Genomic DNA, 57,671 nt, shown 5'->3' on the forward strand with positions numbered 1-57,671 from the left:
GGTGGCCGGGCCGTTCAGTCAGGCATCCGCGATATCCGACGCGGCAGAGCTGAGTGTGCTTCCCGGGATCACCACGAGGCGCTCGTCCGGGGCGAGTGAGACGCCGTCGGGGAGGTGGGGCGCGTACTGGGCGGTCAGATCCCGGCCGATCACCGCGATGTCGCCGTTGTCGAGCTGCCAGATGTCGGGGCACTCGTCGTTTCCGTCCGAATTCCCCAGTGCTACCGGCGACTTGCCGAGTCGCCGCTCGAATAAGGCGGACGGATCTGCTTCCCAGGCACGGGCCATGCCTACCTCCACGTGACGTGGTCGAGAGTGCTGACGCGCCACATTTTACGTTCGATCGGTTACGGAGAGCAACCAATGTGGTCGGTTTCGCGCCACATCCCAGGCGTATCAGATACTTGACACAGTTGCGTCGAGTCGGCAGATTGTCTCAGAGAGCTGACACACTTGACGGTGGTTCGGGGAGGGGTGCCCTTATGTCCAATTCCATTGCTCCGGTGAGGAGTTGGCGGGACTGGGCCGACGCTCCCATCCGCTGGGCCGGCCCGCTGGCCGGTCTCGGGATCAATCAGGCCGTCGCCTTCAATCACGAGCCCGACGTCGATCTCCTCTACGCCATTCCCGTCTTCGGACTCTGCTCCGTCGGCGGTGTGCTGCTCGCCGATCTCGTCGTGCATCCCCGGCGGCGTGGTGTGCGGGAGGCGGGGGTGGTGCGGCGGCGGGTGCGGGATCAGATACCCCGTGCGCTCGCCGCGTCCCTGGTAGCGCAGGCCGTGTTCCTGGTGATCCTGCTGGCCGTCTCCGTCGGCACCGCCTCCGCCGACGAGGCCGGGCGGGTGGGGCGGGCGCTGACCGCGAGCTGTCAGGGGCAGACGCACGTGATCGGTCCCTGGCCGGGACCGTACTACGCGTGGCCGGTCCTGAGCGGGCTCGGCGTCGGGAGCGTCGTCTGTGCGCTGACCCTGCGGCGCGTCACCGCGCGGGCGGGCGACGACGGGCTGCGGCGGGTCAGGGCGCGGGTGACCATCGGGGCGTGGGGCGTGTTGGTGGCCGCACCGCTCTTCGCCGTATCGTCGAACATGGCTGTGGCCTTGTTCACCCTCCCGTGCGGCGGGTGGGCCGTCGGCCTCGGCGCGTTGGGCCTGACGTTCGTCGCGTTCGTCTCCGCCGTCACGGCCGGCTGGTGCCTCGTCGCACTGCTCGTACCGCGCGCTCACATCGAGGAGAGGTCATGACTGCCGGCGGGCTCAGCATCCGGGTGGATTCCGGCGCCCCCGTTCCGCCGTTCGAGCAGATCAGGACACAGCTCGCGGATCTGATCTCGGTGGGGCGCCTGCGCGAGGGCGACCGGCTGCCCCCCGTACGGCAACTCGCCTCCGACCTCGGACTCGCCAACAACACCGTCGTCCGCGCCTACCGCGAGTTGGAGTCGGCGGGGCTCGTGCAGAGCAGACGTGGTTCCGGTACGCGCGTGGCAGCGGCCGCGGCGGGCGCGGTGGGCGACGCCGCCAGGGCCAAGCTCGCCGAGCGCGCCCGTGACTTCGCGACCGCCGCGCGGCTGCTCGGCACCAGCGACGAGGAGGCGCTGGCCGCGGTCCGGCACGCGCTCGCGTCCGGCGACGGACCGTAGCGTCCTTCGTTGCCTTGACGTCGGCGTCAAGGATTACCGTCGTGGACATGCGCATCGGCGAGCTCGCGGAGCGGGCGGGGACCAGTACCCGGACTCTGCGTTACTACGAGTCCCGCGGGCTGCTGCCCGCCCGGCGGGCGGGGAACGGCTACCGCACGTACGACGAGGACGATCTGCGGCTGATCCAGCAGATCCGGACCCTTCAGGATTTCGGGTTCGATCTGGAGGAGACGCGGCCGTTCGTCGAGTGTCTGCGTGCCGGGCATCCGGCCGGGGACTCCTGTCCCGCCTCACTCGACGTGTACCGCGGCAAGCTCGCCGAGCTGGACGAGCTGATCGGCCGGCTCGGTTCGATACGCGCCCAGGTCGGCGAGCAGCTCGCGCAGGCGGAGGCCGTCCAGGCCGAGGCGGCTCGGGCCGGGGCGGCTCGGGCCGGGGCGGCTCGGGCCGCCGGGCCGGAGCCGTTGTGCGAGCTCACCATCCACCAGCTCCCCGAGGGAGAAGACACATGATCCAGGCAGAGGGCGTCGCCGTGGTGACGGACGCGACCTTCGACGACGAGGTACTGAAGGCCGGGCTCCCGGTGCTGGTGGAGTTCACCGCCGACTGGTGCCCGCCGTGCCGCCAGCTCGCGCCGGTGCTCAGCGCCGTGGCCGAGGAGGAGGCGGCGCGGCTCAAGGTCGTCCAGCTCGACGTGGACACGAATCCGGAGACCACGAACCGCTACGGCGTCCTCGCGATGCCGACGCTCCTGGTCTTCCGCGCCGGCGAACCGGTGAAGTCGATGGTCGGCGCCCGCCCCAAGCGCCGGCTGCTCCAAGAGCTGGAGGATGTCATCTAGAGATCCGGAGCGGCCCTCGCGGATCCCCGAGCAGGCCCGTGCGCAGGCCCCGCGCACAAAAATACCCCGCACCGAATTGACGGTCGGGGTATCGCTCTGCGTATATTTGGTGTTTCGGCTTTCGCCGCATCTTTTATGCATGCGAAAACTCGAAAATCAACTAACTGAGCAAAGCGTATCGGACAGGGGCTGAATTGTCAACCGAGGAATTGCGCAGCGAACAGCAATTCGTCTCGCTCCTCCATGAGCGTCTCGACGCGCTCCGGGAGCAGGCCGAGGACGCCGTGCGGACGTCGATCGGGCAGGTCAGCACGGGTCGGCAGGCCATGGTGGAGCGGGATATCAGGGTCGCCGAGCACTCCGGCACCGTCACCACGCTGAATGCCGTGGAATCGGGGCTCTGTTTCGGCCGTATCGATCTCGACGACGGCGTCACCCATCACATCGGCCGCATCGGAATGCGCCAGGACGACGCGGAACACACCCGCTGCTCATCGACTGGCGCGCCCCCGTCGCCCGCCCTTTCTATCTCGCCACCGGCTATTCGACGATGGGTCTGCGCCGCCGCCGGCACATCACCACCGAGGGGCGGCGCGTCACCGCGCTCCACGACGAGATCATGGATCTCAGCGACACCACCCGCACCGGCTACGAGGACCCGGACGGCGACGCCGTGCTGCTCGCCGCGCTCGACTCGGCCCGTACGGGGCGGATGAGCGACATCGTGCGGACCATCCAGGCCGAGCAGGACCGCATCATCCGCGCTCCGTACTGCGGGGTGCTCGTCGTGGAGGGCGGGCCCGGGACCGGCAAGACCGCCGTCGCGCTGCACCGGGCCGCTTATCTGCTGTACGCGCACCGCGAACGGCTGGCGCGCCGTGCCGTGCTGATCGTCGGGCCCAACCCCGCCTTCCTCGGGTACATCGGCGAGGTACTGCCCTCCCTCGGTGAGACCGGTGTGCTGCTGGCGACGACCGGCGAACTCTTCCCCGGCGTACGGGCGACCGCGATCGACACCCCGGCCGCCGCGGCCGTCAAGGGCCGCGCGGAGATGGCGGACGTGCTGGCCGCCGCGCTGCGCGACCGGCAGGCGGTGCCCGATCCGCACATCGAGATCGAGCACGACGACGGAACGCTCTATCTGGACCGCGCGATGGCCGAGGACGCGCGTGCCCGCGCTCGTGACACCGGCCTCCCGCACAATCTCGCCCGGCCGCACTTCGCCTTCTCCGTCATCGACTCCCTCACCGAGCAGCTCGCCGAGCGGCTCGGGGCCGACCCGTACGGCGGCCCGAACCTCCTCGACCCCACCGACGTCGCACAGCTCGGCAAGGCGATCGCCACCAGTGCGGCCGTTCAGTCCGCGATCGACGAGCTGTGGCCCACGCTCACCCCGCAGGACCTCGTCGCGGACTATCTGAGCGAGCCGACCCATCTCCCCGACGGTGACGGCGAGTTGATCAGCCGTCAGGTGAGTGGTGACGACCACTGGACCGACGCCGACGTCCCTCTGCTCGACGAGGCCGCCGAGCTGCTGGGCGAGGACGACGCCGCCGCGCGCGCCGCCGCCGAGGCCGATCGGCGCGGGCGGATCGAGTACGCCCAGGGCGTGCTGGAGCTGAGTTACGGCTCCCGTACCTACGAGTTCGAGGACAAGGACGAGGAGGACGCGGAGGTCCTGCTCGCACACGACCTCATCGACGCCGAACGCCTGGCCGAACGCCAGGAGGAGGCCGACACCCGCAGCGCCGCCGAGCGCGCCGCCGCCGACCGCACCTGGGCCTTCGGCCACATCGTGGTGGACGAGGCGCAGGAACTGTCCGCGATGGCCTGGCGGTTGCTGATGCGCCGCTGCCCGGCCCGCTCCATGACGCTGGTGGGCGACCCGGCGCAGACCGGGGACGTGGCCGGCTGCGACTCCTGGCAGCAGATCCTGCGGCCGTACGTCGGAGAGCGCTGGGAGCATGTACGGCTCGGCGTCAACTACCGCACGCCCGCCGAGATCATGGCCGTCGCCGCCGAGGTGAGGCGCCTGGAGGACCCGGCGTTCGAGCCGCCGAGTTCGGTCCGCTCGACCGGAGTCGGCCCGTGGGTACGGGAGGTGAAGCCGGCCGACCTCGTCCGTACGGCCGCAGCGAGCGCCGTCGGACACGCGGCCTCGCACGCGGCGGAACACGGCGGCGACGGACGGCTCGCGGTGATCGCCCCCGCCGCGCTGCTGCCCGCGCTCGCCGCCGAACTCCCCGACGCCTCCTGGGGAGTCGCCCCCGACCTCACCCGGCCGGTCGTCCTGCTCGATCCCCGGCAGGCGAAGGGGCTGGAGTTCGACACGGTGATCGTCGTCGACCCGGAGGCCGTACTGGACGGCTCACCGCGCGGCACCAACGACCTGTACGTGGCGCTGACCCGGGCGACCCAGCGACTCGGCATCGTACGGAATGTCACTGTCCCGCCCCGACTCGCTTACGAGAGCGCCACCACCCGGTCCACGGGGTCGTGAACCCCGCCCCCGGACGGGCACGGTCGTCATGTCCACAACGGGGGAGACATGCGCCGTACGAGAAGCCGCGGGAAGCGCGGACGCGTCGGCGCCGGCACGGTGGCGGGAGCGCTCGCCGTGGCGGCGACGGTCGTCGCGCTCGTGCTGTCCGCGCGGAACGTCCCGGCGTGCGACCCGGCGCCCGCCGGGACGCACGCCGAGACGCGGCACGCATCCTGCTGAGCCGGCCCGCAGCGGGCCGGCGAGCGGATCACACCGGCTTCAGCCACAGCGTCGCCAGTGGTGGCAGCGTCAGTTGGACGCTCGCCGGGCGGCCGTGCGTGGGGACCGGCTCCGGCTTGAGGGTGTCCATGTTGAACACGTCCCCGCCGCCGTAGCGCCCCGCGTCGGTGTTGATGACCTCCGTCCAGCCCGAGACGCCATCCGGGACACCGATGCGGTACTGGTGCCGTACCACCGGAGAGAAGTTGGAGACGGCGAGCAGCGGCGTGCCCTGCGCGTCGAAGCGCAGGAACGCGAACACGTTGTCCTCCCCGGCGTCCCCCTCCACCCAGGCGAAGCCCTCGGGGACGGTGTCGCGCTGCCAGAGCGCCGGGGTCCGGCCGTAGACCGCGTTCAGATCGCGCACCAGGTCCCGTACGCCGCGGTGGTCGGCCTCCGCCGCGTACGACGGGTCCAGCAGCCACCAGTCCGGGCCGTGGCTCTCCGACCACTCCGCGCCCTGGGCGAACTCCTGCCCCATGAAGAGGAGTTGCTTGCCCGGATGCGCCCACATGTAGCCGAGGTAGGCCCGGTGGTTGGCCCGCTGCTGCCACCAGTCGCCGGGCATCTTGGAGACCAGCGACCGCTTGCCGTGGACGACTTCGTCGTGCGAGATCGGCAGGACGTAGTTCTCGCTGTACGCGTACACCATCGAGAAGGTCATCTCGCTGTGGTGGTACTTGCGGTGCACCGGCTCTTTGGAGACATAGTCCAGGGAGTCGTGCATCCAGCCCATGTTCCACTTCAGGCCGAAGCCGAGACCGCCGAAGCCGCCGGGGCCGATGAGGTGCGTGGGGCGGGTGACGCCGTCCCAGGCCGTGGACTCCTCGGCGATCGTGACGACACCGGGGCAGCGGCGGTAGACGGTCGCGTTCATCTCCTGGAGGAAGGCGACGGCGTCCAGATTCTCCCGCCCGCCGCGCTCGTTAGGCGTCCATTCGCCGGCCTCGCGGGAGTAGTCGAGATAGAGCATCGAGGCGACGGCGTCGACCCGCAGGCCGTCGATGTGGAACTCCTCGCACCAGTACACGGCGTTGGCGACGAGGAAGTTGCGCACCTCGGTGCGGCCGAAGTCGAACTCCAGCGTGCCCCAGTCGGGATGCTCGGCGCGGGAGGGGTCCGAGTGCTCGTACAGCGGCCTGCCGTCGAACTGCGCCAGCGCCCACTCGTCCTTCGGGAAGTGCGCCGGCACCCAGTCCACGATGACGCCGATGCCCGCGCGGTGCAGCGTGTCCACCAGGAAGCGGAAGTCGTCGGGCGTGCCCATCCGGGAGGTGGGGGCGTAGAAGCCGGTGACCTGGTAACCCCAGGAACCGCCGAAGGGATGCTCGGCGACCGGCATCAGCTCGACATGGGTGAAGCCCAGATCCTTTACGTACGAGGGGAGTTGGAGAGCCAGCTGACGGTACGTCAGACCCGGTCGCCAGGAGGCGAGATGGAGTTCGTACACGGAGAACGGTGCCTCGTGCACCGGCAGGTCGCCGCGGTGCGCCAGCCACTCCTCGTCGTGCCACACGTGGTGCGACTCCGTGACGATCGACGCCGTCGACGGCGGCACCTCGGTGCGGCGGGCCATCGGGTCGGCGCGCAGCGTGTGCGTGCCGTCGGGGCGGGTGATGTCGAACTTGTAGAGCGCGCCCTCGCCGACGCCGGGCACGAACAGTTCCCACACGCCGGTCGAGCCGAGCGAGCGCATCGGGAAGACCGTGCCGTCCCAGTAGTTGAAGTCACCGGAGATCCGCACGCCCTGCGCGTTCGGCGCCCAGACGGTGAAACGGGTACCCGTGACGCCCTGGTGGACCATCGGGCGGGCGCCGAGCGCGTTCCACAGCTCCTCGTGCCTGCCCTCGCCGACGAGGTGCAGATCGAGGTCGCCGAGGGTGGGCAGGAAGCGGTACGGGTCCTGCACCTCCTGTTCGTCGACCTCGTCGGCGGTGTCCGCGCCCTCCTCGGCCGTGATCCCGTAGCGCACCAGGAGGGAGTACTCCGGGACCTTGCGCCACGGCAGGACGCCGGAGAAGAACCCGTCGCCGTCGTCGTGCAGTTGGGCCCGCAGGTCCTTCGCGACGACGGTCACGCCCTTCGCGTACGGGCGCAGCGCGCGCAGGACGACGCCGCCCTTGCCGGGGTGGGCGCCGAGCACGGAATGCGGGTCGTGGTGCGCGCCGCTCAGCAGCCGGTGCCGGTCGGCCTCCGGCAGTGGTGGGGCGGGGTGCACGATATGGCCGCCGGTCCCCTTGTGCGGCTTCGACGGCTTGGGCGGCTTGGGCGGCTTCGACGCGTCCGCGGACCTGTCGGCGGCCTTGCCCGCCTCGTCCGCGCTGCCCGCCCTCTCGGCCCTCGCGGCTTTCTCGGGCTTGGCGGACTTGCCGGCCCTGTCGGACTTGGCCCCCTTCGCCTCCTGCGCGTCCTTCGCCTCCTTGGCTTCCTTCCCCTCCCTCGCCGGGGGCTCGTCGCGCTTACGGCGCGCGCCGGCGGGGGCCGGGACTCCGTTGGCGGGGAGCTGGGGCTGCGGCTCTGACGGGTTCTCGGACGGCGGGCGGGCGGTCACGGGGGCTGCCTCCTCGGCGGGGACGACGGGGGTCTCGGGGCCGGTGGGCCGACGGGTCGGCCCACCGGTCTTCGGTGTCGGCGGTTGGGTGTCGGCGGCTCGGTGTCGGCGGTCGGTGTCGCGCGATGGGTGTCAGGGGCGGTGGCCGGCCAGCCGGTGGATCGCCGCCATCGGGACGGGCAGCCAGTCGGGGCGGTTCCGGGCCTCGTACAGCACCTCGTACACCGCCTTGTCCGTCTCGTACGCCCGCAGCAGCGCCGCGTCCTCGCGCGGGTCGGTGCCCGTCGCGTCCGCGTAGCCGTCGCAGAACGCGGACCGGGAGCGCTCCGCCCATCCGGGGTTCCAGGGCTGGTGGTTGCGGGCGGCGTAGTCGAAGGAGCGGAGCATGCCGGCCACGTCGCGCACCGCGGGCTGCGGGCGGCGGCGTTCGGTGAGGGGCCGGGCCGGTTCGCCCTCGAAGTCGATCAGGGACCACTCGCCGTCCGGCGTCCGCAGCGTCTGACCGAGATGCAGATCGCCGTGCACGCGCTGCGCCCGTGTGACGGGACCGCCCCCGGCCCCCGCCCCGTCCCTTTCCCCCGGACCGTTCCCGGAGCGGGCAAGCGCGTCGAAGGCGGTACGCAGCCCGCCGACGTACGGCAGCAGCGCGGGCACCGCCTGCGCGGTCGCGTCCAGCCGCCCCGACATGGCGTCGGCCAGATTCGCCGTCTGATGCGGCCCGAGGGACTCGGTCGGCAGCGCGGCGGCGAGCGCCAGATGCACCTCGGCGGTGGCCCGCCCCAGCGCACGTGCCTCGTCGGTGAATTCACGCCCGTCGGCCAGCGCGCGCAGCGCGAGCCGCCAGCCGTCCTCGGAGTTCCGGAGGAACGGCTGGAGCACCCCGAGCGTCAGCGACTGCGGCCCCGCCCCGCCGCCCACGTCCGCGCTCACGGCCTCGAACCAGGCGACCGGTGACGGCACCCGCCGGCTGCCCTGGCGGGCGAGGGCGAGCGGCAGTTCCAGATCGGGGTTGGCGCCGGGGAAGACCCGGCGGAGGATCTTGAGGATGTACTTCTCGCCGTAGACGAGCGACGAGTTCGACTGCTCCGCGCCGAGCAGTCGCGGCGCGAGTCCGGCCGGGATCTCGACGGCGCGGTCGAAGCGCAGCGGCCCGAGCGCGCCGGGGGAGCGCAACTGCTCCAGCAACAGATCGGCGAGGAGTGGATCGTGCAGCGCCTCGTAGACGACCCGGCCGGCCAGCGGCCCCTCGCCGACGACGCCGATACGGGCGGCGGCGAGTTGTGGCGGCAGCGCGGACCGTACGCCGATCAGCAACTGGTAGCAGTCGTCGGTGGGGGCGACGGGGACCGGTGGCGCGTCCGGATCGGGGGTGGAGCGCTGTTCGACACGGACCAGCAGATGGAGGAGGCCGGGTCCCGGACCCGAGGCGTCGGGCGGCATCAGTTCGGTGGCGGCCACCGCCGAGAAGCCCGTGATCGGCCGGCCCTTGCCCGCGAACCAGCGCTGCCGCGGCAGCCACTCGTGAAGCAGGGGGGCGAGCGAATCGACCAGTCTCCCGGCCCCGGCGGGCGGGAGCGCCGCACCGGGGCGTGGTGAGCTCCGGGTGGATGCAGCCTTCGACATGGCATCGCGTCCTTTCCCCGGGCACACCACAGGATGCGCAGAGTGTCCCGGATTGCGGCAACGGAGTCCGGCCTGTGCGGGACGTGTCGGGTGAGGATGGCCCGTACGGACCGAAAGCCCGCCCGGCGCGGGAAGTCCGCCCGGACCGTGAGTCGGTTCGTACGTACGGACTCGATGTCGGGGATGGTGCCCCGTGCGGGGCGGACATAACCGACCGCCCCGCACTCACGTTCTGACCGGTCGGCTCCCAACCGGCCCGAAATGCCCCGCCGTCAGCCGGGCGCGGGGTCCTGCCTGAGCCGGAACCAGTAGAAGCCGTGGCCCGCCAGCGTCAGCAGATAGGGCCAGTCGCCGATGGCGGGGAAGCGCACCCCGCCGATGAGTTCGACCGGATGACGCCCGCTGAACGCGCGCAGGTCCAGCTCGGTGGGTTGTGCGAAGCGTGAGAAGTTGTGCACGCAGAGCACCAGGTCGTCGCCGTTGCCGTCCTGCGACGGCGCCTCGCGCAGGAACGCGAGCACCGCCGGGTTCGTCGACGGCAGTTCCGTGTACGAGCCGAGTCCGAAGGCCGGGTTCTGCTTCCGGATCTCGATCATGCGGCGCGTCCAGTGCAGCAGCGACGACGGCGACGCCATCGCGGCCTCGACGTTCGTCACCTGGTAGCCGTAGACCGGGTCCATGATCGTCGGGAGGTAGAGCCGGCCGGGATCGCAGGACGAGAAGCCCGCGTTCCGGTCCGGGGTCCACTGCATCGGGGTCCGTACCGCGTCCCGGTCGCCGAGCCAGATGTTGTCGCCCATCCCGATCTCGTCCCCGTAGTAGAGGATCGGGGAGCCGGGCAGCGACAGCAGCAGAGCGGTGAACAGCTCGATCTGGTTGCGGTCGTTGTCCAGCAGCGAGGCGAGCCTGCGCCGGATGCCGATGTTGGCGCGCATCCGCGGGTCCTTGGCGTACTCCGCGTACATGTAGTCGCGTTCTTCGTCCGTGACCATTTCGAGCGTCAGCTCGTCGTGGTTGCGCAGGAAGATGCCCCACTGGCAACCGGTCGGGATCGCCGGGGTCTTGGACAGGATCTCCGAGACCGGATAGCGGGACTCGCGCCGTACGGCCATGAAGATGCGCGGCATCACGGGGAAGTGGAACGCCATGTGGCACTCGTCGCCGCCCTTGGCGTAGTCACCGAAGTAGTCGACGACGTCCTCCGGCCACTGGTTGGCCTCGGCGAGCAGCACGGTGTCCGGGTAGTGCGTGTCGCAGATCTCGCGGACCTCGCGCAGCAGCGCGTGGGTGGCGGGGAGGTTCTCGCAGTCGGTGCCCTCCTCCTGGTAGAGGTACGGCACGGCGTCGAGGCGGAAACCGTCGATACCGAGGTCCAGCCAGAAGCGCAGCGCGGAGATGATCTCCTCGCGCACGGCCGGGTTCTCGTAGTTGAGGTCCGGCTGGTGCGAGAAGAAGCGGTGCCAGTAGTACTGCTTACGGACCGGGTCGAAGGTCCAGTTGGACGTCTCGGTGTCGACGAAGATGATCCGCGCTTCCGGGAACTGCTTGTCGTCGTCGGCCCAGACGTAGTAATCGCCGTACGGCCCGTCGGGGTCCTTGCGGGACTCCTGGAACCAGTTGTGCTGGTCGCTGGTGTGATTCATGACGAAGTCGATGATCACGCGCATGCCGCGCTGGTGGGCGGCGTCGACGAACTCCACGAAGTCGGCGAGGTCGCCGAACTCGGGCAGTACGGCGGTGTAGTCGGAGACGTCGTAACCGCCGTCGCGCAGCGGGGACTTGAAGAACGGCGGCAGCCAGAGACAGTCGACACCGAGCCACTGGAGATAGTCCAGTTTGGCGGTGATGCCCTTGAGGTCTCCGACGCCGTCGCCGTTGCTGTCCTGGAACGAGCGCACCAGGACTTCGTAGAAGACGGCTCGTTTGAACCAGTCGGGGTCACGGTCCTTCGCGGGAGTGTCCTCGAACAGGTCGTGGACGGGCTCATTGATGATCATGATGTGGGTGACCCTCCGATCGGCGGGGACGGTCGCAGAACGACGATGTGCGCGGGTGTCACACCCGGCTCCAGGCGCACGTAGTTGGCCCTGCCCCAGTGGTAGATCTCTCCGGTGAGCTCGTCGCGCACCGGGACGGTCTCGTGCCAGTCGAGGCCGAGCCGCGGCATGTCCAACGAGACCGTCGCCTCCTGGGTGTGGTGAGGATCGAGGTTCACGACGACCACCACGACATCCGAGCCCGAGCCCGACCGCTTGCTGTACGCGATGACCGCGTCGTTGTCGACGTGGTGGAAGTGGATGTCGCGCAGCCGGCGCAGCGCGGGGTGCCGGCGCCTGATCCGGTTGAGCGCGGTGATGAGCGGGGCGATGGTGCGTCCCTCTCGCTCCGCCGATTCCCAGTTCCGGGGGCGCAGCTCGTACTTCTCCGAATGCAGATACTCCTCGCTCCCGGGTTTCGCGGGGGCGTTCTCCATGAGTTCATACCCTGCGTAGACGCCCCAGGACGGCACCATCGTCGCGGCGAGTACCGCGCGTACCTCGAATGCCGGACGGCCACCGTCCTGAAGATAGGCGTGCAGGATGTCGGGCGTATTGACGAAGAAGTTCGGGCGCATGTACGACGCGGCCTCGCCCGACAGCTCGGTGAGGTAGTCGGTCAGCTCCTGCTTGGTGTTGCGCCAGGTGAAGTAGGTGTACGACTGCTGGAACCCGATCGCGCCCAGGGTGTGCATCATGGCCGGCCGCGTGAACGCCTCGGCCAGGAAGATCACATCGGGGTCGGACTCGTTGATGTCGGCGATCACCCGCTCCCAGAAGACCACCGGCTTGGTGTGCGGGTTGTCGACACGGAAGATCCGGACGCCGTGGTCCATCCAGTACCGCAGCACCCGGAGGGTCTCCGCGACCAGGCCGTCCATGTCGCGGTCGAAGGCGATCGGATAAATGTCCTGGTACTTCTTGGGCGGATTCTCGGCGTACGCGATCGTGCCGTCCGCGCGGTGGTGGAACCACTCCGGGTGCTCCTTGACCCAGGGGTGGTCGGGCGAGCACTGGAGGGCGAAGTCCAGCGCGATCTCCATGCGCAGCGAGGCGGCCTTCGCCACGAAGGCGTCGAAGTCCTCGATCGTGCCGAGGTCGGGGTGGATCGCGTCGTGGCCGCCGTCCGCGGAGCCGATGGCCCACGGGACGCCGACATCGTGCGGGCCCGCGTGGAGCGTGTTGTCCGGGCCCTTGCGGTGCGCGGTGCCGATGGGGTGGATCGGCGGCAGATAGACGACGTCGAAACCCATCGCGGCGACGGCGGGCAGCCGTTCGGCGGCGGTCCTGAACGTGCCGCTGACCGGCGGCTCGCCCGGGGTGACGACCGCTCCCTCGGAGCGCGGGAACAGCTCGTACCAGGAGCCGTACAGCGCCCTTTCGCGCTCCACCAGCAGCTTCGCCGGCTTCGACGACGAGACGAGCTCGCGCAGCGGGTGGCGTGAGAGGGCGTCGTCGGCCTCCGGGGTGAGGGCTGCCGCGAGCCGGGCGGGGGCAGGGTGGCGCTCGTCGCGCAGGGCGTCCACGGCGGCGAGGACCGCCTCGCGGCCGTCCCGTTTGGGGACGCCGGCCGCCGCCCGTTCGTAGAGGGCGGCGCCCTCGGCCAGGACGAGTTCGGTGTCGATACCGGCCGGGATCTTGATCTGGGCGGCGTGGCGCCAGGTGGCGAGCGGATCGCTCCACGCCTCCACCTTGTACGTCCACCGGCCTTCGGACGTCGGCGTGACGTCGGCGCCCCAGCGGTCGGTGCCGGGGGCCAGTTCGCGCATGGGGGTCCAGGGGCCGGGCCGGCCGTCCGGGCCCCGCAGGACGACGTTGGCGCCGACGGCGTCGTGGCCCTCACGGAAGACGGTCGCGGTGACCTGGAACGTCTCTCCGCTCACCGCCTTGGCGGGGCGTTTGCCGCAGTTGACGAGAGGGCGTACGTCCAGGACGGGAATGCGACCGATCATGAGATCACCTGAGGGCTGAGCGGGCGTGGCAGGCATGGCAGGTGGAGCTGAAGAGGGGCTTTCGCCGGAGTTCGGTGTTATTTGTAGCTGCTCTGTCGGTGACTGGCGGGCTGCGGGCATGGCCGCTCCTGTCCGCGTTCACTCCAATAGCGGTGGTAATCGGGTGAAACGAGCGTGCTTGCCGTACGTACCGGATGAGCCTTCCCCTGATGTTCCGGTCCACAATCCGCCGCCCCGTTAAGACCTGGGCAACTCTGGGGGCGTGGCCGGAATCGGCCAGATCGCGGAGTACGGATCGCGGAAGTCGCGGTGATCGCGGGGCCCGGAAATGGGAACGCCCCGTCCTCGCGGGCCGCACGGGTGGCTCCGCGAGAACGGGACGGGATCGGGGGCAATCGAGTGGATCGGGGGATGGGGGTTTGGGCGGGGGGCTGGTGGGGGGTGCCCGGTGGGCGTCAGCTCGCCTCCGTCGACCAGACCTGCCACGGCTGGCGCGTCACCCACTCGTCCACCGGCGCCGGCTTCAGGGCGAGCGCGTCCGCCGCCCGGCCGCCGTCGCCCGCCATCAGCAGCGGGTCGATGCCCGTCGCCATGTAGTGGTAGATGCCCGCGACGCCGGCCGCCGCCTCGGCACCGGCGACCTGGGAAAGCGCCTGCTCGAACACCGTCGGGGGCAGCGGCAGGTAGCGCACCTCGCGGCCGAGCCCGGTGGCGAACGCCGAAGCCAGCTCGTCGCCGGTCAGCGACTCGCTCCCGCCGATGTCGAAGGTCTCGCCCTCCACGCCGTCGACGGTGAGCGCCGCGAAGACCGCCTCCGCGAGGTCCCGGTGCGAGATCCAGGCGGCGGTGGTGCCGGACGGCAGCGGATAGGCCAGTACGCCCTCGGTGACCAGCGCCGGACCGTTCCACGGGCTGAACAGGTTGTCCAGATAGACCGGCGGCCTCAGCACCACCAACGGCACACCGCTCGCCCGCAGTTCCTCCTCGGCGATCCGGCGCGTCTCGAAGGCGGCGACGTTCGTCGACTCGGCGGGGATACGCGTGTTGGCGTTGTAGACGATGCGCTGGATGCCGAACTCGCGTGCCGCGGAGGCGATATTACGGGCGTACCGCCGCACCTGCTCCGTCCCGTACACCAGCGGCATCACCACCGAGGCGTGCGTCGCGCCCTGCATCAGCCGCCCCACATCGGCGGGATCGGCCAGGTCACCGCCCACGAACGAGGCGCCGCGGAGCGGTGGCCGGTCCGCCTCGGCGGCGCGTGTGAGCGTACGGACCCGCTGTCCACGTTCGGCCAGCAGACGGGCCACGGCACCGCCCTGGAACCCGGTCGCCCCCACGACGGCGACGCGCATCGGAATCTGATCGGACATGTGTCTGAAGGCCCTTCGATAGGGTGTGTCTGCTGTCGATGACGGCTCTCTCACAAGGCTGGCGGCGGCGGCTTCGGCCGATCAATTAACAAACCGGGGCGGGGGTTGAAGGATCGTCCATGGAACCGATGGAGCCCATCCAGACCGAAAGTGACGATCTCCTGAGCGAGCTGCTGAAGCCGCTCCGGCTCACGGGGGTCTTCGACAGCCGTTGGCACGTCAGCGCGCCGTGGGCCATCGAGGGCGACGCCGAGCAGAGCTGCGCGATCCTCCACTACATCGTCCAGGGCGGCTGCTGGGTCAGCGGCGAGGGCCAGAAGCCGGTGGAACTTCGCGAAGGCGATCTCGCGGTCTTCCCCACCGGCACCGCGCACCGCATCGCCGACCGGGCGGACCGGGGCGGCGGCCTGCGCCTCGGCGCCGTACTGCCCGAGCGGCTGCCCGGCACCTCCGGCGAGCTGAAGATCGAGGGCGGCGGGCCGGAGAGCCGGCTGCTCTGCGCCGGACTGCACTACGACGCGAGCGCCGCCACCGGCCTGTACTCGGCGCTGCCGTGGGCGCTGGTACTCGACCGCACCCAGGTGGACAACGAGCCGCTGCTCCGCGACACGCTGCGGCTGCTCGCCTCGACGCAGCGCCCCGTCGGCCCCGGCGACCGCCTCATCACGCTGCGCGCCTTCGAGATGGCGCTGGTCCTGGCGCTGCGACCGCTGCTGCGCGAGATCGCGGACAATCCGGCGTCGCTGCCCGTCCTGAACCATCCGGGGATCAGCAGGGCGATGGTGATCATCGCGACGCGGTTCGCCGAGCCGTGGACGATCGAGTCGCTGGCGCGTGAGGTCGGCATGTCCAGGTCGGCCTTCACCGCGGCCTTCCGTGAACTGGTGGGGGAGGCCCCGGCCCGACATCTGACGGGCCGTCGGATGCAGGAGGCGGCACGGCTGTTGGGGGAGACGTCGCTGCCGCAGTCGGCGGTGCCGCAGCGGGTGGGCTACCGGAGCGCGGTCGGTTTCCATCTTGCGTTTCGCAAGTGGTTCGACAGGACGCCCGGCGAGTACCGGAGTGGTGCGGTGCCCGCCGCGTAGGGCGCGCCGAGGTCGCGGTCTGGCCGGTTATTAAGGACCGCTGGACGGTCGTTCATTGCTGATCGTGCTTGCGTCAGGAAAGGCTCTCAACGTGTGGGGGTGCCGTTCCGCTTGTGCTCGGTGTGCCTCGTGTGTCTCGTCCGTCGCACGATTCGTTTTGATCCGTATGAGGAGAAGTGTTGACCAGGTCGGGTCAGGAGTATTTGGAGTCGTTGCGCGACGGCCGTTCGATATGGCTGGACGGCGAGCGGGTCGAGGACATCACGCGGCATCCCGCGTTCCGCAACACCGCGGGATCCATCGCCCGGCTCTACGACCTCGCGCACGACTCCGCGCACACGCCGGTCCTCACGCGCGACGGCGCGCACCGCGCCTTCGCCGTGCCGCGCGGTTACGAGGACCTGGTCGCACGGCGGCAGGCGTACAAGGTGTGGGCCGAGGCCGGTTTCGGCTTCCTGGGGCGTACGCCGGACTACATGGCAGGCGGCGCGGCCGGATTCGCCGCGACGCCGGAAGTCTTCACCACCGACGGCTTCGACGGCGCGGCGAACGCGCTCGCGTACCACCGGCGGCTCGCCGAGGGCGACCTGTATCCGACCTTCACGATCACCAACCCGCAGGGGGCGCAAACCCCGTTCGACGCGGCGGGCGGTACGGCGGAGGACGACCCGGTGGTGCGGGTGGTCGCCGAGAAGGACGGCGGGATCGTCGTACGCGGCGCGAAGATGATCGGCACGGCGGCGGTCTTCGGCAACGAGGTCATCGTCGGGACGATCGAGCCGCTCTCGCCGCGCGACGTGGACCGCGCGGTCTGCTTCTCGATTCCCGTCGACACGCCGGGGCTCAGCTTCATCTCCCGTGCCTCGTACGAGGGCCGGGCGCGGAGCGTGTTCGACAACCCGCTGTCGTCACGGTTCGACGAGAACGACGCGCTGCTCGTCTGCGACGACGTCTTCGTCCCGTGGGAGAACGTGCTCACGTACCGCAACGTCGACGCGAGTTTCGCGATGTGGTGGCGGACACCGGCGTACGTGAACTTCGTGCACCAGGCCGCGACGCGCTTCTGGACCAAGCTCGAATTCCTCGCCGGGCTCGCGATCCTCATGACGAAGTCCAACGGGACGTACCAACTGCCGCCCGTCACCCAGGCGATCGGCCGGCTGCTGGGCAAGGTCGCCCAGGCGAAGGCGTTCGTGCTCGCCGCCGAGGCGAGCCACGAAGAGGTCGACGGCGGGCGCGGCGGAGTGATGCCGGGCAAGGACATCTCCTTCGCGCAGCGCATCATGGCGGGGGAGCTGTATCCGCAGGCGGTGCAGGAGATCAAACTCCTCGCGGGCGGCGGGGTGATCCAACTCCCCGCGTCGGGCGAGGACTTGCTCCACCCGGAGCTGGGCCCCCTGGTACAGCGCTATATGAGGGCGCCGGGGCATTCGTCCGAGGACCGGATCAAGCTGCTCAAACTCGCCTGGGACGCGCTGGGTTCGGAGTTCGCCTCCCGCCACGAACAGTACGAACGCTTCTACCACGGCGCGCCGCACGTCTATCTGATGCAGCAGGTGTGGGAGGGCGACACCGCGTCCTGCGAACAACTGGCCCAGGCCTGCCTCGACGGCTACAAGCTCGGCGGTGACCCCGAGGGCCCGGACTCCCGGTGACCGCGAAACGGGGCGAGGGGCGTGAGCCCGGGTCCGGGCCGTGGCCGAAGGCCCCGGCCGGGCCCGACGCGGCCGGCCCGCCAAGTCGGCTTGGCGGCGCCGAGCCCGACGGCCCGAGCCGTCGTCCCGGCCCTGCCGACGGGGCCGGGCCCGGCCGGGGAGTCGGTCCTGACGGTCCGTCCCACCCTCCTGCCTTTGCCGACTCGGCCGACCGGACGGCCGACGGCGACGGTCCTGCCGGTGTGGCCGGGTTTTTAGGCCCGGTCGGTACACCGGCCCCCAGGGAGTTGGCCGACGCCACGACCGGGCCCGGCCTGCCGGCCGGCCGTCACGGTCCAGCCGACGTGGCCGGGGCCTTCGGCCCCGTCGAGTCGGTGCCCGGCGCCGGGGCCGACGCGCCCCGCCGCGGCGGGGCACAATCTCCCGGCGTCCCGGGGTTTCGCGCCCCCGGCCCCGTGGCGCCGGGATCTCGTGGGAAGGGCGCGCTGGCGCTGCTCGCGGGTGCGCAGTTGCTGCTCATCATGGACACCGCCATCGTCAACGTCGCCCTGCCGTCCGTCGGTGCGGATCTCGGGTCCGGGTCCGCCGGGCTGTCCTGGGTCGCCAACGCGTTCCTGATCACCTTCGGCGGGCTGCTGCTCCTCGGCGGGCGGGCCGCCGATCTGCTCGGGCACCGGCGGGTGTTCCTCGGCGGGCTCGGGGTGCTCGGTGCCGCCTCCGCCGCCGGCGGGGTCGCCGGGTCCGTGGAGGTGCTCGTCGCGGCGCGCGCCGTCCAGGGCGTCGGGGCCGCGCTCGCCGCCGCGGCCGCCTTCGCCCTGCTGCTGAACCTGTTCCCCGACGGCCCCGACCGCCACAAGGCCCTCGGCGCCTTCGCCGCCATGGGCGGGCTCGGCGGCGTACTGGGCACCGTCCTCGGAGGCGTACTCACCGACCTCCTCGGCTGGCGCTCCACCTTCTGGCTGAACGTCATCGGCGCGCTCGTCCTCGCCGTCCTCGCGCTGCGGCTCCTCGACGGCAACACCCGCAGCGCCGAACGCGGCTTCGACGTCGGCGGCGCGCTCACCGCGACGGCCGGGCTCGGGCTCGTCGCGTACGGCCTCGTCGGCGCGGGCGAGGCCGGCTGGACCGGCGCGCGGACCCTCGGCGCGTTCGCCGCCGGGCTCGTACTCCTCGCGACGTTCACCGTCCTGGAGAAACGAATCGCCCACCCGCTCGTGCCGCCCGCCGTCCTGCGCCGCCCCACCCTCCGGCTCGCCAACTGCCTCAGCGCACTCGCCCAGATGGCGCTCTTCCCGATGTTCTTCCTGGTCAGCCTCTACCTCCAGAGCGTCCTCGACCAGTCCCCCCTCCACGGCGGGCTCGGCCTGCTGCCGCTCTCCCTCGTCGTCGTCGCCACCGCCCCGCAGACCGGCCGCGTCATCCACCGGCTCGGCCTGCGCGCCACGATGACGCTCGGCTTCACCCTCCTGTTCGTCGGCATGCTCTGGCTGGCGCTCGCGCTCGCCGCCGAGGGCACCTTCTTCTCCACCGTCCTCGCGCCCAGCCTCCTGCTGGGCGCCGCACTGCCGCTCGTCATGGTCACCACCAACGTCGCCGCGACCGCCGGCGCGGCGCCGGGCGAGACCGGGCTAGCCTCCGGACTCATCAACACCAGCCAGCAGTTCGGCTCCGTACTCGGCCTCGCCGTACTGATCGCGGTCGCCACCGCCCGTACCGACGCGCTCGGCGCCACCGGCGCCGCCGACGAGACCGCGGGCTTCAAGGCCGCCCTCCTCGTCGGCGCCGTCTTCGCCGCCTGCGCCGCGCTGCTCACCTTCCGGCTGCGGCTCCCCGCGCCTGTGTCCGCGCCCCCGCACCAGGACCGGGCAGGCGGCGCCAAGGAGTAGACCGAGGAGGATGAGCGAGTGCGCAGGCGGGGCAGGGCCCGGTCGACGGTCCAGGTCCGGAGAGGGCCAGGGGGGATCGCCGCGAGCGGGCAAGGGGGCCGCCGGCCGGTCGGGGCGCGTGAACGAGCGCGACAGTGGCCGCGACGGCGGGACGCCGCCCGTCCCGTGTCCCACCACCCACCCGACCCACGCCCGAGGGGGGCACTTCCATGACGCTGTACGACCTAGTCGCGCCCGCGATCGAGGCGCGCTGCGAACCGCGCTACCGAATATCCGGCATACGCGCGGCCGATCCGCTCGGCGCCGACGCGATACTCGCCGCCGTCCCCGCGATGAACCGGGACGCCGACGTTCCCGCACTCACCGTCGCACTGCGCGCGCTCGTCCCCGATGCCGACCGCACCGCCTCGCTGGGCGTGGTCGACGCGCTCGCCGCCGTACGCGACCTCGGTCTGCTTCTCGGCTCGCTCAAACGGCACGGCGTGGAACCGCTCGCCGCCGTCCCCGAGGCCCTGCCCGTACTTCAGAAGCTGGGCCGCCGCACCGGCATGGTGCCGCGCGACACCGTGCACCACTACACGACGTGGAATCCGCTCGGCGACCGCCAGCGCATGTACACCGGCGAGAAGATGGAGGGGCACCTCCAGGACGCCGTACGGATGGTCTTCCCCGCGCTCGTCGCCTCGCTCGACACCTGCTCGGAGCTGGCGGGACTGGAGCCGTACGACCCCCGGTTCGCCGAAACCCTCGACCGTACGGGTGAGCACGTCCAGGCCATGGTCGACTCGATCGACTTCACGGTCGCGCAGGTCACGCCGGACTTCTTCGCGCGTGGACTGCGCCCGTACTTCGAGGAGATCGACGTCGCCGGCCGCGACTATCTTGGCCCGGCGGCGGCGCAGGTGCCGCTCTGGCTGGTGGATCTGACGCTGTGGCAGAGCGACCGGAGCAGTCCGGAGTACGACGCGTTCCTCGACGACTCGGTCCGCTACAGCCTGCCGTCGTGGCGGGTCTTCCACGCGACGCACCGGGGCTCCACGTCCGCCGTGAGCAAGCTGTCCGCCGCGATCAGCTGGGAGTCGACGCCGCGGCTGCCGCCGGTGCTCGCCGCCTCGGCCGTGTCGCTGGCGCGGGTGCTGCGGATCCTGAAGACGTTCCGCGCCCGGCACATCGGCATCGCGCGCAAGGCGTACAGCGACGAACTGCGGCTGTACGAGGCGGGCAGCGGGGGCGCGCCGATCGCGCTGCTGCGCTCGGTGCTGGATCTGACACGGGACAACGAGACGCTGGTGCGGCACGCCAATGTGCGCATGCACGCGCCGATGGCACCACCCACGTCCGCGCGGAAACCCGCGCCGAGGCCCGCGCCCGGGCCCGGAGCGAAGGCCGGGGCGAAGTCCGCGTCCGCGATCGCCTCGGCAGCCGCGACGGCCTCCGCGTCCGCGGCCGCGTCCACGTCCGCGGTTACGCCGCGGCCCGCGCCCACGCCCATGCCCGCGTCCGCCGTCGCACCGCTTCGCGAAAAGAGATTCATCCCATGACCCACATCATGATCGCGGGCGGTGGCATCGCCGGCCTCACCGCGGCCCTCTCCCTGCACGCTGCGGGCTTCGACCGGATCACCGTCGTGGAGGCGGCCCGGGAGATCCAGCCGCTCGGCGCCGGGCTGAACATCATGCCCAACGCGGTACGCGAACTCGACGCGCTCGGGCTCCTCGGCCGTCTCGACGAGTGCTCCGTACGCACCGGTGAACTGCGCTACTACCACCGCGGCGGCGGGCTGATCTCCCGCGAGCCGCGCGGCCTGGCGGCCGGCTATCTCTGGCCGCAGCTGTCCATCCACCGCGGCGACCTGCAACGGGTACTCGCCGACGCGGTACGGGAGCGGCTCGGCAGCGACGCCGTGGTCGCCGGGGTGCGGGTCGGCGGTCTGGAGACCGCGCCGGACGGCCGCGCGCGCGTCCTGCTCGCGCACCGCGACGGGCAGGGCAGGGGCGGCGGTGCCTCCCTGGAGCCCGACGTGCTCATCGGCGCCGACGGCATCCGCTCCGCGGTACGCGCCGCCCTGAACCCCGGCGAGGGCGAGCCGCCGTGGAACGGCATGCTCGTCTGGCGCGGTGTCTCCCGCGTGCCCGCGCACCGCGCCGGCACGTTCATGTTCATCGCGGGCGACGACCGGCAGAAGGCCGTGGTCTACCCGATGACGCACCCGGCCGGCCCCACCGAGCGGGACCGGTACGTCCTGGTCAACTGGGCGCTGGCGATGCCCGCGACGGAGATCGCCGACGCCGGGCGCGGCGACTGGAACCGGCCGGTGCCGGTCGCGAAGTTCGCGCACCACTACGCCGGCTGGGAGTTCGACGGCGTCAGCGTCCCCGAGATCCTGGCCGCCGCCGAACGAGCCTTCGAGTACCCGATGGTGGACCGCGAGCCGCTGGCGCGCTGGACCCACGGCCGTACGACCCTGATCGGCGACGCGGCCCACGCGATGTACCCGATCGGTTCGAACGGCGCGACGCAGTCGATCGTCGACGCGCGTGCGCTGGCACACGCGATGGCGACGCACCCGGACCGGGCCGAGGCGCTGACGGCGTACGAGACGCTGCGCCGCCCCGCCATGACGGAGCTTCAGCACGCCAACCGGCGGCAGGGCCCGGAGGTCGTCATCAACCTGGCCCACGCGCGTGCCCCCGACGGCTTCACCGACATCGCGGACGTGATCGCGCCGTCCGAGCTGGCGGAGATAGCGGCGCGGTACGCGGCGACGGGCGCGTTCGACCCGGAAACGGTGAACGTGGGCTCCCCGTACGAGGTCCCCCAACCCGCGCGCGGTTGACGACGCACGCCCCCGCCCCGCGCCGCCCCGCCCCGTACGGCCCCACCCGGTGCCGTTCCCGCGTCCGACCCCGCGCAGTCGACCCCCGGCGTGTGCGCTCGTGCGCCGTGGTCGGTACGCGGGGCGGGGGACTACCGTCAGGGTGATGGCGGGGCGCACAGCGTGGTGCGGTCGGCCGGTCCGGACGTCCCCTGCGAAGGTGGAACACGTGAAGGCAATCCGTCGATTCACCGTGCGCCCCGTCCTGCCCGAACCTCTGCGACCACTCAGCGGCCTCGCGCGAAATCTGCGCTGGTCCTGGCATCCCGAGACCTGTGAACTCTTCGAGGCCGTCGACCCCGACGGCTGGCACGCCGCCGGGCGTGATCCGGTGCGGCTGCTCGGAGCCGTATCCGCCACGCGACTGGTCGAGCTGGCCGGCGACGCGCCGTTCCTCGAACGGCTGGCCACCGTCGCCGCCGGGCTCGACGACTATCTGCGCGGCGACCGCTGGTACCAGCAACAGAGCGGCCAGGGTGCCGAGCTGCCCGACGCCGTCGCGTACTTCTCGCCCGAATTCGGCGTCACCGCCGCCCTGCCCCAGTACTCCGGCGGTCTCGGCATCCTCGCCGGTGACCACCTCAAGGCCGCCAGCGACCTCGGCGTACCGCTCATCGGCGTCGGGCTGCTCTACCGGCACGGCTACTTCCGCCAGTCCCTGTCGCGCGACGGCTGGCAGCAGGAGCACTATCCCGTTCTCGATCCGAACGAGCTGCCGCTCAGCCTCCTCAGGGAGGAGGACGGCAGGCCCAGCCGTGTCGCGCTCACACTGCCCGGCGGCCGGTCGTTGCACGCGTGCGTCTGGCAGGCGCGCGTCGGCAGAGTTCCGCTCCTGCTGCTCGACTCGGACATAGAGGACAACGGGCCGACGGAGCGGGAGGTGACCGACCGTCTCTACGGAGGCGGAAGCGAGCACCGGCTGCTCCAGGAGATGCTGCTCGGCATCGGCGGCGTCCGCGCCGTCCGCGCCTACTGCCGGATCTCCGGCCACCCCGAGCCCGAGGTCTTCCACACGAACGAGGGCCACGCCGGCTTCCAGGGCCTGGAACGGATCCGTGAACTCAAGCACACGGGGCTCGGGTTCGACACCGCGCTGGAGGCCGTGCGGGGCGGCACCGTGTTCACCACGCACACCCCCGTGCCCGCCGGCATCGACCGGTTCGACCGCGAACTCGTCGCGCGCCACTTCGGTGACGACGGCGAACTGCCCGGGGTCGCCACCGACCAGGTACTGCGCCTCGGCAGGGAGACCTTCCCCGGCGGCGACCCGAACCTGTTCAACATGGCGGCGATGGGCCTGCGGCTCGCCCAGCGCGCCAACGGCGTCTCCACGCTGCACGGCGCCGTCAGCCGGCAGATGTTCGCCGGCCTCTGGCCGGGCTTCGACCCCCAGGACGTACCGATCACCTCGGTGACCAACGGCGTGCACGCGCCGACCTGGGTCGCGCCGGAGATCGCCGGGCTCGGCCGGGGGACGGCCGGTGTGGCCGACACTCCGGACGCCGACATCTGGGCCGTACGGCGCACCCTGCGTGAGCGGCTGGTGTACGAGGTACGCGACAGGCTGCGCGCCTCCTGGCACCAACGGGGCGCGGCGGACGCCGAACTGGGCTGGATCGACGGGGTCCTCGACCCCGACGTCCTGACCATCGGCTTCGCCCGTCGAGTCCCTTCGTACAAGCGCCTCACACTGATGCTGCGCGACCGAGACCGGCTGACGGATCTGCTGCTCCATCCCGAGCGGCCGATCCAGATCGTCGTCGCGGGCAAGGCGCACCCGGCGGACGACGGCGGCAAGCGGCTCGTGCAGGAGCTGGTGAAGTTCGCCGACGACCCGCGCGTGCGCCATCGCATCGTCTTCCTGCCCGACTACGGGATGGCGATGGCGCGGAATCTCTATCCGGGCTGCGACGTCTGGCTGAACAATCCCCTTCGGCCGCTGGAGGCGTGCGGCACGAGCGGGATGAAGGCAGCGCTCAACGGCTGTCTCAACCTGTCGGTGCTGGACGGCTGGTGGGACGAATGGTTCGAGCCGGACTTCGGCTGGGCCATTCCGACGGCCGACGGTTCGTCCGACGAGGACCGCCGTGACGCGCTGGAGGCGAACGCCCTCTACGCGCTGATCGAGGACCGGGTCGCGCCGCGCTTCTACGACCGTACGGATACGAGTGCGGGGGCAGAGGCGGATACGGGATCGGGCGCGGGCAGGGGGACCGGCGCGGACAGCGGCGCCGCGCTCCCCGGGCGCTGGATCGAGATGGTCCGGCGCACCATGACCACACTCGGCCCGAAGGTGCTCGCCGACCGCATGGTGCGCGAGTACGTGGAGCGGCTGTACGCGCCCGCCGCCCAAGCCCACCGTGCGCTGGACCCCGCTACGGCGGGGGAGTTGGCCGACTGGAAGAGCGAGGTCAGGGCCGCCTGGCCGGGCGTGGCCGTCGACCATGTGGAGGCCGTCTCGGCCACCACGGCGGGCGGCAGCGCGGAGCTGGGCTCGACCCTCGCCCTGAAGGTGCGGGTCGCCCTCGGACAGCTCCGCCCCGACGACGTCGAGGTGCAGGCCGTGGCGGGCCGGGTGGGCGCCGACGACACGATCGCCGACGCGCAGGTCTTCCCGCTGAAGCCGGCGGGCGGGCCCGATCAGGCGGGCCGTTGGGTGTACGAGGGCCCGCTGGCCCTGGACCGTACGGGGCCGTTCGGCTACACCGTCCGGGTCCTGCCCACGCATCCGATGCTCGCCGCCGCCGATCTCGGCCTGGTCGCGCTGCCGACCGAGGCGACGGGGGAGGGTGCGGGCGTACTGATGCGCTGACAGCGGCATCCGAGGGGCCCGGCGGACAGTGTCCGCCGGGCCCCTCGGGCTCTCGGCCCCGGTCGAAGGCCGCCGAGTCCCGCCCCGTCGAAGTCCATTGGTCCAGACCTTGACGTGTCCATGTGATGGCCTTAAATTCCTCACTCACATACGGATTCACAACTCCGCTCATTGTTCATGTGGGTGAACTTGGTGAACGGCTCGCATACGCGGCGGAGTTGAGGAGCACCCCCCAACCGGAAGGCACCCCATGCGCCCCGGAGTCATCCCCAGAGTCCTCGGTCTGTCCGCCGCGCTGGCCGGCCTGGTCGGCGCGGTCTTCATGGCCCCCGCCTCGGCCGGCGACCGGGCGGCGGACCGGCCTGCCGCCGCCCGTCAGACCCTCTCGGCGGAGGCCGTCGCGGCCCCCGCGAACTTCACCCACCCCGGTGTCGGCGTCAGCCGCCCGCAACTCGACTTCGTACGGGGCAAGGTGCAGGCCGGCGCCCAGCCGTGGAAGGCCGCGTACGACCAGATGATGGGGAGCAAGTACGCCTCCCTGTCACGTGTGCCCAAGCCCCGCGCGGTCGTGGAGTGCGGCTCGTACTCCAACCCCAACAACGGCTGCACGGACGAGCGCGAGGACGCGATCGCCGCGTACACGACCTCGCTGGCCTGGTACATCAACCGCGACGACCGTTACGCCAAGAAGTCCATCGAGCTGATGGACGCCTGGTCCAACACGATCCGCGACCACACCAACAGCAACGCGCCGCTCCAGACCGCGTGGGCCGGATCGTCGTGGCCCAAGGCCGCCGAGATCATCAAGCACACCTACACGAGCTGGCCCAACTCCGGCCGCTTCGCCACGATGCTGCGCAACGTGTACCTCCCGGAGATCATCAACGGCTCGGGCTCCAACGGCAACTGGGAGCTGAGCATGAACGAGGCCGCGATCGGCATCGCGGTCCATCTGGAGGACCGCGGCGCCTACGACAAGACGGTCGGTATCTTCCGCAACCGTGTCCCCGCGTTCATCTACCTGCCCTCCGACGGGGCGCTGCCCAGGACGGTGCCCGGCAGCGGCCTCGACACCCGTGACGAGATCGTCCGCTACTGGCACAACCAGTCCACCTTCATGCAGGGACTCGCGCAGGAGACCTGCCGCGACCTGACCCACACCGGCTACGGCCTCTCCGCCATCTCGCACGTCGCGGAGACCAGCCGCATCCAGGGCCAGGACCTCTACCCGGAGGTGGGCGACCGGCTGCGGCACGCGTTCGGGCTGCACACCAAGTACCAGAACGGCGAGCCCGTCCCCGGCAACCTCTGCGGCGGCAGCCTCAAGGACAACCTCGGACCGATCAGCGAGGTCGCCTTCAACGCGCTGGGCAACCGGCTGGGCAACGCCATGTCCAACACGCAGCAGTACACCGAGCGGATGCGCCCCCAGGGCACGAACAACCTGTTCGTCGCCTGGGAGACGCTGACGCACGCGAACAACCCCGCGTGAACCCGTAACGCCCCGTGGGACCCTGACGGACCGTCAGGGTCCCACCCATTTCCCGGACTCGTAGTCGTGCCCGTACACACCGTCGGTGGCCGACGCGCTCGTGCGGAACGGCTTTCCGCCCTCGTCGATGCGCGCGATGCCCGTACGGTCCCCCGCCGACCAGCGCAGCTCCACGAACCAGTCGCAGTCACAGCCGCTGGTGCTCGCCTCGATCTTCAGGACGAGCGGTTCGCTCGCCGTCACCTGGTACGGAAGCTTGGGCGCCGGCAGCGGCCCCTGCTCGCTCCCGCCGTCCACCGGGCGCACCACCGGCCGAGACTTGTCCAGGTCGACGGCGAACACGGCGGGAGTGATCGAGCCGCCGCAGCCGCTGCTCATGTCGTACGCGTTCCAGTCCAGCGGCGCCCGCCGCCCCACCACCCGGACGAAGATCTCCTGGATGACGACGGGCCCCGCGCCCGCCGCCGCGCGCACCGTGGCCTGGGTGATCGACGACTTGCCGTGCACCGCGCCGAGCGCCGTCGCCCACTGCCGTGCGTCCTGGGCGTTGGGCGGCGGCGGTACGGCGGAGGGGGCCCGGTCGATCAGATACGTATGGCCGCAGTCCAGCTGCCACTTGTGGCTGTCCGCGCTCCACACCAGCGGCTTCGTACCGCCCTTCCCGGCGGCCGGCTTCTTGCCTTCCGCCGCCGTACCGCCGTCGCCCTCGTTCCCGCCCCCGGCCTCGCCGACGTCCGAGGACCCGGACGGCGACGCCTTCGGGTCCCCTCCGGACTTCGACGGGCTCGCCTTGGCCGACGGGGCGCTCGACCGGGCGGACGGTGTCAGCGGATCGACCGGTCCGTCCGGCCCCGGATCGGAGAGCCGCGGAGCGCTCTCGTCCCTCCGGGAGTCTGCGCCGCCGAGGTCGGCCGCGACGACGACGGTGCCACCGAGGACGGCGACGACCGCGAGCGCGGCGCCGACGACCTGACGGCGGCGCAGCCGGGAGGCGCGGAAGCGCGACATGGGCGGGGCCGTGGCGGCGGGCGGCGGCGGATCGGTCTCGTCGACGGCGCCGGCCGACGGCTCCGGCTCCGGTTCGGACTCGGGCGTCGGCTCCGCCTCGCCTACGGGCAATGCCTCACCCACCGGCGGCTGTTCGGCGACGGCGGGCGCGACCGTGGCCCCGTCGCCGTCGCCGTCGTTCTCCCCGTCCTCCGTACGCGCCGAATGCGCCCGCAGCCACAGCCGGTGCAGCTCCACACGCTCGGCCGATGTCGCGCCGACCACCCGGGCCAACCGCTCAACGGGCGCGTAGTCCACGGGCAGCGCGTGTCCGTGGCAGTAGCGGTGCAGTGTCGAGGCGCCCAGGTGCAGTTGGGTGGCCAGCGATCCGTAACTGCGGTCGGTTCTCTCCTTCAGCGCGCGCAGACGCCGCGCGAATTCGGCCGTCTCCGCCGGGATCTTCTCCGACCTGCCCATTACGCGTCCCCCTACCGCCCGTCACGCAATTCCGCGCTCATTCCAGGCACTTGTCATTCCCCCAGGCCAGAGTACGCGTCGGCGTTCCACGCGTTCCGCACTTCCCTCGGGTTGTTGCGGTCGGATCGATCACCGACCAGTCTGGGATCACCGGCCGGGACGACACGCCCCGGTCGCGGTTCACAAGAAGACCACCACCACGGCGGTGGGCGGCTCCGCGAGGAGCGCACGCCGGGTGGAGGGCGCGGGCGACGGGGGAAGCGGCACAACGGGCCCGGAGGATCGGTGGCAGTGAGGGAGCGGGGGAGCCGTCGCGGCTTGGTCGGCGGCGGTCGGTCTACTCACTGTCCGCGACGACCACGATCCTTCGGCCCGTGAGCCGGTCGTCTGTGACACGCAGCCGGTCGACGGACACCGTGACGCGCTCCTTGACCGGGGGTGCACGGGGGGAAGTCCGCGCCGGCCGGTTCCCGGCCACCCCTTCGGGCGCGCCTTCGAAGGGGTGGCCGGGAATTCGCCCACCGACACGGAACACGGAAGGCGAAACGCGGAACCGCCCGGGTCCTGGGGACCCGGGCGGTTCCTTTTCGTCAACTCACGGCCTCAGCCGTTCAGGGGAACGTGAGCTTCACGCTGTTGATACGTCCGGTGTCCTGCGCCGCGACGTCCTGAACCCGCAGCTTCCAGGCGCCGTTGGCCAACTCGGACGAGGCGTTCACGAAGTACGTCTCCACGACGTTGTCCGCCGAGTCGCCGCTGCTGGAGTTCTTCAGCCGGTAGGCGGTCCCGTCCGGGGCGAGCAGATCGACGACCAGGTCACCGCGCCAGGTGTGCGTGATGTCCACGTCGACCTGGAGGGCGGCGGGCGCGTTGCCCGTGCGGTTGGTGACGTTCACGGTCGAGGTGACGGCCGCGCCGTTGTCCGGGATGGCGACGACCGTGTTGTTCTCGTAGACCGTGCCGGGGTTGCCGGGGTCGCCGGGGCGGGCGCCGACGTTGATGCCGGCCCACGCGTCGGCGACCGACTTGTACTCGGCGCTCGTCGTGCCGTACAGCTCACCGGCGACCGCGAGCGTGCCGGTACGGGCCCCCGCGTAGTTCGTCGTCGAGTTGAACTTCGTGGTGAGCGCCTTGAACCAGATCTGCTCGGCCTTGGCCCGGCCGATGCCGGTCACCGGCAGCCCGTCGGACGTCGGGGAGTTGTAGTTGACGCCGTTGATGGTCTTGGCGCCGCTGCCCTCGGAGAGCAGGTAGAAGAAGTGGTTCGCCGGGCCCGAGGAGTAGTGGACGTCCACGCCGCCGATGCCGGAGTACCAGTAGTCCTTGGAGGCCCCGTCCTTGCTCGGCTGGTCCATGTGCCGCAGCGGGGTGCCGTTGCCGTTGATGTCGATCTTCTCGCCGACCAGGTAGTCACCCACGTCCTGGGCGTTGGCGGCGTTGAACTCGACAGCCGCGGCGAAGATGTCCGAGGTCGCCTCGTTGAGGCCACCGGACTCGCCGCTGTAGACGAGGCCCGCGGTGTTGGAGGTGACGCCGTGCGACATCTCGTGCGCGGCCACGTCGATGGACGTCAGCGGCTTGGCGTTGCCCGCGCCGTCGCCGTACGTCATGCAGAAGCAGCTGTCCTGCCAGAAGGCGTTGACGTAGTTGTTGCCGTAGTGCACCCGTGAGTACGCGCCGACGCCGTCGCCCCTGATGCCGGAGCGGCCGTGCACGTTCTTGAAGTAGTCCCAGGTGAGCGCGGCACCGAAGTGCGCGTCGGCGCCGGCCGTCTCCGCGTTGGAGGCGGCGCCGTTGCCCCAGATGTCGTCCGGACCCGAGAAGAGGGTGCCGGTGCCCGAGGTGCCGCGGTTCAGGTTGTACGTCTTGTGGTTGCCGCGACCGGTGTCGGTCAGCGTGAACGACGGTGCCGTACCGAGGGTGACCTGCCCGCTGTACTGGGTGTTGCCCGTGCCCTCGTGGACCCCCTGCCACTCGTAGAGCTTCTCGCCGGTGGCGGCGTCGGTGACGACGTGCAGCTCGTTCGGGGTGCCGCCCTTCTGGACGCCGCCGACGACCGTCTCGTACGCGAGGGTCGGCTTGTCGTCCGCCAGCCAGACGACCTTGCGCGGCGCGCGGTCGGCCGCGGCCTTCGTCGAGCCCTCGGCCTTCGCGGCGGACAGCGCCTGCTTCTCGGCGGTGGCGGCCGGTACGTCGGCGTTGGTCTCGACGGACTTGAGGGCCGCCTTCGACGCCTTGGTGACACCCTCGGTGGCGCCCGCCTTCGTGGTGGCGACGACGAGGTCACCGCCGAGGACGGGGAGGCCGGCGTAGGTGCGCTCGTAGCGGGTGTGCGTGGTGCCGTCCCGGTCCTGGACGACGTCGCGTACGACGAGCTTCTCCTGGGCGCCGAGGCCGAGTTCGTCGGCCGTGGCCGCCTTGGTGGCGTTGGCCTCGCGTATCAGCTCGGCGCGCTGGGCGGGCGAGAGGGCCTTGGGGAGCGCGCCGGGGTCGGCCTTGCCGGCGACCGGTGCCGCGGGTGCCGAGTCGGGAGCGGCGGCGGCACTGCCGGCCTGGACTCCGACGGCGAGAAGGGCTGTGACAGCGATCAGAGCGCCGGTCGCGGTGATGCGGCGGCTGGGCGTGGGTCTCACGCGAACTCCTTCTGCGAGGGGGGTACCGGACCGCGCTCGGGTGGGCGGCCCGGACAGTGCAGGACAAACGCAGGAGCAGGTGCAGGAGCAGGCTGGAGCACGAGATGTGGTGCACGGGATGCGGAGCTGCGGTGCACGAGATGCGGAGCAGTGGTGCTCAGAACGGAGGAAGAGTCCCAGGAATCCGGTCACTCTGTCAGGGGCGCGTCAACAAGTTGGCCGGAAATCGTCCGCTGCGCGAACTGCCGTGTTCGTTAAGCGAAATCTGCGCCGCTGTTGCGGCGGTGTTACGCGGGCGTACGCCGGGCGGCCGTGATGATCTCCGGACCGGCGTCGGTCGGCGGGCCGCGGTCCCGGTCGCCGTAGCGCTCCTCGACCACCGGACCCGCTTCGGTGAGGAACGCGTCGAGCCCCTCGGCGTCGAGGAATCGCAGGCTGCTGTCGCTGTCTCTCGGGGCGTGCTCTCCGGGGAGGGCCCAGCCGGTCCTGAATGAGACGATGTCCCCATCCGCAGAACGGACTTGACGGGTCGTCCGCGGCGCGCCGGAGCCGTCCGCGCCCGGCCCCGGCACATCGACGGGTGCGACCGTCGTCCACGACTCCCGCTCGCGCGCCAGCGGATCGCGCGTCTCGATGCCGAACCGGCCGTTGTCGGTCAGCGCCGCGCGTGCGGCGGCCGGCGCGACGCTCAGCTAGTCGTCCCCGAGCAGCACCTGGAACGCGTGTCCGGTCATCACCACGAAGTCGAACTCGCGCTCCCAGGAGGTGGATTCGAGGTCGCCGAGGATCCACTCGATGTCCGGTTCCGGACGTCGGCGCGCCAGTCCCGACGGGGACGCACCCCGTATTCCGGGCCGCTCACGGGCGGCTGACACCGGCCGCGTTTCCGTCCGGCGGCCACGCCCGCTCCCGTACAGTCCGTGGCGTCACTGCTCCGTCAGCACAGCGGTTGACCAGGAGAGGAACCATGGAGCCCGAAGCCACTCCCGACACCCTCACCCACGCACCCGGAACGGGACGGCCCGTGCCCGAGGCCGAGCCCGAACTGGTGCTGCGCCGGCGGTCCGGGGGCGGTGAACTGGTCGAGCTGCTGTCCGAGGTGCGCGAGCGGCTCGGCGGCGTCGCCGCCTTACGCCTCGGGCCCGCCCCCACCGTTCTCGTCACCGACCCGGATGCCGTCCAGCATGTACTCGCCCGGCACCCGGACCGGTACGTCAAGCGCTCCCACCGCGCCCGTCTGCTGATCGGCGACGGAGTCCTCGCCGCCACCGGGGCGGCGTGGAAATCCCAACGCCGCCTGTTGCAGTCCCAGTTCACCGGTCCCGGCATGCGCCGCTACGAACAGCGGATCACCGAGGCCGCCCGCACCACCGCCGGGCGCTGGGACGGTTACGCCCGTACCGGAGAGACCTTCGACGTCGGGCGGGAGATGCGCCGCTTCGCACTGGACGCCATCTGGCGCGCTCTCACCGGATTCCCGCTCGACGACGGGACCGAGCGCGAACTGGACGCCGTGGCCGCCGTGGCGACCGCCCTGCCGACCCTGCCCGCCGATGTCACCGACGCCCACGACGCCGTCGCCGCCGATCTCGCCCGGATCGACGCGGTGGCCCGGCACGCCGTCGAGGCCGCCCGCGACGGGGCGGAAGGTCCCGACGGCCCCGGTCTCCTGCGTGTGCTGACCGACGCCGCCGCCGAGCGCCCCGAGTACACCGACCGGCTGATCCGCGACGAGATGGTCACGCTGCTCGTGGCCGGCCACGAGACCACCGCCACCACCCTGACCTGGCTCCATCTCCTTCTCGACCGGCACCCCGACGCCCGCGCGCAAGCCCTCGCCGCCGGTGGGGAGGGCTCGGAGCAGCGCCGCCAGGCCGTCCAGGCGCTGGTCCACGAGACGCTCCGGCTCTACCCGTCCGCCTGGATCCTGCCCCGCCACGCCGCCGAGGCCGACACCCTCGCCGGCTACACCGTGGAAGCGGGCACCGACATCCTGGTCTGCCCCTACCTCACACACCGCGACCCCGAACTCTGGCCAAACCCCGAGCACTTCGACCCCCGGCGCTTCACCGCCCCCGACGGCCGGCCCGCGCACCTGGGCGCCTACTTCCCGTTCGGCATCGGTCCCCGCGCCTGCCTCGGTCTGCAATTCGCGCTCCGCGAATCGACCGTTCTCCTCGAACACCTGCTCCCGGCCCACACCTTGGCCTTCTCCGCCACCCCGGCGAAGACGGTGTACGGCATCACGGTCCGCCCCGACGGCCCCGCCCTCGCGACCTCGGTCCGTCCACGTATCTGAGACGGCCTGGAGGGTCGGGGCTGCCGGAGGTCAGGCCAGGCTGTCGCGCCATGCGCGGTGCAGGCCCGCGAACCGGCCGACACCGCCGATCAGTTCGGCCGGGGAGCCGTCTTCGACGATGCGGCCGTGCTCCATCACCAGCACCCGGTCGGCGATCTCCACCGTCGACAGACGGTGCGCGATCACCACCGCCGTACGGCCGTTGAGCACCGTGTCCATCGCCCGCTGCACCGCCCGCTCACCCGGAATGTCCAGCGAACTCGTCGCCTCGTCCAGGATCAGTACGGAGGGATCGGCGAGCAGCGCGCGGGCGAACGCCACCAACTGGCGCTGGCCCGCCGAGATCCGGCCGCCCCGCTTCCGTACGTCCGTGTCGTACCCGTCCGGCAGACCGCTGATGAAGTCGTGCGCGCCGATCGCCTTCGCGGCCCGCTCGATGTCGTCGCGCGACGCGTCGGGACGGCCGATCGCGATGTTCTCGGCGACGGTGCCGGAGAAGAGGAACGCCTCCTGGGTCACCATCACGACACCGCGCCGCAGCTCGGGGGTGTCCAGGTCCCGCAGATCGGTGCCGTCGAGCAGGACACGGCCCTCGGTGGGGTCGTAGAACCGGGCCAGCAGCTTGGCCAGCGTGGACTTGCCCGCGCCGGTCGAGCCGACGACGGCCACCGTCTGGCCGGCCGGGAGCGTCAGGTCGAAGCGGGGCAGGACCTCGCCGCCCGTCCGGTACGAGAAGCTGACCCCGTCGAACACGACCTCCCGGCCCGGGTGGCCGCCCGTCAGCTCCGGCAGCGGGCGGGGGTCCGCCGCCTCCGGCACGGACGGGGCCTGGGCCAGCAGGCCCGCGATCTTCTCCAGCGAAGCCGCCGCCGACTGGTAGGAGTTGAGGAACATCCCGAGCCGGTCGATCGGGTCGTACAGCCTCCGCAGGAACAGCACCGACGCGGCGAGCACACCGAGGGCGAGTGTCCCGTCGGCGACTCGGAAGGCGCCCCACAGCACGATGCCGGCGACGGCGATGTTCGCCGTGAGCCGTGAACCGATCACATAGCGCGCCATTTCGAGGATGGCGTCGCCGTTGGTGCGCTCGTGGTGGTGGTTGAGGGCGTGGAATTCGGCGTCGTTGGCGCGCTCGCGGCGGAACGCCTGTACGGGCCTGATGCCGTTCATGGTCTCCGCGAACTTCACGATGACCGCCGCGATGGCGGTGGAGCGCTTGCCGAATATGGCGCCGGCCCTGCGCTGGTACAGCCGCACCAACGCGTACAGCGGTACGAAGGAGAGCACGGCGAGTCCGCCGATGCCGACGTCCAGGTAGAGCAGCATCGCCGAGATGTAGACGAAGGCGAGGACGACCGCGACGAGTTCCTGGAGCCCTTCGGCGAGCAGTTCGCGCAGCGACTCGACGTCCGTGGTGGAGCGGGAGATCAGCCGTCCGGAGGTGTAGCGCTCGTGGAAGTCCACGCTCAGTGCCTGGGCATGGCGGAAGATCCGGCCGCGCAGATCGAGGAGCACGTCCTGGTTCACCCGGGCGGACGAGCGGATGAAGGCGTACTGGAAGACCCCTGCTCCGGCGGCGCAGAGCAGATAGCCGACGGCGACCGCGATCAGCGGGCCGTTGTCGTCGGCACGGAAGGCGGGCACGCCCCGGTCGATGGCGTACGCGACGAGCAGCGGGCCCGCCTGGACGGCGGCCTGCTGGAGCAGCAGGAGCAGTGCGGTCAGTGCGACCCTGCCGCGCCGCGCGCGCAGCAGCGACCGGAGCAGCGCGCCGGTGGCCCCGCGCGGGGCGGGCAGCGCGTCCTGCGCGAAGGGGTCGTCGTCCGGGGAGTCCGGGGACGCGGGTCTGCGCTCGTCGGGGGAACCGGGGGAGCCGGGTGATGCCTCGACGCCGGGGGCGTCGGCGGGAGCCCCCAGCGTGCCGACGCCCGGACCGTGCCCGGCGCCCGGGGCCGTGACGGTGACCGTGACGGTGGGGGCTCCCGTACCCGCCCCGCCCGTACCCGCCCCGCCCGTGCCCGAGCCGGGCTTCCCGCCCGGTGCGGCGGCGGCACGTCCCGCGCCATCGGTCCCGGCCCTGGCACCGGCCCCGGAGTCGGGGACCGTGCCGTCGTCGTCCCGCCCCGGTTCGGTCGGACCGTCGCTCGTGGTCGTCGGCGACGACGTCATCTCATGCTCCCCTCGACGGATTCCGCCCCGGTGTCGCTTCCCTCATCGCAGCCGGTGCCCGACCGCGCCCCTGTCTCCGCGTCGGCCCCGGACATCAGCCACGCGTACTCCGCGTTGTCCCGCAGCAGTTCGTGGTGCGTCCCCACCGCCGTGATCCGGCCGTCCGAGATCAGCGCCACCCGGTCCGCCAGCATCACCGTCGACGGCCGGTGCGCCACGACGAGCGCCGTCGTCTCATCGAGCACCCGGCGCAGGGCCGCCTCGACCAGCGCCTCCGTGTGCACGTCGAGCGCGGACAGCGGATCGTCGAGCACCAGGAAGCGCGGTCCGCCGACCACCGCCCTGGCCAGCGCCAGCCGTTGCCGCTGACCGCCGGAGAGACTGAGTCCCTGCTCGCCGACCTCGGTGTGCACACCGTTCGGCAGGTCCCGCACGAAGTCGGCCTGCGCCACGTCCAGCGCCCGCAGCAGCGCCGCTTCGTCCGCGCTCTCGGCGCCCATACGGACGTTGTCGCCGACGGTCGCCGAGAACAGTGTCGGCTCCTCGAAGGCCACCGACACCAGCTCACGCAGCCGCTGCCGGGGCATCAGCGCGATGTCGTCGCCGTCGAGCGTGATCCGCCCGCCCGTCACCTCGTGCAGCCGGGGCACCAGCGCGGTGAGCGTCGTCTTCCCGGAGCCCGTCGCGCCGACGAGCGCCATCGTCTCGCCGGACCTGATGTGCAGGTCCACCTCCGCCAGTACGGGCACGGACCCGGCCTCCGCGTCGGGATACCGGAACGACACGCCCTCGAAGCGCAGCCCGTCGGACTCCCTCCGTACGGCGGTGCCGCCCTTGGCCGCGACCACCGCCGGTCCGTCCGCGTCCGCCGTCTCCTCCTTGGCGTCCATCACCTCGAAGTACCGCTCCGTCGCGGTCGCCGACTCCTGGCTCATCGCCAGCAGGAAGCCGATCGACTCCACCGGCCAGCGCAGCGCCAGCGCCGTCGACAGGAAGGCGACCAGCGTGCCCGTGGACAGATGACCGTCGGCGACCTGGATCGTGCCCAGCACCAGCGCCGCGCCGATGGCCACCTCGGGGATGACCATGATCAGCGCCCAGATGCCCGCCAGCAGACGGGCCTTGCCCAGCTCCGTACCGCGCAGCCGCTCCGCGAGCGCCCGGAACGCGAGGGCCTGGCTGCGGTGCCTGCCGAAGCCCTTCACGATCCGTACGCCGAGGACGCTCTCCTCGACCACCGTCGTCAGATCGCCCACCTGGTCCTGCGCCTTGCGCGCGACCAGTGAGTACTTCGCCTCGAAGAGCGAGCAGAGGATGACCAGCGGCACCACGGGCGCCAGCAGCACCAGCCCGAGCGTCCACTCCTGCATCAGCAGAATCAGGAATCCGACCAGGATCGTCGTCCCGTTCACCAGCAGGAAGGTCAGCGGAAAGGCCAGAAACATACGCAGCAGCATCAGGTCCGTCGTGCCGCGCGACAGCAACTGGCCCGATGGCCACCGGTCGTGGAACGCGATCGGCAGCCGTTGGAGATGCCGGTAGAGATCCGCCCGCATCGCCGCCTCGACCCCCGCCAGCGGCCTGGCCACCAACCAACGCCGGAAGCCGAAGAGCACCGCCTCGAGGATCCCGAGCAGCAGGAGATAGAGAGCGCCACGCCAGATGCCGCCCGTGTCACCCTCCGCGATCGGGCCGTCGACCATCCACTTCAGTACGAGGGGGAAGACGAGGGCCAGCGACGAGGCCAGCACCGCGACGAACGCGGCGCTGAACAGGCGCACGCGCACCGGCCGTACATACGGCCACAGCCTGAGCAGCGAACGCACGGCGGAGCGGTTCTGGACCGTGGAGGGATCCTTGGTAGGTACATCTTCGGAGGTCGGCATCAAGGCGAGCCTACGTATCACCACTGACAGTGCCCACCGATTTCCGGCTGACGTCGGTGTCGGTGTCGGCATCCGAGGGAGGGCGCCTGCCGTCGGCGTCGACCGGGGCTGATGCCGCCATCAACCGATCGGTTGATACGAGGTCGAGCGCGATGGCCGATGCCGTCCCGTGCCGCGTGGCGGCATCCTGCTGCCATGGCGATCATCGAAGTGAACGGCCTGCGCAAGGCCTACGGGGGAAAGCCCGCCGTCGACGGTGTCGATTTCACCGTCGAGGAGGGCGAGATCTTCGGGATCCTCGGTCCCAACGGTGCCGGCAAGACGACGACCGTCGAATGCGTCGAGGGGCTCAGGGTCCCCGACGCCGGTACGGTCCGGGTCGCCGGACTCGATCCGGTCGGCGACCACGAGCAGGTCACACAACTCCTCGGCGCACAGCTCCAGGAGAGTGAACTCCAGCCGAAGCTGACGGTGCGCGAGGCGCTGGAGCTGTACTCCGCGTTCTACCCCAAGCCCGTCGACTGGCGTCCCCTCGCCGGCCGCCTCGGACTCGAATCCAAGCTCTCGACGCGCTTCGCGAAGCTGTCCGGCGGCCAGAAACAGCGGCTGTTCATCGCGCTGTCCCTGATCGGCGGTCCGCGCGTGGTCGTGCTCGACGAGCTGACCACCGGTCTGGACCCGCGTGCCCGCCGCGACACCTGGAGCCTGATCGAGGAGATCAGGGACTCCGGGGTGACCGTGCTGCTGGTCACCCACTTCATGGAGGAGGCGCAGCGGCTCTGCGACCGTATCGCCGTGATCGACCGGGGGAAGGTGGCCGCGCTCGACACCCCGTCCGGGCTGATCGCGCGCTCGACCGCGTCCACCGTCATCTCGTTCACGCCGTCGGAGCCGCTGCGGGACGAGGACCTGGCCGCGCTGCCCAAGGCGGTGTCCGTCGAGACGAAGGGCGACCGGATCGTCATCAACGGCACCGACGAGACCGTCAACGCGGTCATCACGCTGCTCGCCCGCCACCGCGTCACGGCGCACCAGCTCCGGGTCACCGAGGCGACGCTGGACGACGCGTTCCTCGACCTCACGCAGACGGGGACCGGGACGGCGGCGAACACCGGCACGGACACCCCCACCGGCACAGACACGGGCACTGCCACGGGCACCGCCACCGGTACGGGCACCGCCGCCACCGCTCCACAGCCCGAAGAGAGGGTCTGACATGGCCTCCGCGTCCACCGCCGTCCTCAAGACCGAGGCGCGCCTGCTGACCCGCGAGCCGGGGGTGCTCTTCTGGATCATCACCTTTCCGACCCTCCTGATGGTGATCCTCGGGCTGATCCCCGGCTTCGACGACCCCGACCCCGACCTCGGCGGCCGTCGGGTCATCGACCTGTACGTCCCCGTCGCCGCCCTGCTCGCCGTGATCATGGCCGGGCTCCAGGCCATGCCGCCGATCCTGATCGGCTACCGCGAGCGCGGCATCCTGCGCCGTATGTCCACGACGCCCGTGCGTCCCACCACGCTGCTCGTCTCGCAGCTCGTGCTGCTCGGCGGCGGTGCGCTCGCCTCGGCCGTGCTGGTGATCGCCGTCGGCAGGATCGCCTTCGGCGTGGCGCTGCCCGGCCAGATCGCCGGCTATCTGCTGGCGCTGGTCCTCGCGACGGCCGGCGCCCTGGCGCTGGGCGGGCTGGTCTGCGCGATCGCCCGGACCCAGAAGGCGGGCCAGGCCATCGGCTCGGCCCTGTTCTTCCCGTCGATGTTCACCGCGGGCGTGTGGCTGCCCGTCCAGACGATGCCCGACCTGCTGCGCGACATCGTCGGCTACTCGCCCATGGGCGCCGCCTCCGAGGCGCTCGACGCCGCGATGCGCGGCGGCTGGCCGCACTGGGTGGACCTGGGCGTGATGGCTCTGTGGACGCTCCTGCTGACCGCCGGCGCCGCCCGCTGGTTCCGCTGGGAATGACCACCGGCGGGAGGCCGGGGGAGCGCGTGCCGGGGCGGGACGCGGGGGCCGGGCGGGTGCGGACCACAGGGGGGTCCGCAGCCGCCCCGGCCCTCTCCGGCCGCCACCAAGGACGGGGCACACTGTGTGGATGACGACAGCCGGGGCGGGGCGCGGGGCGGTCTCCGTGGAGGAGCGGTGGGAGCAGTTCCACCGGCGGGGTCCCTATGCCCTGCTGGCGCTCTCCACCGTGATCTCGGCCCTCAGCGTGGACGCCTTCGGCATGACGCGCACCGAGCAGTACACGGCCGGGGCGCTGGTCGTCGCCGCCGTTGCCCTCCAGCTGTGCTGGAGCCGGATCGAGCGCGGTCTGCCGCTGCGCGGGGGCGAGCCGTCGACCGCCGGCCTCGTCTACTACGGCGTACGGACCGTCATCGCCTTCGTCCTCACCTGGCTCAACCCGCTCTTCGCGATCTACGCCGTCCTCGGCTACTTCGACAGCGGTCATCTGCTGCCCAAGCGCGCAGTCAGGGCCGGACTCCTCGTCTACGCCGTCATCATGTCGGGCTCGCAGTCCGGCGGCCTGCCACCGGCCGGCATTCTCCAGTGGGTCCTCTTCGCCGGGCTCCTCCTGCTCAACGGCTCCCTCACCCTCGTCTTCGCCCATCTCGGCCGCAGGGAGTCCGAGGTCGCCGCCGAGAGGTCCGCGACCATCACCGAGCTCGAACAGGCCAACGCCCGTCTTGAGCAGGCCCTGGAGGAGAACGCGGGGCTGCACGCCCAGCTCCTCGTCCAGGCCCGGGAGGCGGGCGTCGCCGACGAGCGCCGCAGGCTCGCCGCCGAGATCCACGACACCATCGCCCAGGGGCTGACCGGCATCATCGCCCAGCTCCAGGTGGTGACCGCCACCTCCGATCCCGAGCTGGCCCGCGAGCATCTGACGCGGGCCGCAGCCCTCGCCCGGCACAGCCTCGGCGAGGCGCGCCGCTCGGTGCGCAACCTCGGCCCGGCGGCCCTGGACCACGACACCCTGGCCGAGGCCCTGAAGAAGACCGTCGCCGAATGGTCCGACCGGACCGGTGTGCGGGCCGGGTTCACGGTCACCGGCACGGAGGAGCCCCTGCACGACGAGGTCGCCGCCACGCTGCTGCGCATCGCCCAGGAAGCCCTCGCCAACACCGCCAAGCACGCCGTGGCCGACCGGGCCGGCGTCACCCTCTCGTACATGGGCCACGAGATCACCCTCGACGTACGGGACGACGGGCGCGGCTTCGACCCCCTCGTGCTGCGCCCCCGCTCCGGTTCGAACGGATTCGGCCTCGACGGCATGCGCGCCCGCGCGGAACGCATAGCGGGCACCGTCACCGTGGAGTCGGAGGTGGGCGGCGGCACGGCGGTCTCGGCTCGCGTACCTTTGGTCCGTCATGCCAGAGCGGACCATCACCCTGATCGTCGTCGATGACCATCCCGTCGTACGGGACGGTCTGCGCGGCATGTTCGAGTCCGCCGACGGCTTCGAGGTGCTGGGCGAGGCGTCGGGCGGCGTCGCCGGTGTCGAACTGGCGCTCCGTGTGGACCCGGACGTCGTCCTGATGGACCTGCGGATGCCCGACGGCGGGGGAGTCGACGCGATTGCTGCGCTGACCCGGCGCGGCGCCCGTGCCAAGGTGCTCGTCCTCACCACGTACGACACGGACTCCGACACGATCCCCGCGATAGAGGCGGGCGCCACCGGCTACCTCCTCAAGGACGCGCCGCGCGAGGAGCTGTTCACGGCGGTACGGGCGGCGGCCGAGGGGCGTACGGTCCTGTCGCCCGCCGTCGCGTCCCGGCTGGTCTCCCGCGTCCGTACGCCCGTCGCGGGCAACGAAGCGCTCTCCGCGCGTGAGCGCGAGGTCCTCGAACTCGTCGCGCGGGGCACGTCGAACCGCGAGATCGCCGCCGAGCTGTTCATCAGCGAGGCGACGGTGAAGACCCATCTCACGCACATATATGCCAAGTTGGGCGTCAAGGACCGGGCGGCGGCCGTCGCCGTGGGGTACGACCGCAAGATCCTCGGCTGAGTCCCGTACCGCTCTCCTTCCAAGGAGGCGACGGCTCCAGAAGACAGCGACCTCCCCTCCTGAAGAGGCGGCGAGACTCACCCCCGTACGCGCAGCAGCAGCACCGCCCGCGCGGGCACCGTCGTGACCGTCCCCCCGTCGAGCACCGTCCCGGGCTCCTCCTCCTGGTCCTCCGACGAGGTGTCGACCACCAGCTCGTACGACCGCGCCCACGGCTCGCCGGGCAGCGCGAAGTCCTGCGGCCGGGACCCCGAGTGCAGCACCGCCAGGAAGCTGTCGTCGGTGATCTTCCGCCCCCGCGCGTCGCGCCCGGGGATGTCGCGCCCCGACAGGAACAGCCCGAGCGTCGAGGCGGGCGCGTACCAGTCCCGCTCGGTCATCTCCTTGCCGTCGGGCCTGAACCACGCCAGGTCGCGCAGCCCCTCGGGCGCCTGTGCGCGGCCGGAGAAGAACGCGCGGCGACGCAGCACCGGATGGGCGTTCCGCAGCGCCAGGAGCCGCCTGGTGAGCCGGTAGAGGCCGTAGGAGCCCGGCTGGTCGAGCAGGGACCAGTCGAGCCAGCTCGTCCCGTTGTCCTGGCAGTACGCGTTGTTGCTGCCGCCCTGCGTACGGCCCATCTCGTCGCCCGCGACCAGCATCGGCACACCGGTCGACAGCAGCAGGGTGGTGAGGAGGTTGCGCAGTTGCCGCCGCCGCAGGGCGTTGACCTCGGGGTCGTCGGTCTCGCCCTCCACGCCGCAGTTCCAGGCGCGGTTGTCGTCCGTGCCGTCCCTGTTGCCCTCGCCGTTCGCCTCGTTGTGCTTGTGCTCGTAACTGACGAGGTCGCGCAGGGTGAAGCCGTCGTGGGCGGTGACGAAGTTGACGGACGCGTACGGCCGCCGGCCGCCCCACGCGTACAGGTCGCTCGACCCGGACAGCCGGTAACCCAGATCCCGTACGTCGGGTGTGGCGCCGCGCCAGAAGTCGCGTACGGCGTCCCGGTAGCGGTCGTTCCACTCGGCCCACAGCGGCGGGAAGGACCCGACCTGGTAGCCGCCGTCGCCGACGTCCCACGGTTCGGCGATGAGCTTCACCCGCCGCAGTACCGGATCCTGCGCGATCACGGCCAGGAAGGGCGACAGCATGTCGACGTCGTGCATGGAGCGGGCGAGCGCCGCCGCCAGGTCGAAGCGGAACCCGTCGACGCCCATCTCCGTGACCCAGTACCGCAGTGAGTCCGTGATCAGCCGCAGGACCTGCGGCTGGACGACATGGAGGGTGTTGCCGCAGCCCGTGTAGTCGCTGTATCTGCGGGCGTCGGCCTGGAGGCGGTAGTAGCCGCGGTTGTCGATGCCGCGCAGGGACAGCGTCGGGCCGAGCTCGCCCGCCTCCGCCGTGTGGTTGTAGACGACGTCGAGGATGACCTCGATCCCGGCGTCGTGCAGCGCGCGCACCATCTGCTTGAACTCGCCGACCTGCTGTCCCCGGGTGCCGCCCGCCGCGTAGTCGGCGTGCGGGGCGAAGTAGCCGATGGAGTTGTAGCCCCAGTAGTTGCGCAGGCCCCGGCGCAGCAGATGGTCCTCGTGCGCGAACTGGTGCACCGGCAGCAGCTCGACGGCGGTCACCCCGAGCCGTACGAGATGCTCGATCGCCGCCGGGTGGGCGAGGCCCGCGTAGGTGCCGCGCAGCTCGTCGGGGATGCCCGGATGGCGCATGGTGAAGCCGCGTACGTGCAGCTCGTAGATGACCGTGTCCGCCCAGGGTGTCTTGGGGCGCCGGTCGTCGGCCCACGTGTCGTCGGGGGCGTCGTCGTGGACGACCACTCCCTTGGGGACGTACGGCGCGGAGTCGTGCTCGTCGCGCACCGTGTCGGCTACCTGCTGCTGCGGCCAGTCGCGCACATGGCCGTACACCTCCGGCGGCAGCGCGAAGTCGCCGTCGACGGCGCGCGCGTACGGGTCGAGGAGCAGTTTCGCCGGATTCCAGCGGGCTCCCGTCCAGGGATCCCAGCGGCCGTGCACGCGGAAGCCGTAACGCTGTCCGGGGCGTATGTCCGGCACGAAACCGTGCCAGATCTCGTGCGTCAGCTCGGTCAGTGGAAGGCGGGTCTCCACGGCGCCGCCTCCTACGGAGGCCGCGCCCCCGGCCAGGTCGCCGTCCGCGCCGCCGTCCGGGGCTTCCGCGTCGTCGAAGAGGCACAGCTCGACGGCCTCCGCGCCGCCCGCCCAGAGGGCGAAGTTCGTCCCCGCGACCCCGTCCGGACCCACCCGGTACCGCGCCCCCAGCGGCGTCGGCGCACCCGGCCACACCTCGGGCGGGGGAGCGGCGGAGGCCGCCTCCCCGACGGCCTCCGTCCCGCTCCCCGCCTCTCGCCCGACGTCCGTCCCGACGCCCGGCTCGACCTCTTCGACCGGATCTCTCACATGATCCATCATCGGATCCTGGACCGGTTCCCGCACTGTCTCCTGCTCGGCTGCGCTCGCCACCTGTCAGGCCTCCCGGCTCGTCGGCCCCGCGCGTCCGGCTGCCACGGCGTCCCGGCCGTGGCTCCCCCTCGCGTGGTCCTCCCACGTGTTCTGCCCGCCGGAAGGGTCCCGCTCACGTTTCCCCCGCAGGGGGGTCGTCGTTGGGTGGGTCGTGACACACGTACTGAAGCGGGCAAGGACCGGCGTCGCCGCCGTCCTGACATGGGCAGGACTGATGGCGGGGCTGGTCGGACTGACGGGATGCACCGTCGGCGAGACCTTCACCGAAAGCAAGTCCCGGGCGCCTGGGGACACGATTCGTATCAGCCCCGAGGACGGGGCCAGGAACATCAATCGCGGTGACCGGATCGAGGTGAGGATTCCCGACGGCCGGCTGGAGCGGGTCGAGGTCGCGCGGGTCGACGGCGCGCAGCGCACGAAGCTGCCGGGCCGCACCTCCGACGACGGACTCGTATGGTCGCCGGATGCGGAGGCGCGCGTCGTGCTCGCCGCCAAATACAGCGTCGACGTGGTCGCCGTGGACGGCGAGGGCCGCAGATCGGCCCGGCACTCCACCTTCACCACCGCCGTGCCGAAGCACCGCTTCATCGGCTACTTCCAGCCCGAGAACCGTTCGACCGTCGGCACCGGCATGATCGTCTCCTTCGACTTCAACCGGAAGATCGAGAACCGCGCGGCCGTCCAGCGCGCCGTCCGCGTCACCTCCGATCCGCCGGTCGAGGTCGTCGGGCACTGGTTCGGCGACCGGCGGCTGGATTTCCGGCCCCGGGAGTACTGGAAGCCGGGCACCAAGGTCACCGTCGACCTGCGGCTGCGGGACGTCCAGGCCGCGCCGGGCGTCTTCGGCATCCAGGAGAAGACCGTCGGATTCACGATCGGCCGCTCCCAGGTGTCCCTCGTGGACGCGGAGAAACACACCATGGAGGTACGGCGCGACGGTGCGCTGGTCTCGACGGTGCCGATCACGGCCGGGGCGCCCAAGACCACGACGTACAACGGGAAGATGGTCGTCACCGAGCTGTACGACGTGACGCGGATGAACGGCGCGACGGTGGGCTTCGGCGGCGAGTACGACATCAAGGACGTGCCGCACGCCCTGCGCCTGACGACGTCGGGGACGTTCCTGCACGGCAACTACTGGGCCACGCCGGACACGTTCGGCTCGACCAACGTCAGCCACGGGTGCGTCGGACTGCGAGACGTCAAGGGCGGCAGCGCGGACACCCCGGCGGGCTGGTTCTTCGACAGGACACTCGTCGGCGATGTCGTGGAAGTGGTCAACTCCCGCGACAGGACCGTCGCTCCGGACAACGGACTGGGCGGCTGGAACGTCGACTGGCCGAAGTGGAAGGCGGGTTCCGCGGTCACCGGCTGACGCACGGAGCCGTACGGCTCCCCGAGAAACGACCTCGCACCCACCCTCACCTGCGTGACCGTCCCTGATTCCAGGAGACGTTGGAACGGAACAGTGACAATCCCGGGGAGTCCGGGACGGCTCGCGGTGTGATTATCTAGCGCCGTGCGCGCGAGCAAAGCGCGCGGGGGTGTGGAGCCCGGTCGTGCGTCGTTCGCACCCGGCTCCGAGGCCGAGGCGGGGCCCGGCCGTGTGAGGGGAGACGACCATTGAACGGGCAGCCGATATCGGGGGCATCGGCGGAAGCCGGCCGGACACGGCGAGCGGGACGGGGCACAGGGCTCGCGGCGTTCGCGCTGGGGGGCCTGCTCCTGTTCGTGACGGCGTGCGGCGGCGGAGGCGGCGAGGGCGGCGACAGCGGTGACGGCAAGGGCGAGAAGGACGGCGGGAAGGTCGAGAACGCCGCCTCGCAGGCCGTCGTGATGGTCGCGCCCAAGGACGGCGCGAAGTCGGTAGCGACGAGCGGCGCGCTCAAGATCACCGCGAGCAAGGGCAAGCTGACGACCGTCAACGTCGAGGACAGCAAGGGCAACGCGGTCGACGGCAAGATCGCTGCCGGTGGTACGGCCTGGGAGCCGGCCCGGCATCTGGCCGGAGCGACCAAGTACACGGTGCACGCGATCGCCAAGGACTCCGAGGGCCGGGTGTCGGCGAAGGACACCACCTTCACCACCCTCGTACCGAAGAACACCTTCATCGGTCACTACACGCCCGAGGACGGCTCGACGGTCGGCGTCGGCATGCCGGTCTCGCTCAACTTCACCCGTGGGATCACCGATCCCGAGGCGGTGGAGCGGGCCATCAAGGTGACCGCCGAGCCGTCGGTCCCCGTCGAGGGGCACTGGTTCGGCAACGACCGGCTCGACTTCCGGCCCGAGAAGTACTGGGCCGCGGGCACGAAGGTGACCGTGGAGCTCAACCTCGACGGTGTCGAGGGGCGGCCCGGCGTCTACGGCGAGCAGGCCAAGACGGTGAAGTTCACCATCGGCCGCTCCATGGTCTCCACGGTGGACGCCAAGGCCAAGACGATGAAGATCGTCAAGGACGGCAAGCAGATCAAGAAGATCGCGATCACCGCGGGCGCGCCGTCGACCACCACGTACAACGGCGAGATGGTCATCAGCGAGAAGCACAAGGTGACGCGGATGAACGGCGCGACGGTGGGCTTCGGCGGCGAGTACGACATCAAGGACGTGCCGCACGCGATGCGCCTGTCCACATCGGGCACCTTCATCCACGGCAACTACTGGGCGTCCGCAGGGACGTTCGGCTCTGCCAACGTCAGTCACGGGTGCGTCGGACTGCGCGACGTACGGGGCGGCTACGACAAGAACATGCCGTCCGCGTGGTTCTACGACCAGTCGATCATCGGTGACGTGGTGATCGTGAAGAACTCCGACGACAAGAAGATCGCCCCGGACAACGGCCTCAACGGCTGGAACATGCCCTGGGCGCAGTGGACGAAGTAGTCCCCGAGTAGCCCCCGTACGGCACCGGCGCGGTCCCGTCCCGGTCCCCGCGTCGCGGAACCGAGGACGGGCCCCGAGGGCCCGGCGCACCCCGACCAGGATGCGCCGGGCCCTTCCGCGTACCGGAGTCCTTGCCGGTACCAGGCTCTAACCTGCCTGGTATGTCATCTGTGAATCTCGAAGTCTCCGGCGGCGTCGGCACCATCCGGCTCGACCGCCCGCCCATGAACGCGCTGAACATCGCGATCCAGGACCGCCTCCTCGAACTCGCGGCGGAGGCCGGGCGCCGCGACGACGTCAGGGCCGTGATCCTGTACGGCGGCGAGAAGGTGTTCGCCGCCGGCGCGGACATCAAGGAGATGCGCGACATGGACCACGCGGCGATGATCGTACGGTCCCGGGCCCTCCAGGAGTCCTTCACGGCCGTGGCGCGGATCCCCAAGCCCGTGGTCGCCGCAGTCACCGGCTACGCGCTGGGCGGCGGCTGCGAGTTGGCGCTCTGCGCCGACTTCCGGATCGCCGCCGACAACGCGAAGCTCGGCCAGCCCGAGATCCTGCTCGGCCTGATCCCGGGTGCGGGCGGCACCCAGCGCCTGGCCCGGCTGATCGGCCCCTCCAAGGCCAAGGACCTTATCTTCACCGGCCGTCAGGTGAAGGCGCCCGAGGCGCTCGCGCTGGGGCTCGTCGACCGCGTCGTACCGGCGGAGGAGGTCTACGAGCAGGCGCACGCGTGGGCCGCGAGGCTCGCCCAGGGACCGGCGCTCGCGCTGCGGGCGGCCAAGGAGACCGTGGACGCCGGTCTGGAGACCGATCTGGAGACGGGCCTCGCCATCGAACGGAACTGGTTCGCGGGCCTGTTCGCCACCGAGGACCGCGAGCGCGGCATGCGCAGCTTCGTGGAGGAGGGGCCGGGCAAGGCCAAGTTCCTTTGATCGCACCGTGGTTGGACAGCCGACGCGGGTGCGTCAACCTGGTGCCCGGCTCAGCTCCGCCTTAAGGCAACCTTAAGGCGGAGCGGTTGATCACATCCGGTGATCACCCGTGTGTGACGTGTTATCGCAGATCAGGATGGGTAACGAGGGCGGCTTCCTGCCATGGTCATATGCCAAACTCCCTTGTCCGGGTGGGCTGTTCGGGGGTGTCCAATCCCTCGGAACGGCCCCGGCGGCCCGTCTGGGCAGCCATGATGGACACATGGCGGGCCTTGAGGGTGTGGAACAACCGCGGCATGGCGGCGACGCGGCCGCTACGCGATTGACGCCGGCCGTCGAGGACGAACAGGCGCGCGGAGTGCTCGAACTGTTCGGCAATCCGACGGAAGCGGAAGTCCGGCTGCCGTCCCGCCCCGAGTCCGCCCTGGCGGCACGCAGACTCACCCATGTCGTCGTCCTGCGCCAGTGGGCGCTCTCCCCGCAGATGGCCGAGCACGCGGTGCTGCTCGTCTCCGAACTCGTCGGCAACGCCGTACGGCACACCGGCGCCCGCGTCTTCGGCCTGCGGATGCTGCGCCGCCGCGGCTGGATCCGCATCGAGGTGCGGGATCCCTCCCGCGGACTGCCGTGCCTGCTGCCGGTGCGCGAGATGGACACCAGCGGACGTGGGCTGTTCCTGGTGGACAAGCTCTCCGACCGGTGGGGCGTGGACCTGCTGCCGCGGGGCAAGACGACCTGGTTCGAGATGCGGGTGTCGGACCGCCGTCCCTGAGGCTGCTGCCGGGCTGCCGCCGAGGTGGCGGAGACGGGCCGATAATCTGACCCCTGTCAGTAGGGATCAAGAAGGGGCGGAAGCAGTGGCGGACATCGAAGAGGCGCGCAAGGCGTTCGACCGTTTCGACGGGAACAGCGACGGGCTGATCACGGCGGCGGAGTACAAGAGCGCGATGGCGCAGCTCGGCGACTTCCATGTGACGGAGACCGTCGCCCAGGCCGTGATCAACGCCCACGACTCCAACAACGACGGCCTCCTCACCTTCGAGGAATTCCTGGCGTCCCGCGCGAAGGGTTAGTCCTGTGGCCGGGTCGCGCCGCGGTTGAGGACGAGCCGGCCACCGCACCGGGCCTGGCCGGCCACCGCACGGGAGGGGACGAGGGTGCCGACACGGGCCAAGGCCGTCGGCGTCGGCGGCGCCGTGCTGGCACTGCTCGTCGTGCTGTACGGCGCGGGCGTCGCCTCGCGCGGCACCGGCGAGCTGCGCATACCCGCCGCCGGCACCACCTCCCTGCTGCGCGCCGCGGTCTTCACCGCGCTCGCGCTGCACCTGGGGGAACTGGCCGGTGCCGCGCTCGCCCGCACCGGCCCGCTGCCCCGGACCCTGGCGCTCCCCGCCGCGCTGGCCGGAGCCGCCGCGTCGGCCGGGCAGATCGTGGTCCTCGCGGTGGTGAGCGACCTCGACGTCCCCGCGACGTACGGCACCCGCGAGGGCGGCCTGCTGCTCGTCATGGCCAACGGCTTCCTGCTCGCCGCCGGTTGCGCCGCTACCGGCCGGCCCCGCTGGGCGCTCGTCCCGCTCGCCGGGGTCGTCCTCGCGGAGGCGCTGCGCGCCCACCCGGAGCCGTACACCCCGGAATTGGGCACGGCCCTCACGGTCGTCCATCTGACCGCCGCGTCCCTGTGGGTCGGCGGCCTCTGCCATGTCCTGCGCACGATGTGGCTGCGCCGCGCCGACCCGGCGGACGCCCGGGCCGTGCTGACCCGCTACGCGCGCGGCGCCGTCTGGCTGCTGGTCGTGCTGGCCGCCACCGGAACGCTGTCCACGCTGCGCCGGCTGCCCGCCGACGTGGTGGTGACGTCGGCGTACGGCCGTGTCCTGATCGCCAAGCTCGTACTCGTCGCCGTGGCGAGCGCGTTGGCCCTGGTGGCGCGCCGACGGCTGCTGCACAGCCGCGACGCGCATCTCGCGGCCCGCGTCGAACTGGTCGTCCTGGCCGCCGTGGTGCTGCTCTCCGCCGTCCTCACGGTGGTCCCGGACCCGCACTGGCTCAGCACGCGCTGAACGACTCGGCCCGCCACGGGCCGGGTCAGGCGGCGGCGACGTCCGGCGCCGGCTCCTCGGGTACGCGCCGCAGCCTGATCTCGTTCGGCAGGTCCGAGTACTCGTCGTGCCGCAGCGCCCAGCCCTGCGCCTCGGCGGCCCTGAGCAGGTAACCGGCGCCCACGGCGCGGTACTTGCGCACCGGTATCTCGCAGGTCCACGGCGGCACCACGCCCTTGCGGGTGGTGGTCGCCGCGCTCGTGTGCCTCGCCACGGCCTCGTCGGCGCGCGCCCGGTAGAAGTCCGCGTCGCCCTCGTGCCGCAGCTCGGGCCACGACACGAACCACCGGGGCCACACCTCCACGCGGTCGCCCAACGCGTCGAGGCCCCTGAAGAACCCCTTCTCCGCGCCGGGGATCAGCTTCAGCAGATCGCCCACGAGACTGAACGCGAGCAGCGCGGCGAACCCCGCCAGGACGAGAGCCCAGTGCAGCGGCAGCAGGACGACCGTGAGAACGAAGCGCGCCACGAGATTCGCGGTGGACCGCACGGGCACCGGCTCCCAGCAACTGTCGGGATACATGGCCGGGCCGCTCCTGGGACATCGCGTACGTGATCGGTGGGTCTCGGGTCTCCGGGGCGATGATCGTAGTGGTCCGTGTGGCTGTCAACGATTTGACGTTTCGTTCACTTCCTCCACATTCTCACCGCACTGGATTACCGCGGATGTTCGCGTCTCCGCACGTCCACGGCCCGTCGGGCTCCCGCCCGGCAATACTCCGGACCTGGCCGGGCATGGTGAAGCGGGAGAGGAGAGTCGTCGAGGGGCGCACGGCGGCACATCCCGCCGCACCGGACGGGGGAGATGCCCGCCGCTACTTCCGTGCGGCATCCTCTGTTGAACGACGTGGACGAGTACGAGATGAGCGGCACGGCGAGGGAACACGGATCGTGAGAACAGAGAACACGGACATGCTGGCTTTTGTTCGGGCACGCCTGGACGAGGAGGAGCAGGTCGCGCGGGCGGCCGGCGGCGAGCGCTGGCGGTGCCCTCCCGAGGCGCCGGGGGAGGTCCACGACCGGTCCGGCGGGATCTCGTTCAGTGTGCGGACGCAGGGGTACGACCGCCACATCGCCCTCCAGGACCCGGCGCGCACGCTGCGCCGGATCGAGACGAGCAGAGTGCTCCTGGGTGAGTACGCGGAGGTCGCGCACCTGGACGTCGACCGCCCCGAGCACGACTTCCCCTCCGGCCGCGCCGTGGGGCTGGGCTTCGTCGTCCGCCAGATGGCGGCGGAGCACGCCGGGCACAGCGACTACCAGGCGAGATGGCTGCCGCGGTTCGCGAGGTAGCCAACTGCCCTGGAACGGTGGCCCGTTCGGGCTTCGGTGAATGCGATCGCGGCGCGAATCGGGCACGTCACCGCCCGTGTTCGCGAAGTGACCGCCTCATATGCCGATCGGATATACGATCACTCAACAATGTTCGGCACGGGGGTAGTTGACGAGTCGCGCCCATCCTGAACCACCCACGGACCGCTGCGGACGACTCACCGCCGGACATCGACTTCAGCCAACTCGAAGGTTTTCCCATGGTCCGATCCCCCACCACCCCCGCGTCCCGGCCGAGTTCCCGTGGGGCACGGCTCCTGTGGCCGGTGGCGCAGCTTCTGGCCCTACTCGCCATCGCGGTCGGCGTGGTGGCCCTGGCCGGTGTACACATCGGGGCGGCGGTGGCGTACGGCGCGGTCGCCCTGCTGGTGCCGGTCACCATGGAATCCCTGCGCAGACGGCACCGCGACGCCGTGGCGGACGCCGCCGAGCGGCGGGCCGAGGTCGATCGTGTACGGGCCGAGGCGGCCGGCCGTGAGGCCCACTGGCACAAGCACACCCGGAACCGGGCCGAACTGGTGCGCGCGGAAGTCGAGTTCCTCGTCACGAAGCGGTTGCCCGCGGCCTTCTCCCGGACCGAGATCCCGCGACCGCACTACAGCGACGACGAGTTGGGCGCGGGTGTCGCCGAGTGGTTCGACCGGCTGCTGACCGCCGTCACGGAGGAGGCCGACGACCGCGAGGAGTCGCAGCGCCTCTCGCTGGTCGAGCTGGCGAGCCGGGTGCAGACCTCCGCGCACCGGATCCAGGCGACCGTGACCGGTCTGGCCGACCGCTACCCCGGCGACACGGACCTGCTGGAGACCACCATGCTGGTGGACCACGCCGCCACCCAGCAGGCCCGGCACGCGCAGAGCCTCAAGGTGCTGTGCGGCGAGTGGCCCGGCCAGCAGTGGCAGCGGCCGCTCGCGCTGGTTGACGTCGTCCGCGCGGCGTCCGGCCGTATCGTCGCCTTCAAGCGCGTCGAGGTCAGCGGTGACCCCGACGTGGGCGTCACGCCGTCCGTGGTCGAACCGCTGATCCACCTCATGGCCGAACTGCTCGCCAACGCCACGGAGTACTCGCCGCCGAAGACGGGCGTGCCCGTGACGGTGCGTACGGTGCAGCGCGGCGCGGTCATCGAGGTCGACGACGGCGGCCTCGGCCTGGACGAGTACCGGCTCGCCGAGGCGCGCGAGATCGTCTCGGGCCGCCGGCTCCTCGGCGTCGGCGACGTCGGCGAGATCCCGCAGACCGGCCTCGCGGTGGTGGGCCGCTTCGCCGAACGGCACGGCTTCCAGGTCGACCTCGGGCCCTCGCCGTACGGCGGTGTCCGCGCCGTGGTCCTGGTGCCGGTGGACGTACTGGAAACGCTCGCGCCCGCCGGTACACCGGCGGGGCGGGTCCTGCCCGCGACCCAGCCGGTCCCCGAGGTCCCCGCACCCGCGCCGCGAACGGAGCCGGAGGCGGCGCCCGCACCGGTCGAGCCGCCCGCCGTCGCCGCGCCGGACCGGACATCGGCCCCCGCCGCCGCGCCCGCGATCCCCGCTCCGGCCGCCGATCCCGACGCGCCGCGCACCGGCCGACGGCTCCCGCAGCGGCGTTCGCGGCGCGAGGACTACGCGCCCCGCGCGGGGGCGGTGACCCCCGCCCCCTCCGCCGTCACCCCGCCGGGCTCGCCGGAAGAGGCCGGCGACTGGATGGAGCGGTTCTTCGAGGGCGGTCGCTCGCTGCCGTCCCCCGACGAGCCCGCCGCCCAGGACCCGGCCCCGGACCCCGCCCCCAACGAGGGCCTGCACGGCCCGTCTTCCTCCGCCATCCCCCACCCCCCAGAAGGACAGACGTGAGTATGAGCTACGTGGAGAACCCGGAGCAGCGCGGTTGGATGATCGCCGACGTCGCCGTCGTACCGGGCGTCGAGCGGGTCATCGTGTTCAGCGCCGACGGACTCCTGCTGGCCAGTTCGGACGGAATGGACCGGGACGCCGCCGAGCGTCTGTCGGCCAGTTGCTCCGGGCTCCAGTCCCTCGGCCGCAGTCTCGGCCGGGAGTTCGGCGAGGACGGCGGAGCCGTGCACCAGCAGATGGTCGAGTTCAACGGCGGTTTCCTCTTCATGCGCAGCGCCAACGGCGCCCATCTCGCGGTGGTGACGGGCCCCGTGGTGGACCCGAAGCTCGTCGCCCGGCAGATGCAGGCGCAGGTGATGAAGATCGGCGCGGGCAACCTGAGCAGCCCGCCGAGGCAGGACTCCGTATGAACGGGCCGGGAGGGGAGTACGACGACAGCGCAGGCGCGTTACGTCCGTACGTGATCACCAAGGGGCGCTCCCGGCCGAGCCGCAACACCATAAGCATCGAGACACTCCTCGTGGCGATCAGCCCACCACGCGCCCTGCCGGTCTCGGCGACCAGGGAAGAACGCGCCCTGGTGCGGATGTGCGAGCGGCTGCTGTCCCTCGTGGAGGCGGCCGCGCACCTCGGTCTGCCGGTCAGCCTGGTGAAGGTGCTGGCGTCCGATCTCGTCGACAGCGGTCATCTCTCCGCCCGTTCGGGTGTCCCCAAGGCCGCCCTGCCCGACTCGCAACTCCTCCAGGAGGTACTGGATGGTCTCCGTCGGCTCCGCTGACCGCTACTTGCCCGACACTGTCCAGCAGGCCGTCAAGATTCTCGTCGTGGGCGCGTTCGGCGTCGGCAAGACCACGCTGGTCGGCTCGGTCAGCGAGATCGAGCCCCTGCGCACCGAGGAGGTCATGACGCAGGCGAGCGTCGGCGTGGACGACCTGGCCGGAATGAGTACGAAGACCACGACCACCGTCGCGATGGACTTCGGCCGGATCACCCTCAACTCCCGCCTCGTGCTGTACCTGTTCGGGACTCCGGGACAGCGCCGCTTCTGGGATCTGTGGGAGGGGCTGGCCGAGGGCGCGCTCGGTGTGCTCGTCATCGTCGACACCCGCAGACTGGAGGACAGTTTCGACGTCCTCGAACAACTGGAGCTGCGCGGCCTGCCGTTCGCGGTCGCGGTCAACCAGTTCCCCGACAGTGAGTGGTACGGCGCGGAAGAACTGCGCGGCGCGCTCGACCTGTTGCCCGAGACGCCGGTGATGGTGTGCGACGCACGCGACCACGCGTCGTCCGTCGACGCTTTGATCAGCCTTGTCGAGTACGTCTCGGCCGGCTCGGCACGCACCCCGGAGACCGCCTCATGAGTTCGTCCCCGCAGCCCGCGTCCACACCGGAATCTGCTGCGACGTCAGGATTAGCGGAGCCGTCGCCCCCGCCCGGCTGCCCGGCGCACCGCTCCCACGGCGCCGGTACGGGGCTGCTCCCGCTGTCCGCCGCGGTGGGCGCCCCCGACCCGCGCGCCGTCTACCGCAAGCTCCGCGCGGAGTGGGGCAACGTGGCCAAGGTGGAGCTCGAACCTGGCGTCCCCGCCTGGCTCGTGATGGGCTACCGGGAACTGCTGACCATCACCCGGCAGGAGCAGATCTACTCACGCGACGGCCGCAAGTGGCGCCATATGCACGACGGTGTCGTCTCGCCCGACTCGGGCCTGCTGCCGATGATGGGCTGGCGCGCGAACGTCATCGGCGCCGACGGCGCCGAGCACCGACGGCTGCGCAAGCCGCTGGACGACGGCATCGCGCGGATCGACCAGCGCAAGGTGCGCCGCCACGTCGAGAAGATCTGCACCGACCTGATCGCGGAGTTCTCCGAGCGTGGCAGCGCGGATCTGGTGAACGAGTACGCCACGATCGTCCCGATGCTGTCCCTCGCCTCGCTGTTCGGCCTCGACGCCATCGAGGGCCGGGAGCTGCTGGACGCGCTCATCGCGCTGTTCGGCAGCGCCGGAGACTCGCAGGCCGGCAACAGGCACTTCGAGGAGATCCTGCTCGATACGGTCCGCGAGCGGCGCCGCAACCCGACCGACGACATGACGACGGTCTTCATCAACCACCCCAACCTCCGCAACGAGGCCGAGCGCCTCCAGTCGATCGTGGTGATGATCTCCGCCGGCAACGAGACGGTCACCGCCTGGATCTCGCACACGCTGCGCCTGATGCTCACGGACCCGCGCTTCGCCGCCCGGCTGCACGGCGGCCGTCTCGGTGTCGACGACGCGCTCGACCAGGCGCTGTGGCGCGACCCCCCGATGAACAACATGCCGGCCCGCTACGCCCTGCACGACACGGAGTTGGGCGGCCGGTTCATCCAGCGCGGCGACTGCCTCATCCTCGGGCACGCCGCCGCCAACGACGACCCCGCGATCCGCCCCGACGAGGGCGACGAGGAGCCGGGCAACCGCGCCCACCTCGCCTTCTCGGCCGGCCCGCACGTCTGCCCGGCGCAGGTACCGGCGCGGCTCATCACGCGTACGGCCGTGAACACCGCGCTGAACCTGCTGCCTGACATGAAGCTCACCATCCCCGCCGAGGAGGTGACCTGGCGCCCGTCACCCTGGACGCGGGTCCCCGTCTCGCTCCCGGCACGGTTCTCGGCGGCCCGGATCCCGGTCCGCACCGGCCGGGGGTAGCCCCAACCGGCCGACGCGGTCGAAGCGGCCCGACGCCGGCGGAACTTCCCGGACATCCGCACACACCAGCCCGAGTTCTGGAGAAGCAACATGACCACGCAAGCGGCAGCATCGTCCGAGGCGGACATACCGGTCGTCACCCTCGACCCGCACGGCGGCGACCACCACGGTGAGGCGGCCAGGCTCCGCGAACTCGGCCCCGTGGTCCGTATCGAACTGCCCGGAGACGTCATGGCGTGGTCCGTGACCGACCACGCCCTGCTGAACGACATGATCGCCGACCCGCGCTTCAGCAAGGACTGGCGCAACTGGAACGCTGTCCTGCGTGGCGAGATATCCGACGGCTGGCCGCTCATCGGCATGGTGAAGGTCACCAACATGGTCACCTCGGACGGCCAGGAACACCGCAGGCTGCGGAAGCTGGTCACCCAGACGTTCACGCCCCGCCGGGTCCAGGAGCTGCGCCCGCGCATCGAACAGATCGTTGGCGAGCTGCTGGACGCGCTGCCTTCGCACGCGGACGCCGACGGCAGCGTCGACCTCCGGCGCCACTTCGCCCACCCGGTGCCCATGCAGGTGATCTGCGAACTGTTCGGTGTCCCCGAGCACGAGCGGCCCCGGCTCAAGGAGCTGATGGACAACATCTTCCGCTCCGACCTGGGGCCGGAAGAGGTGACGGCCAGTCAGATCGAGCAGTATCAGCTCCTCGCCCGGGTGGTCGACAACTGCCGCAGGAATCCCGGCGCCGACCTGACCAGCGCGCTCATCGCCGCCCGCGACGCCGACCCCGACTCGCTCAGCGAGGAGGAACTGGTCGGCACGCTGCTGCTGATGCTCTCCGCCGGTCAGGAGACCACGCTCAGCCTGATCACCAACGCCGTACGCGCCCTGCTCACCCACCCCGGCCAGCGCGCCGTCGCCGAGCGGGGCGACGAGGCGGTCTGGGCGGACGTGGTCGAGGAGACCCTGCGCTGGGACGCCCCGATCGGCAACTTCCCCTTCCGCTATCCCCTGGAGGACGTGGAGATCGCGGGCGTACGCATACCCAAGGGGGAGGCGATCATGGCCCCGTACAGCGCCGTCGGCCGCGACACGGCCCAACACGGCGAGTCCGCCGACGAGTTCGACATCACCAGGGAGCAGCGCAAGCATCTGGCGTTCAGCCACGGTCCGCATTTCTGCCTCGGCGCCCCGCTGGCCAGGCTCGAAGCGGCGCTGGCGATCCCGGCGGTGTTCAAGAGGTTCCCGGAGCTGGCCCTTGCCGTCGACCCGGCCGACCTGATCCCCGTACCCTCGCTGTTCTCCAACAGCTCGGCCACCCTGCCGGTACGCCTGGAAGCCTGACCGGCACGACCCCGCGTCGGCCCGTCCGGACGGACCCCGGGCCTACGGTGGACGGTGGCGGCGGAACGAGAGGGCGAGCCCATGGCGACAACGGCGGCGTACGACGAGATCGCTGACTGGTACGAGCACGAATTCCTCGGGGCCACCGAGGAAGGGCACGCCGACCCGCTCGGTCTCGGCGACCTCATCGACGACCTGCTCGGCGTGGGCACCGGCCCCTGCCTGGAGATCGGCTGCGGCACCGGCATCCACGCGGCCCGCGTCCGGGCGCTCGGCCGGACCCCCGTCGGCGTGGACCTCGCGGCCGGGATGCTGGGCCACGCGCGCGGCCGGCTGCCGGTGGCGCGGGCCGACGCCGGGCGACTGCCGTTCCGCGACGGATCGATGCCGGCCGTACTCGCGGTGATGGTGCACACCGACATGCCCCACTACCCCGCGGTGCTCCAAGAGGTGGCGCGGGTGCTGCGCCCCGGCGGGGTGTTCGTGCACATCGGTGTCCACCCCTGCTTCTGCGGAGGCTTCGCCGACCGCAGCGACCCGGACACGGTCGTTCTCCGGCCCGGCTATCTCGACGGCCACTGGACCACGGAGTCCTGGACGGACCAGGGTCTGCGCGACAAGGTCGGCGCGACGCACCGTCCGCTGCCGGAGCTGCTGCACGCCTTCCTGGACGCGGGCCTGACACCGGAACGGTTCGCCGAGGCCGGCGGCAGGACACCCCTGGTCCTGGCGGCCAGGACCAGGTCCGCCGACCGAAGGCCGTAATACAGATCATCATCTGTACGCGGTCGAGGCGCGCGTCCCCGCGCCCCACGAACGTGTGAAACCGGGCCTGATGCCCGCTTCCGAGTCACTCCGCGCAACCGGCATGCCATACATTGCGGGCGTAATCATCTTTGTTTGTTGTGGTTTGCCCTGCCGGCACGGCGAGTTCGCTTTGGCGGTCGGTGACTGAACTGGAGTTGGTGTGGCCGCAAAGCCCGGATATGAGGTCGACGCGCCGCAGGAGAGCGACGACGACTCGTACGCGAACGAACTGCCGGTACGGCGCAAGAAGCCCGGCACCGTCGTCA

At 71.3% G+C, this 57,671-nt stretch carries 46 protein-coding genes and 1 pseudogene (1 of these 47 running past the window's edge); 33 read left to right on the plus strand and 14 right to left on the minus strand.

All coding sequences use genetic code 11. The features are described from left to right. Positions 1–18 precede the first annotated feature (18 nt). Complete coding sequence (locus ACFWHU_RS11975; protein ID WP_387224739.1) at positions 19–288, minus strand: hypothetical protein; 270 nt, start codon at positions 286–288, stop codon at positions 19–21. 194 nt (positions 289–482) lie between these two features. On the opposite strand from ACFWHU_RS11975, the gene ACFWHU_RS11980 reads away from it, so the two are divergent. From ACFWHU_RS11980 to ACFWHU_RS12005, 6 genes and pseudogenes are all read left to right on the plus strand, one after another. Continuing rightward, entirely contained in the window at positions 483–1,241 is a 759-nt protein-coding gene (locus ACFWHU_RS11980; protein ID WP_385800950.1) for a hypothetical protein, read from the plus strand. Further along, positions 1,238–1,636 carry a GntR family transcriptional regulator gene (locus tag ACFWHU_RS11985; protein ID WP_387224741.1) on the plus strand — a complete coding sequence of 133 codons (399 nt, stop codon included), beginning with the start codon at positions 1,238–1,240 and terminating at the stop codon, positions 1,634–1,636. The genes ACFWHU_RS11980 and ACFWHU_RS11985 overlap by 4 nt, the downstream gene beginning before the upstream one ends. Before the next feature lie 47 nt (positions 1,637–1,683). Beyond that, positions 1,684–2,148: a MerR family transcriptional regulator gene (locus ACFWHU_RS11990; RefSeq protein ID WP_387224742.1), complete on the plus strand. Its 465-nt coding sequence runs from the start codon at positions 1,684–1,686 to the stop codon at positions 2,146–2,148. Then, positions 2,145–2,477, plus strand: coding sequence for a thioredoxin (gene trxA / locus ACFWHU_RS11995; RefSeq protein ID WP_387224743.1), 333 nt, complete (start codon positions 2,145–2,147; stop codon positions 2,475–2,477). Before ACFWHU_RS11990 ends, trxA begins: the two co-directional genes overlap by 4 nt. Before the next feature lie 209 nt (positions 2,478–2,686). After that, positions 2,687–4,977 (plus strand): annotated as a pseudogene (locus ACFWHU_RS12000) (HelD family protein). 48 nt (positions 4,978–5,025) lie between these two features. Then, complete coding sequence (locus ACFWHU_RS12005) at positions 5,026–5,199, plus strand: hypothetical protein (protein WP_387224745.1); 174 nt, start codon at positions 5,026–5,028, stop codon at positions 5,197–5,199. Positions 5,200–5,227: 28 nt separating this feature from the next. Here the strand turns inward: ACFWHU_RS12005 and glgB are convergent, their stop codons facing one another. The 5 genes from glgB to ACFWHU_RS12030 form a co-directional block, all read right to left on the minus strand. Then, positions 5,228–7,789 (minus strand): 1,4-alpha-glucan branching enzyme, encoded by a 2,562-nt coding sequence (glgB, locus tag ACFWHU_RS12010; RefSeq protein ID WP_387224746.1) that lies wholly within the window; start codon positions 7,787–7,789, stop codon positions 5,228–5,230. A 132-nt stretch (positions 7,790–7,921) separates the two neighbouring features. Then, positions 7,922–9,412, minus strand: coding sequence for a maltokinase (locus tag ACFWHU_RS12015; RefSeq protein ID WP_387224747.1), 1,491 nt, complete (start codon positions 9,410–9,412; stop codon positions 7,922–7,924). 272 nt (positions 9,413–9,684) lie between these two features. Further along, the gene (gene treS / locus ACFWHU_RS12020; protein ID WP_385800935.1) at positions 9,685–11,409 is read right to left on the minus strand and encodes a maltose alpha-D-glucosyltransferase; all 1,725 of its coding nucleotides are present in this window, start codon (positions 11,407–11,409) and stop codon (positions 9,685–9,687) included. Beyond that, positions 11,406–13,400 carry an alpha-1,4-glucan--maltose-1-phosphate maltosyltransferase gene (locus tag ACFWHU_RS12025; protein WP_385800933.1) on the minus strand — a complete coding sequence of 665 codons (1,995 nt, stop codon included), beginning with the start codon at positions 13,398–13,400 and terminating at the stop codon, positions 11,406–11,408. Before ACFWHU_RS12025 ends, treS begins: the two co-directional genes overlap by 4 nt. A gap of 455 nt (positions 13,401–13,855) precedes the next feature. After that, a complete protein-coding gene (locus tag ACFWHU_RS12030; RefSeq protein ID WP_387224749.1) occupies positions 13,856–14,773 on the minus strand; it encodes an SDR family oxidoreductase in 918 nt (305 codons plus the stop codon). Between the two features lie 119 nt (positions 14,774–14,892). Here ACFWHU_RS12030 and ACFWHU_RS12035 point away from each other — a divergent pair, with 119 nt between their 5' ends. The 7 genes from ACFWHU_RS12035 to ACFWHU_RS12065 all read left to right on the plus strand — a co-directional run bounded on the left by ACFWHU_RS12035 (position 14,893) and on the right by ACFWHU_RS12065 (position 26,578). Next, positions 14,893–15,858: an AraC family transcriptional regulator gene (locus tag ACFWHU_RS12035; protein WP_385800930.1), complete on the plus strand. Its 966-nt coding sequence runs from the start codon at positions 14,893–14,895 to the stop codon at positions 15,856–15,858. A 179-nt stretch (positions 15,859–16,037) separates the two neighbouring features. Then, positions 16,038–17,513 (plus strand): 4-hydroxyphenylacetate 3-hydroxylase family protein, encoded by a 1,476-nt coding sequence (locus ACFWHU_RS12040; RefSeq protein WP_387224750.1) that lies wholly within the window; start codon positions 16,038–16,040, stop codon positions 17,511–17,513. A 455-nt stretch (positions 17,514–17,968) separates the two neighbouring features. After that, positions 17,969–19,399: an MFS transporter gene (locus tag ACFWHU_RS12045; protein ID WP_387224751.1), complete on the plus strand. Its 1,431-nt coding sequence runs from the start codon at positions 17,969–17,971 to the stop codon at positions 19,397–19,399. A 209-nt stretch (positions 19,400–19,608) separates the two neighbouring features. Then, positions 19,609–20,940, plus strand: a complete 1,332-nt coding sequence (locus ACFWHU_RS12050) for a monodechloroaminopyrrolnitrin synthase PrnB family protein (protein WP_387224752.1) — start codon at positions 19,609–19,611, stop codon at positions 20,938–20,940. Continuing rightward, positions 20,937–22,235, plus strand: coding sequence for a flavin-dependent oxidoreductase (locus tag ACFWHU_RS12055; protein WP_387224753.1), 1,299 nt, complete (start codon positions 20,937–20,939; stop codon positions 22,233–22,235). The genes ACFWHU_RS12050 and ACFWHU_RS12055 overlap by 4 nt, the downstream gene beginning before the upstream one ends. Before the next feature lie 208 nt (positions 22,236–22,443). Next, positions 22,444–25,086: an alpha-glucan family phosphorylase gene (gene glgP / locus ACFWHU_RS12060; RefSeq protein ID WP_387224755.1), complete on the plus strand. Its 2,643-nt coding sequence runs from the start codon at positions 22,444–22,446 to the stop codon at positions 25,084–25,086. A gap of 250 nt (positions 25,087–25,336) precedes the next feature. Then, positions 25,337–26,578, plus strand: coding sequence for an alginate lyase family protein (locus ACFWHU_RS12065; RefSeq protein ID WP_385803763.1), 1,242 nt, complete (start codon positions 25,337–25,339; stop codon positions 26,576–26,578). A 33-nt stretch (positions 26,579–26,611) separates the two neighbouring features. On the opposite strand, the gene ACFWHU_RS12070 is transcribed toward ACFWHU_RS12065, so the two are convergent. The 4 genes from ACFWHU_RS12070 to ACFWHU_RS12085 all read right to left on the minus strand — a co-directional run bounded on the left by ACFWHU_RS12070 (position 26,612) and on the right by ACFWHU_RS12085 (position 31,550). Then, positions 26,612–28,042 (minus strand): helix-turn-helix domain-containing protein, encoded by a 1,431-nt coding sequence (locus tag ACFWHU_RS12070; RefSeq protein ID WP_387224756.1) that lies wholly within the window; start codon positions 28,040–28,042, stop codon positions 26,612–26,614. 611 nt (positions 28,043–28,653) lie between these two features. Further along, a complete protein-coding gene (locus ACFWHU_RS12075; RefSeq protein WP_385803767.1) occupies positions 28,654–30,675 on the minus strand; it encodes a M4 family metallopeptidase in 2,022 nt (673 codons plus the stop codon). Positions 30,676–30,962: 287 nt separating this feature from the next. Further along, positions 30,963–31,247, minus strand: coding sequence for a hypothetical protein (locus tag ACFWHU_RS12080; RefSeq protein WP_387224757.1), 285 nt, complete (start codon positions 31,245–31,247; stop codon positions 30,963–30,965). Between the two features lie 120 nt (positions 31,248–31,367). Then, positions 31,368–31,550 (minus strand): hypothetical protein, encoded by a 183-nt coding sequence (locus ACFWHU_RS12085; RefSeq protein WP_387224758.1) that lies wholly within the window; start codon positions 31,548–31,550, stop codon positions 31,368–31,370. Between the two features lie 92 nt (positions 31,551–31,642). Between ACFWHU_RS12085 and ACFWHU_RS12090 the strand changes: the two genes are divergently transcribed. Beyond that, positions 31,643–32,974 carry a cytochrome P450 gene (locus tag ACFWHU_RS12090; RefSeq protein ID WP_387224759.1) on the plus strand — a complete coding sequence of 444 codons (1,332 nt, stop codon included), beginning with the start codon at positions 31,643–31,645 and terminating at the stop codon, positions 32,972–32,974. 30 nt (positions 32,975–33,004) lie between these two features. On the opposite strand, the gene ACFWHU_RS12095 is transcribed toward ACFWHU_RS12090, so the two are convergent. Next, positions 33,005–34,891 carry an ABC transporter ATP-binding protein gene (locus tag ACFWHU_RS12095; RefSeq protein ID WP_387224839.1) on the minus strand — a complete coding sequence of 629 codons (1,887 nt, stop codon included), beginning with the start codon at positions 34,889–34,891 and terminating at the stop codon, positions 33,005–33,007. A gap of 248 nt (positions 34,892–35,139) precedes the next feature. Next, positions 35,140–37,029: an ABC transporter ATP-binding protein gene (locus tag ACFWHU_RS12100; protein ID WP_387224760.1), complete on the minus strand. Its 1,890-nt coding sequence runs from the start codon at positions 37,027–37,029 to the stop codon at positions 35,140–35,142. A 195-nt stretch (positions 37,030–37,224) separates the two neighbouring features. On the opposite strand from ACFWHU_RS12100, the gene ACFWHU_RS12105 reads away from it, so the two are divergent. From ACFWHU_RS12105 to ACFWHU_RS12120, 4 genes are all read left to right on the plus strand, one after another. Continuing rightward, positions 37,225–38,244, plus strand: coding sequence for an ABC transporter ATP-binding protein (locus tag ACFWHU_RS12105; RefSeq protein WP_387224761.1), 1,020 nt, complete (start codon positions 37,225–37,227; stop codon positions 38,242–38,244). A 1-nt stretch (position 38,245) separates the two neighbouring features. Then, a complete protein-coding gene (locus ACFWHU_RS12110) occupies positions 38,246–38,989 on the plus strand; it encodes an ABC transporter permease (RefSeq protein ID WP_385803777.1) in 744 nt (247 codons plus the stop codon). Positions 38,990–39,119: 130 nt separating this feature from the next. Continuing rightward, entirely contained in the window at positions 39,120–40,430 is a 1,311-nt protein-coding gene (locus ACFWHU_RS12115) for a sensor histidine kinase (RefSeq protein WP_385803779.1), read from the plus strand. Then, the gene (locus ACFWHU_RS12120; protein ID WP_385803781.1) at positions 40,393–41,031 is read left to right on the plus strand and encodes a response regulator; all 639 of its coding nucleotides are present in this window, start codon (positions 40,393–40,395) and stop codon (positions 41,029–41,031) included. Before ACFWHU_RS12115 ends, ACFWHU_RS12120 begins: the two co-directional genes overlap by 38 nt. A gap of 77 nt (positions 41,032–41,108) precedes the next feature. Here ACFWHU_RS12120 and glgX read toward each other — a convergent pair whose 3' ends face one another. Then, a complete protein-coding gene (gene glgX / locus ACFWHU_RS12125; protein WP_387224763.1) occupies positions 41,109–43,442 on the minus strand; it encodes a glycogen debranching protein GlgX in 2,334 nt (777 codons plus the stop codon). A 205-nt stretch (positions 43,443–43,647) separates the two neighbouring features. On the opposite strand from glgX, the gene ACFWHU_RS12130 reads away from it, so the two are divergent. The 6 genes from ACFWHU_RS12130 (at position 43,648) to ACFWHU_RS12155 (ending at position 49,371) form a co-directional block, all read left to right on the plus strand. After that, on the plus strand, positions 43,648–44,871 hold the full coding sequence (locus ACFWHU_RS12130; protein WP_385803785.1) for an Ig-like domain-containing protein: 1,224 nt from the start codon (positions 43,648–43,650) through the stop codon (positions 44,869–44,871). Between the two features lie 248 nt (positions 44,872–45,119). After that, entirely contained in the window at positions 45,120–46,379 is a 1,260-nt protein-coding gene (locus tag ACFWHU_RS12135) for an Ig-like domain-containing protein (RefSeq protein WP_387224764.1), read from the plus strand. 161 nt (positions 46,380–46,540) lie between these two features. Beyond that, positions 46,541–47,311, plus strand: coding sequence for an enoyl-CoA hydratase/isomerase family protein (locus ACFWHU_RS12140; RefSeq protein WP_387224765.1), 771 nt, complete (start codon positions 46,541–46,543; stop codon positions 47,309–47,311). Between the two features lie 262 nt (positions 47,312–47,573). Continuing rightward, on the plus strand, positions 47,574–48,083 hold the full coding sequence (locus tag ACFWHU_RS12145) for an ATP-binding protein (protein WP_385803791.1): 510 nt from the start codon (positions 47,574–47,576) through the stop codon (positions 48,081–48,083). A gap of 85 nt (positions 48,084–48,168) precedes the next feature. Continuing rightward, positions 48,169–48,384 carry an EF-hand domain-containing protein gene (locus ACFWHU_RS12150; RefSeq protein ID WP_078074982.1) on the plus strand — a complete coding sequence of 72 codons (216 nt, stop codon included), beginning with the start codon at positions 48,169–48,171 and terminating at the stop codon, positions 48,382–48,384. An 84-nt stretch (positions 48,385–48,468) separates the two neighbouring features. After that, positions 48,469–49,371: a CopD family protein gene (locus tag ACFWHU_RS12155; RefSeq protein WP_387224766.1), complete on the plus strand. Its 903-nt coding sequence runs from the start codon at positions 48,469–48,471 to the stop codon at positions 49,369–49,371. Positions 49,372–49,396: 25 nt separating this feature from the next. On the opposite strand, the gene ACFWHU_RS12160 is transcribed toward ACFWHU_RS12155, so the two are convergent. Continuing rightward, a complete protein-coding gene (locus ACFWHU_RS12160; protein ID WP_385803795.1) occupies positions 49,397–49,933 on the minus strand; it encodes a hypothetical protein in 537 nt (178 codons plus the stop codon). 389 nt (positions 49,934–50,322) lie between these two features. Between ACFWHU_RS12160 and ACFWHU_RS12165 the strand changes: the two genes are divergently transcribed. The 9 genes from ACFWHU_RS12165 to ctaD all read left to right on the plus strand — a co-directional run. Continuing rightward, positions 50,323–50,703, plus strand: a complete 381-nt coding sequence (locus ACFWHU_RS12165; RefSeq protein ID WP_385803833.1) for a DUF6221 family protein — start codon at positions 50,323–50,325, stop codon at positions 50,701–50,703. Between the two features lie 239 nt (positions 50,704–50,942). Then, positions 50,943–52,568 (plus strand): ATP-binding protein, encoded by a 1,626-nt coding sequence (locus ACFWHU_RS12170; protein WP_387224767.1) that lies wholly within the window; start codon positions 50,943–50,945, stop codon positions 52,566–52,568. A gap of 2 nt (positions 52,569–52,570) precedes the next feature. After that, positions 52,571–52,978, plus strand: coding sequence for a roadblock/LC7 domain-containing protein (locus tag ACFWHU_RS12175; protein ID WP_385803835.1), 408 nt, complete (start codon positions 52,571–52,573; stop codon positions 52,976–52,978). After that, positions 52,975–53,346: a DUF742 domain-containing protein gene (locus tag ACFWHU_RS12180; protein WP_147873746.1), complete on the plus strand. Its 372-nt coding sequence runs from the start codon at positions 52,975–52,977 to the stop codon at positions 53,344–53,346. Before ACFWHU_RS12175 ends, ACFWHU_RS12180 begins: the two co-directional genes overlap by 4 nt. Continuing rightward, positions 53,324–53,929, plus strand: a complete 606-nt coding sequence (locus ACFWHU_RS12185; RefSeq protein WP_385803800.1) for an ATP/GTP-binding protein — start codon at positions 53,324–53,326, stop codon at positions 53,927–53,929. Before ACFWHU_RS12180 ends, ACFWHU_RS12185 begins: the two co-directional genes overlap by 23 nt. A gap of 134 nt (positions 53,930–54,063) precedes the next feature. After that, a complete protein-coding gene (locus ACFWHU_RS12190; RefSeq protein ID WP_385803802.1) occupies positions 54,064–55,254 on the plus strand; it encodes a cytochrome P450 in 1,191 nt (396 codons plus the stop codon). Between the two features lie 90 nt (positions 55,255–55,344). After that, positions 55,345–56,598: a cytochrome P450 gene (locus ACFWHU_RS12195; RefSeq protein WP_387224768.1), complete on the plus strand. Its 1,254-nt coding sequence runs from the start codon at positions 55,345–55,347 to the stop codon at positions 56,596–56,598. Positions 56,599–56,679: 81 nt separating this feature from the next. Continuing rightward, positions 56,680–57,363 carry a class I SAM-dependent methyltransferase gene (locus tag ACFWHU_RS12200; protein ID WP_385803806.1) on the plus strand — a complete coding sequence of 228 codons (684 nt, stop codon included), beginning with the start codon at positions 56,680–56,682 and terminating at the stop codon, positions 57,361–57,363. 202 nt (positions 57,364–57,565) lie between these two features. Next, positions 57,566–57,671 carry the 5' end (the start) of a cytochrome c oxidase subunit I gene (gene ctaD / locus ACFWHU_RS12205; protein WP_385803808.1) on the plus strand. The gene runs 1,664 nt beyond the window's last position, so 106 of the gene's 1,770 nt are visible here — the first part of the coding sequence; its start codon is at positions 57,566–57,568; its stop codon lies off the right edge, out of view.

It is taken from the genome of Streptomyces sp. NPDC060366 (assembly GCF_042725135.1).
Taxonomy (GTDB): Bacteria; Actinomycetota; Actinomycetes; order Streptomycetales; family Streptomycetaceae; genus Streptomyces.

Coding starts and splice junctions, on each gene's coding strand:
- ACFWHU_RS12165 (WP_385803833.1), top strand. CDS start 50,323: ATGCTGGCTTTTGTTCGGGCACGCCTGGACGAGGAGGAGCAGGTCGCG.
- ACFWHU_RS12015 (WP_387224747.1), bottom strand. CDS start 9,412: ATGTCGAAGGCTGCATCCACCCGGAGCTCACCACGCCCCGGTGCGGCG.
- treS (WP_385800935.1), bottom strand. CDS start 11,409: ATGATCATCAATGAGCCCGTCCACGACCTGTTCGAGGACACTCCCGCG.
- ACFWHU_RS12175 (WP_385803835.1), top strand. CDS start 52,571: ATGAGCTACGTGGAGAACCCGGAGCAGCGCGGTTGGATGATCGCCGAC.
- ACFWHU_RS12195 (WP_387224768.1), top strand. CDS start 55,345: ATGACCACGCAAGCGGCAGCATCGTCCGAGGCGGACATACCGGTCGTC.
- ACFWHU_RS12065 (WP_385803763.1), top strand. CDS start 25,337: ATGCGCCCCGGAGTCATCCCCAGAGTCCTCGGTCTGTCCGCCGCGCTG.
- glgX (WP_387224763.1), bottom strand. CDS start 43,442: ATGGATCATGTGAGAGATCCGGTCGAAGAGGTCGAGCCGGGCGTCGGG.
- ACFWHU_RS12100 (WP_387224760.1), bottom strand. CDS start 37,029: ATGCCGACCTCCGAAGATGTACCTACCAAGGATCCCTCCACGGTCCAG.
- ACFWHU_RS11990 (WP_387224742.1), top strand. CDS start 1,684: ATGCGCATCGGCGAGCTCGCGGAGCGGGCGGGGACCAGTACCCGGACT.
- ACFWHU_RS12105 (WP_387224761.1), top strand. CDS start 37,225: ATGGCGATCATCGAAGTGAACGGCCTGCGCAAGGCCTACGGGGGAAAG.
- ACFWHU_RS12030 (WP_387224749.1), bottom strand. CDS start 14,773: ATGTCCGATCAGATTCCGATGCGCGTCGCCGTCGTGGGGGCGACCGGG.
- ACFWHU_RS12005 (WP_387224745.1), top strand. CDS start 5,026: ATGCGCCGTACGAGAAGCCGCGGGAAGCGCGGACGCGTCGGCGCCGGC.
- ACFWHU_RS11975 (WP_387224739.1), bottom strand. CDS start 288: ATGGCCCGTGCCTGGGAAGCAGATCCGTCCGCCTTATTCGAGCGGCGA.
- ACFWHU_RS12180 (WP_147873746.1), top strand. CDS start 52,975: ATGAACGGGCCGGGAGGGGAGTACGACGACAGCGCAGGCGCGTTACGT.
- ACFWHU_RS12055 (WP_387224753.1), top strand. CDS start 20,937: ATGACCCACATCATGATCGCGGGCGGTGGCATCGCCGGCCTCACCGCG.
- ACFWHU_RS12035 (WP_385800930.1), top strand. CDS start 14,893: ATGGAACCGATGGAGCCCATCCAGACCGAAAGTGACGATCTCCTGAGC.
- ACFWHU_RS12185 (WP_385803800.1), top strand. CDS start 53,324: ATGGTCTCCGTCGGCTCCGCTGACCGCTACTTGCCCGACACTGTCCAG.
- ACFWHU_RS12145 (WP_385803791.1), top strand. CDS start 47,574: ATGGCGGGCCTTGAGGGTGTGGAACAACCGCGGCATGGCGGCGACGCG.
- ACFWHU_RS12050 (WP_387224752.1), top strand. CDS start 19,609: ATGACGCTGTACGACCTAGTCGCGCCCGCGATCGAGGCGCGCTGCGAA.
- ACFWHU_RS12115 (WP_385803779.1), top strand. CDS start 39,120: ATGACGACAGCCGGGGCGGGGCGCGGGGCGGTCTCCGTGGAGGAGCGG.
- ACFWHU_RS12160 (WP_385803795.1), bottom strand. CDS start 49,933: ATGTATCCCGACAGTTGCTGGGAGCCGGTGCCCGTGCGGTCCACCGCG.
- ACFWHU_RS12110 (WP_385803777.1), top strand. CDS start 38,246: ATGGCCTCCGCGTCCACCGCCGTCCTCAAGACCGAGGCGCGCCTGCTG.
- ACFWHU_RS12090 (WP_387224759.1), top strand. CDS start 31,643: ATGGAGCCCGAAGCCACTCCCGACACCCTCACCCACGCACCCGGAACG.
- ACFWHU_RS12025 (WP_385800933.1), bottom strand. CDS start 13,400: ATGATCGGTCGCATTCCCGTCCTGGACGTACGCCCTCTCGTCAACTGC.
- ACFWHU_RS12170 (WP_387224767.1), top strand. CDS start 50,943: ATGGTCCGATCCCCCACCACCCCCGCGTCCCGGCCGAGTTCCCGTGGG.
- ACFWHU_RS12140 (WP_387224765.1), top strand. CDS start 46,541: ATGTCATCTGTGAATCTCGAAGTCTCCGGCGGCGTCGGCACCATCCGG.
- trxA (WP_387224743.1), top strand. CDS start 2,145: ATGATCCAGGCAGAGGGCGTCGCCGTGGTGACGGACGCGACCTTCGAC.
- ACFWHU_RS11980 (WP_385800950.1), top strand. CDS start 483: ATGTCCAATTCCATTGCTCCGGTGAGGAGTTGGCGGGACTGGGCCGAC.
- ACFWHU_RS11985 (WP_387224741.1), top strand. CDS start 1,238: ATGACTGCCGGCGGGCTCAGCATCCGGGTGGATTCCGGCGCCCCCGTT.
- ACFWHU_RS12200 (WP_385803806.1), top strand. CDS start 56,680: ATGGCGACAACGGCGGCGTACGACGAGATCGCTGACTGGTACGAGCAC.
- ACFWHU_RS12070 (WP_387224756.1), bottom strand. CDS start 28,042: ATGGGCAGGTCGGAGAAGATCCCGGCGGAGACGGCCGAATTCGCGCGG.
- ACFWHU_RS12120 (WP_385803781.1), top strand. CDS start 40,393: ATGCCAGAGCGGACCATCACCCTGATCGTCGTCGATGACCATCCCGTC.